General features: G+C 63.3%; 48 protein-coding genes (2 of these 48 only partly in view). 37 read left to right on the top strand and 11 right to left on the bottom strand.

Annotated features, from left to right (window positions below; translation table 11 throughout):
- The 6 genes from odhB to PAN31117_RS04850 form a co-directional block, all read left to right on the top strand.
- On the top strand, positions 1-689 hold the 3' portion of the coding sequence (odhB, locus tag PAN31117_RS04875) for a 2-oxoglutarate dehydrogenase complex dihydrolipoyllysine-residue succinyltransferase (protein ID WP_039397811.1). The gene continues 580 nt to the left of window position 1, outside the view; the window shows 689 of its 1,269 coding nt (coding positions 581-1,269); its start codon lies off the left edge, out of view; it ends in the stop codon at positions 687-689.
- 94 nt (positions 690-783) lie between these two features.
- On the top strand, positions 784-2,214 hold the full coding sequence (lpdA, locus tag PAN31117_RS04870) for a dihydrolipoyl dehydrogenase (protein ID WP_150737206.1): 1,431 nt from the start codon (positions 784-786) through the stop codon (positions 2,212-2,214).
- Between the two features lie 108 nt (positions 2,215-2,322).
- Positions 2,323-3,420, top strand: a complete 1,098-nt coding sequence (zapE, locus tag PAN31117_RS04865) for a cell division protein ZapE (protein ID WP_150737205.1) — start codon at positions 2,323-2,325, stop codon at positions 3,418-3,420.
- Positions 3,421-4,030: 610 nt separating this feature from the next.
- A complete protein-coding gene (locus PAN31117_RS04860) occupies positions 4,031-4,669 on the top strand; it encodes a DUF2939 domain-containing protein (protein ID WP_174990832.1) in 639 nt (212 codons plus the stop codon).
- A gap of 54 nt (positions 4,670-4,723) precedes the next feature.
- Positions 4,724-5,197 (top strand): DUF2147 domain-containing protein, encoded by a 474-nt coding sequence (locus PAN31117_RS04855; RefSeq protein ID WP_246188915.1) that lies wholly within the window; start codon positions 4,724-4,726, stop codon positions 5,195-5,197.
- 230 nt (positions 5,198-5,427) lie between these two features.
- Positions 5,428-5,910: a DUF2147 domain-containing protein gene (locus PAN31117_RS04850; RefSeq protein WP_150737203.1), complete on the top strand. Its 483-nt coding sequence runs from the start codon at positions 5,428-5,430 to the stop codon at positions 5,908-5,910.
- 115 nt (positions 5,911-6,025) lie between these two features.
- Here PAN31117_RS04850 and PAN31117_RS04845 read toward each other — a convergent pair whose 3' ends face one another.
- From PAN31117_RS04845 to PAN31117_RS04820, 6 genes are all read right to left on the bottom strand, one after another.
- Positions 6,026-7,279: a Tle-like phospholipase domain-containing protein gene (locus PAN31117_RS04845; protein ID WP_174990831.1), complete on the bottom strand. Its 1,254-nt coding sequence runs from the start codon at positions 7,277-7,279 to the stop codon at positions 6,026-6,028.
- A 397-nt stretch (positions 7,280-7,676) separates the two neighbouring features.
- Positions 7,677-8,975 (bottom strand): collagen-like triple helix repeat-containing protein, encoded by a 1,299-nt coding sequence (locus PAN31117_RS04840; protein WP_174990830.1) that lies wholly within the window; start codon positions 8,973-8,975, stop codon positions 7,677-7,679.
- Positions 8,976-9,075: 100 nt separating this feature from the next.
- Positions 9,076-9,819, bottom strand: coding sequence for a MarR family winged helix-turn-helix transcriptional regulator (locus PAN31117_RS04835; RefSeq protein ID WP_150737200.1), 744 nt, complete (start codon positions 9,817-9,819; stop codon positions 9,076-9,078).
- Between the two features lie 99 nt (positions 9,820-9,918).
- Entirely contained in the window at positions 9,919-11,115 is a 1,197-nt protein-coding gene (locus tag PAN31117_RS27685; protein ID WP_150737199.1) for a collagen-like triple helix repeat-containing protein, read from the bottom strand.
- Between the two features lie 321 nt (positions 11,116-11,436).
- The gene (locus tag PAN31117_RS04825; RefSeq protein WP_150737198.1) at positions 11,437-13,116 is read right to left on the bottom strand and encodes a collagen-like triple helix repeat-containing protein; all 1,680 of its coding nucleotides are present in this window, start codon (positions 13,114-13,116) and stop codon (positions 11,437-11,439) included.
- Positions 13,117-13,143: 27 nt separating this feature from the next.
- On the bottom strand, positions 13,144-13,461 hold the full coding sequence (locus PAN31117_RS04820; RefSeq protein ID WP_150737197.1) for a hypothetical protein: 318 nt from the start codon (positions 13,459-13,461) through the stop codon (positions 13,144-13,146).
- A 985-nt stretch (positions 13,462-14,446) separates the two neighbouring features.
- On the opposite strand from PAN31117_RS04820, the gene PAN31117_RS04815 reads away from it, so the two are divergent.
- From PAN31117_RS04815 to PAN31117_RS04745, 16 genes are all read left to right on the top strand, one after another.
- Positions 14,447-14,632, top strand: coding sequence for a Flp family type IVb pilin (locus tag PAN31117_RS04815; RefSeq protein WP_069343832.1), 186 nt, complete (start codon positions 14,447-14,449; stop codon positions 14,630-14,632).
- Between the two features lie 238 nt (positions 14,633-14,870).
- Positions 14,871-15,011, top strand: coding sequence for a Flp family type IVb pilin (locus PAN31117_RS04810; protein ID WP_231965144.1), 141 nt, complete (start codon positions 14,871-14,873; stop codon positions 15,009-15,011).
- Positions 15,012-15,071: 60 nt separating this feature from the next.
- The gene (locus PAN31117_RS04805) at positions 15,072-15,551 is read left to right on the top strand and encodes an A24 family peptidase (RefSeq protein WP_217429630.1); all 480 of its coding nucleotides are present in this window, start codon (positions 15,072-15,074) and stop codon (positions 15,549-15,551) included.
- Positions 15,552-15,761: 210 nt separating this feature from the next.
- A complete protein-coding gene (locus PAN31117_RS04800) occupies positions 15,762-16,247 on the top strand; it encodes a TadE/TadG family type IV pilus assembly protein (protein ID WP_150659625.1) in 486 nt (161 codons plus the stop codon).
- A 157-nt stretch (positions 16,248-16,404) separates the two neighbouring features.
- On the top strand, positions 16,405-17,430 hold the full coding sequence (gene cpaB, locus PAN31117_RS04795; protein ID WP_150737196.1) for a Flp pilus assembly protein CpaB: 1,026 nt from the start codon (positions 16,405-16,407) through the stop codon (positions 17,428-17,430).
- Positions 17,431-17,620: 190 nt separating this feature from the next.
- Positions 17,621-18,952: a type II and III secretion system protein family protein gene (locus PAN31117_RS04790; protein ID WP_246188914.1), complete on the top strand. Its 1,332-nt coding sequence runs from the start codon at positions 17,621-17,623 to the stop codon at positions 18,950-18,952.
- A 103-nt stretch (positions 18,953-19,055) separates the two neighbouring features.
- The gene (locus PAN31117_RS04785; RefSeq protein WP_150737195.1) at positions 19,056-20,408 is read left to right on the top strand and encodes a CpaE/TadZ family protein; all 1,353 of its coding nucleotides are present in this window, start codon (positions 19,056-19,058) and stop codon (positions 20,406-20,408) included.
- Between the two features lies 1 nt (position 20,409).
- Positions 20,410-21,780 carry a TadA family conjugal transfer-associated ATPase gene (locus PAN31117_RS04780; protein ID WP_150737194.1) on the top strand — a complete coding sequence of 457 codons (1,371 nt, stop codon included), beginning with the start codon at positions 20,410-20,412 and terminating at the stop codon, positions 21,778-21,780.
- A complete protein-coding gene (locus tag PAN31117_RS04775) occupies positions 21,777-22,700 on the top strand; it encodes a type II secretion system F family protein (protein ID WP_150737193.1) in 924 nt (307 codons plus the stop codon). Before PAN31117_RS04780 ends, PAN31117_RS04775 begins: the two co-directional genes overlap by 4 nt.
- 19 nt (positions 22,701-22,719) lie before the next feature.
- Positions 22,720-23,751, top strand: coding sequence for a type II secretion system F family protein (locus PAN31117_RS04770; protein ID WP_150737192.1), 1,032 nt, complete (start codon positions 22,720-22,722; stop codon positions 23,749-23,751).
- 2 nt (positions 23,752-23,753) lie between these two features.
- Positions 23,754-24,842 carry a tetratricopeptide repeat protein gene (locus PAN31117_RS27030; protein ID WP_174990829.1) on the top strand — a complete coding sequence of 363 codons (1,089 nt, stop codon included), beginning with the start codon at positions 23,754-23,756 and terminating at the stop codon, positions 24,840-24,842.
- A 34-nt stretch (positions 24,843-24,876) separates the two neighbouring features.
- Entirely contained in the window at positions 24,877-25,458 is a 582-nt protein-coding gene (locus tag PAN31117_RS04765; RefSeq protein ID WP_174990828.1) for a DUF3613 domain-containing protein, read from the top strand.
- A gap of 63 nt (positions 25,459-25,521) precedes the next feature.
- A complete protein-coding gene (locus PAN31117_RS04760; RefSeq protein WP_174990827.1) occupies positions 25,522-27,570 on the top strand; it encodes a pilus assembly protein TadG-related protein in 2,049 nt (682 codons plus the stop codon).
- A 104-nt stretch (positions 27,571-27,674) separates the two neighbouring features.
- On the top strand, positions 27,675-29,081 hold the full coding sequence (locus PAN31117_RS04755) for a sigma 54-interacting transcriptional regulator (RefSeq protein ID WP_150737189.1): 1,407 nt from the start codon (positions 27,675-27,677) through the stop codon (positions 29,079-29,081).
- A 325-nt stretch (positions 29,082-29,406) separates the two neighbouring features.
- Positions 29,407-30,132 (top strand): DUF2968 domain-containing protein, encoded by a 726-nt coding sequence (locus tag PAN31117_RS04750; protein WP_150737188.1) that lies wholly within the window; start codon positions 29,407-29,409, stop codon positions 30,130-30,132.
- Between the two features lie 445 nt (positions 30,133-30,577).
- The gene (locus tag PAN31117_RS04745) at positions 30,578-32,470 is read left to right on the top strand and encodes a potassium transporter Kup (RefSeq protein WP_150737187.1); all 1,893 of its coding nucleotides are present in this window, start codon (positions 30,578-30,580) and stop codon (positions 32,468-32,470) included.
- A gap of 77 nt (positions 32,471-32,547) precedes the next feature.
- Here the strand turns inward: PAN31117_RS04745 and PAN31117_RS04740 are convergent, their stop codons facing one another.
- The gene (locus tag PAN31117_RS04740) at positions 32,548-34,902 is read right to left on the bottom strand and encodes a Tex family protein (RefSeq protein WP_150737186.1); all 2,355 of its coding nucleotides are present in this window, start codon (positions 34,900-34,902) and stop codon (positions 32,548-32,550) included.
- Positions 34,903-34,989: 87 nt separating this feature from the next.
- On the opposite strand from PAN31117_RS04740, the gene PAN31117_RS04735 reads away from it, so the two are divergent.
- The 3 genes from PAN31117_RS04735 to PAN31117_RS04725 all read left to right on the top strand — a co-directional run bounded on the left by PAN31117_RS04735 (position 34,990) and on the right by PAN31117_RS04725 (position 38,606).
- Positions 34,990-35,922, top strand: coding sequence for a hypothetical protein (locus tag PAN31117_RS04735; protein ID WP_150737185.1), 933 nt, complete (start codon positions 34,990-34,992; stop codon positions 35,920-35,922).
- Between the two features lie 108 nt (positions 35,923-36,030).
- Entirely contained in the window at positions 36,031-36,234 is a 204-nt protein-coding gene (locus tag PAN31117_RS04730; protein WP_039397848.1) for a YdcH family protein, read from the top strand.
- Positions 36,235-36,374: 140 nt separating this feature from the next.
- Positions 36,375-38,606 carry an ATP-dependent DNA helicase gene (locus PAN31117_RS04725; RefSeq protein ID WP_150737184.1) on the top strand — a complete coding sequence of 744 codons (2,232 nt, stop codon included), beginning with the start codon at positions 36,375-36,377 and terminating at the stop codon, positions 38,604-38,606.
- A gap of 85 nt (positions 38,607-38,691) precedes the next feature.
- On the opposite strand, the gene PAN31117_RS04720 is transcribed toward PAN31117_RS04725, so the two are convergent.
- Together PAN31117_RS04720 and PAN31117_RS04715 are read right to left on the bottom strand one after the other, a co-directional pair.
- A complete protein-coding gene (locus tag PAN31117_RS04720) occupies positions 38,692-39,411 on the bottom strand; it encodes a glutamine amidotransferase (RefSeq protein WP_246188913.1) in 720 nt (239 codons plus the stop codon).
- Positions 39,412-39,507: 96 nt separating this feature from the next.
- Entirely contained in the window at positions 39,508-40,335 is an 828-nt protein-coding gene (locus tag PAN31117_RS04715; RefSeq protein WP_150737182.1) for an outer membrane protein assembly factor BamD, read from the bottom strand.
- Positions 40,336-40,356: 21 nt separating this feature from the next.
- Between PAN31117_RS04715 and PAN31117_RS04710 the strand changes: the two genes are divergently transcribed.
- Positions 40,357-41,517, top strand: a complete 1,161-nt coding sequence (locus PAN31117_RS04710; RefSeq protein ID WP_174990826.1) for an RluA family pseudouridine synthase — start codon at positions 40,357-40,359, stop codon at positions 41,515-41,517.
- A 34-nt stretch (positions 41,518-41,551) separates the two neighbouring features.
- Positions 41,552-42,349, top strand: coding sequence for a peptidoglycan editing factor PgeF (pgeF, locus tag PAN31117_RS04705; protein ID WP_150737333.1), 798 nt, complete (start codon positions 41,552-41,554; stop codon positions 42,347-42,349).
- Positions 42,350-42,354: 5 nt separating this feature from the next.
- On the opposite strand, the gene PAN31117_RS04700 is transcribed toward pgeF, so the two are convergent.
- Complete coding sequence (locus tag PAN31117_RS04700) at positions 42,355-42,537, bottom strand: hypothetical protein (RefSeq protein WP_150737181.1); 183 nt, start codon at positions 42,535-42,537, stop codon at positions 42,355-42,357.
- A gap of 203 nt (positions 42,538-42,740) precedes the next feature.
- Here PAN31117_RS04700 and phaC point away from each other — a divergent pair, with 203 nt between their 5' ends.
- From phaC to PAN31117_RS27785, 9 genes are all read left to right on the top strand, one after another.
- On the top strand, positions 42,741-44,591 hold the full coding sequence (gene phaC, locus PAN31117_RS04695) for a class I poly(R)-hydroxyalkanoic acid synthase (protein ID WP_370855725.1): 1,851 nt from the start codon (positions 42,741-42,743) through the stop codon (positions 44,589-44,591).
- A 51-nt stretch (positions 44,592-44,642) separates the two neighbouring features.
- Complete coding sequence (locus PAN31117_RS04690) at positions 44,643-45,824, top strand: acetyl-CoA C-acetyltransferase (RefSeq protein WP_046292248.1); 1,182 nt, start codon at positions 44,643-44,645, stop codon at positions 45,822-45,824.
- 198 nt (positions 45,825-46,022) lie between these two features.
- Complete coding sequence (locus tag PAN31117_RS04685) at positions 46,023-46,763, top strand: 3-ketoacyl-ACP reductase (RefSeq protein WP_039397856.1); 741 nt, start codon at positions 46,023-46,025, stop codon at positions 46,761-46,763.
- 163 nt (positions 46,764-46,926) lie between these two features.
- Positions 46,927-47,514, top strand: a complete 588-nt coding sequence (phaR, locus tag PAN31117_RS04680) for a polyhydroxyalkanoate synthesis repressor PhaR (protein WP_044456077.1) — start codon at positions 46,927-46,929, stop codon at positions 47,512-47,514.
- A gap of 273 nt (positions 47,515-47,787) precedes the next feature.
- On the top strand, positions 47,788-49,155 hold the full coding sequence (gene rimO, locus PAN31117_RS04675; protein ID WP_150737180.1) for a 30S ribosomal protein S12 methylthiotransferase RimO: 1,368 nt from the start codon (positions 47,788-47,790) through the stop codon (positions 49,153-49,155).
- Positions 49,155-50,108, top strand: a complete 954-nt coding sequence (locus tag PAN31117_RS04670; RefSeq protein WP_150737179.1) for a sugar kinase — start codon at positions 49,155-49,157, stop codon at positions 50,106-50,108. Before rimO ends, PAN31117_RS04670 begins: the two co-directional genes overlap by 1 nt.
- A gap of 135 nt (positions 50,109-50,243) precedes the next feature.
- Complete coding sequence (gene bktB, locus PAN31117_RS04665; RefSeq protein WP_150662997.1) at positions 50,244-51,425, top strand: beta-ketothiolase BktB; 1,182 nt, start codon at positions 50,244-50,246, stop codon at positions 51,423-51,425.
- Positions 51,426-51,477: 52 nt separating this feature from the next.
- Positions 51,478-52,695, top strand: a complete 1,218-nt coding sequence (locus PAN31117_RS04660) for a cystathionine beta-lyase (protein ID WP_150737178.1) — start codon at positions 51,478-51,480, stop codon at positions 52,693-52,695.
- 90 nt (positions 52,696-52,785) lie between these two features.
- The gene (locus PAN31117_RS27785; RefSeq protein ID WP_370855724.1) at positions 52,786-54,036 is read left to right on the top strand and encodes an OspG family effector kinase; all 1,251 of its coding nucleotides are present in this window, start codon (positions 52,786-52,788) and stop codon (positions 54,034-54,036) included.
- Positions 54,037-54,053: 17 nt separating this feature from the next.
- Here the strand turns inward: PAN31117_RS27785 and serB are convergent, their stop codons facing one another.
- A complete protein-coding gene (gene serB, locus PAN31117_RS04650) occupies positions 54,054-54,818 on the bottom strand; it encodes a phosphoserine phosphatase SerB (RefSeq protein ID WP_150737331.1) in 765 nt (254 codons plus the stop codon).
- A gap of 351 nt (positions 54,819-55,169) precedes the next feature.
- Here serB and PAN31117_RS04645 point away from each other — a divergent pair, with 351 nt between their 5' ends.
- A protein-coding gene (locus PAN31117_RS04645; protein ID WP_150737176.1) for a hypothetical protein crosses the window boundary here: on the top strand, positions 55,170-57,671 show its 5' portion. The gene runs 3,603 nt beyond the window's last position; the window shows 2,502 of its 6,105 coding nt (coding positions 1-2,502); the start codon lies at positions 55,170-55,172; the stop codon falls past the right edge of the window.

Here is a 57,671-nt window from a genome sequence, read left to right as displayed (position 1 = left end):
AGCGCGTGCCGATGTCGCGTCTGCGCGCCCGTATCGCAGAGCGCCTGCTGCAATCGCAACAGACCAACGCCATTCTGACCACGTTCAACGAAGTGGACATGAAGCCGGTGATGGACCTGCGCAACAAGTACAAGGACAAGTTCGAGAAGGAACACGGCGTGAAGCTGGGTTTCATGTCGTTCTTCGTCAAGGCCGCTGTGCACGCGCTCAAGAAGTACCCGGCCGTGAACGCCTCGATCGACGGTAACGACATCGTCTACCACGGCTACTTCGACATCGGTATCGCTGTCGGCTCGCCGCGTGGTCTGGTGGTGCCGATTCTGCGCAATGCCGACCAGATGAGCCTGGCCGACATCGAGAAGAAGATCGCCGAGTACGGCAAGAAGGCTGCCGACGGCAAGCTGTCGATCGAAGAAATGACCGGCGGTACGTTCTCGATCTCGAACGGCGGTGTGTTCGGCTCGATGCTGTCGACCCCGATCATCAACCCGCCGCAGTCGGCCATTCTGGGCGTTCACGCCACGAAGGAGCGCGCTGTGGTGGTGAACGGCGAGATCGTCATCCGCCCGATGAACTACCTGGCCATGAGCTACGACCACCGTATCATCGACGGTCGCGAAGCCGTGCTGAGCCTCGTCGCCATGAAGGAAGCGCTGGAAGATCCGGCTCGCCTGCTGCTCGACCTGTAAGCGTTAGCGCGCACTGCGCGGTGTCGCCCGGCCATGTTCCCCATGGTCGGCGCGCCGCGCCTCCCCCTGCCGTCAACCTTCACTGAGTCTCAAAATGGCAAACAAAGAATTTGATGTAGTCGTTATCGGCGCCGGCCCCGGCGGTTATATCGCCGCGATCCGCGCTGCACAACTCGGCTTCTCCGTCGCTTGCGTCGAGAAGTGGACCAACCCGGCCGGCAAGATGGTGCTGGGCGGGACGTGCCTGAATGTCGGTTGCATTCCGTCGAAGGCACTGCTCGCGTCGTCGGAAGAATTCGAAAAGGTCGGTCATCACCTGGCCGATCACGGTATCACCACGTCGGATGTCAAGATCGACATCGCCAAGATGCTCACGCGCAAGCAAGGCATCGTCGACAAGATGACCGGCGGTATCGAGTACCTGTTCAAAAAGAACAAGATCACGTGGCTCAAGGGTCATGGCAAGCTCATCGCGAAGAACGACGGTGGCTACCAGATCGATGTGACGGGCGCCGAGAACGAATCGGTCACGGCCAAGAACGTCATTATCGCCACGGGTTCGAAGGCCCGCCATCTGCCGGGCATGCCGGTCGACAACAAGCTCATCTCGGATAACGAAGGTGCCCTCTCGTTCGATACCGTGCCGAAGAAGTTGGGCGTGATCGGCGCCGGCGTGATCGGTCTGGAACTGGGTTCGGTGTGGCGTCGTCTGGGCTCGGAAGTGACCGTGCTCGAAGCCATGCCGGAATTCCTGGCTGCCGCCGATGCCGGCGTGGCCAAGGAAGCTGCAAAGCAGTTCAAGAAGCAAGGTCTGGACATCAACGTCGGCGTGAAGGTCGGCGAAGTGAAGACCGGCAAGAACAACGTCACGGTCAACTACACGGACAAGGACGGCAAGGAGCACGCGCTCGAAGTCGACCGCCTGATCGTGTCGGTCGGTCGCGTGCCGAACACGGACGATCTGGGTCTGGGCAACATTGGTCTGGCGACCGACGAGCGCGGCTTCATTCCGGTGGATGACCACTGCCGTACCAAGCTGCCGAACGTGTACGCGATCGGCGACGTGGTGCGTGGCCCGATGCTCGCGCACAAGGCCGAAGACGAAGGCGTGCTGGTGGCCGAAGTCATCGCAGGCCAGAAGCCGCACATCGACTACAACTGCATTCCGTGGGTAATCTACACCTCGCCGGAAATCGCGTGGGTCGGCAAGACCGAGCAGCAACTCAAGGCCGAAGGCCGTGAGTTCAAGCCGGGTCAGTTCCCGTTCGCTGCCAACGGCCGCGCACTGGGCATGGGCTCGTCGGACGGTTTCGTGAAGGTGCTGGCCGATGCCAAGACCGACGAAATCCTCGGCGTGCACGTGATCGGTCTGAATGCTTCGGACCTGATCGCCGAAGCCGTGGTTGCGATGGAGTTCAAGGCTGCGTCTGAAGACATCGGCCGTATCTGCCATCCGCACCCGTCGCTGTCGGAAGTGATGCGTGAAGCCGCCCTCGATGTCGAGAAGCGTGCACTGAACAAGTAAGCCGCTTTACGCTTACCTGTACGAACAAAGGCGAGGCGACTCGCCTTTGTTTTTTCCCGATTTCCTTGGTTACTTTTGCCCCCCGGCGCCGGCTCGTCGCCGCACTGCATGAACGTTCGCGAATACTACCAACAAGAATTGGCCGAGCGCGGCTACAAGCCCGACGAGGCGCAGGAGCGCGCCGTCGAGCGTCTGCAGCAATGCTACGACGAATGGGCGGCGTACAAGTCCAAGCGTTCGAACACATTCAAGAAGTGGCTCGTGCATCCCGACCTGCCCAAGGGTGTCTATCTCTGGGGCGGAGTGGGACGCGGCAAGAGCTTCCTGATGGACAGCTTTTACTCGGTGGTGCCGTTGCAGCGCAAGACGCGTCTGCACTTCCACGAGTTCATGCGCGAAGTCCATCACCAGTTGCAGGCGCTCAAAGGGCTGCCCGATCCGCTGGACGAACTCGCCAGGCGCATCGCCAAGCGCTACCGGTTGATCTGCTTCGATGAGTTTCACGTCTCCGACGTCGCCGATGCCATGATCCTGCACCGCTTGCTGGCCGAACTCTTCAAGAACGGCGTGCAATTCGTGATGACGTCAAACTATCGTCCCGACACGTTGTACCCGGACGGCCTGCACCGCGACCGCGTGCTGCCCGCGATCCGTTTGCTCGAAGAGAAGCTCGATGTGCTTAACGTCGACGCCGGCATCGACTATCGCCGCCGCACGCTGGCGCAGGTGCAGGTGTATCACTATCCGCTGGGCAACGAAGCCAACCGTGCGCTGCGCGCGGCATTCAGCGAGATTGCCGGTGTGCCGGACGAGAGTCCGCTGCTGCACATCGAACAGCGCGAACTCAAGGCGCTGCGTCGCGCGGGCGGCGTTGTGTGGTTCGATTTCCATACGCTGTGCGGCGGTCCGCGTTCGCAAAACGACTATCTTGAACTGGCCAATCGCTTTCACACCGTGGTGCTCTCGGACGTGCCGAAGATGACGCCGCGTATGGCCTCGGAAGCGCGGCGCTTCACCTGGCTCGTCGACGTCTTCTACGACCACAAGGTCAAGCTGCTGATGTCGGCGGAAGTGCCTGCGGAAGATCTGTACACGGAAGGGACGCTTTCCAACGAGTTCACGCGCACCGTGTCGCGACTCGTGGAAATGCAGTCGCTGGAGTATCTGGAAGCGCCGCGTCGCGTGGTGGATACCTCGCTGACCTGACTTCGCTCACCTCGTCGGGGAGCCCCGACTCAGGAGAGCAGGAAGGCAGAGAGGGCGGGGCGCTTAGCGCCCCCGGTCCCCGCGGTTGCGCTGGCGCGAGTCCGGCGGGGGAGGCGGCGGCTGCCGCTGCTCGCGGATGTGGTTATAGATGTCGCCCCGCAGGTCGCCTTGCGGCCGAACTTCCTGCTGTTGCCCACGGGACGGTCCAGGCCGTGCCCCGCCATGATTATCGCCGCGCCCGTTCGGGCGATCGGCAGCCTGCGCGAACCAGCCCTGGAAGAATCTGCCGTCCGACGACGATTGGGCCGTGGCGCCCCACGACGCACCGGCCAGCATGACGAAACACAGTATTCGGACAAGTCGGTTGTGACGCATGGTGCCGCCTCCTTGTCGGTTGAACTGCCTTGATTGGCCGAAATCCCCGTTTGTCGTGCCGGTGCCATGCCAGTCGGGTAGGCTGGTCAGCACGCCACGGCAAATGCGGCTACGCTTCGAGAGTAAAAGGGCTGCGGCCGATGTGCTGTAAAGATTTGTAAAGCAATGTAAGCCGATGGGGGCCTGGCGTAATACGTCGCCTACCATGCGCTGTTTTAAATGTCGGAGTCTTGCAATGCGTAAGCTTTCTCTGGTGGTGGTGGCCCTGCTTGTCGTACTGGGGTTGCTGTTCGGCACGCCGTATTACACCTTGTGGCGCGCGCGCGATGCCGCCAATGCCCGCGACGCCGCCACGCTGTCGTCGTACGTCGACTATCCGGCGGTGCGTGAAAGTCTGAAGATGAGCCTTCACGACGAGCTATCCCGTCAGATGGACAAACAGCGCAGCAACGCCTTCGGTGCGCTAGCCCTGGCTTTGGGCGGTTGGGTGTCCGATCGCGTGGTGGAGGCGTTGCTGACGCCGGAAGCCGTTGCGGCGATGTTGCGCGGCGACAGTACAGGGCTGCCGCCCGCACCGGGTGCGCCCGCACCGCGTGATGTGGTGCCGCCGCAAGCAGAATCGAGCGCGCCGCAAGCTGCACCTGCCGCCCCCGTTGCACCGTCGGCGAATAGCGGAGCCAATACGCCGGAAGCGCCGACCACCGCAGATAACCAACCGCCGCGTACGACAACGCGTACCGAGTTTCAGGACTTCAATCATTTCCTCGTACACGTTTCGCGCAGCGACCGCCCGGAACGGGTCGTGACGTTCACGCTCACGCGCCGCAACGTCGTGCAGTGGCGATTGACGGCCATTGCGTTGCCGCCGCTCTAATTCCTCCAATCCCTCTCATCGACCCGCGCTTTCCGGCCAGTTGCGAACACGATCTTGAACGCGATTTTGAATGTGATGTCCTGGCGGCGCCTGTGCGTCGCCGCCATGCTGACGGGCAACGCGCTCGTGGTCGTGGCGTCCGCCGATCCGTCGACGCCGGTCGGCGTGTGGCGCATTGTCGACGAGACGGGCGACCCGAAAGCCCTCATCACCATTACCGAAAAAGACGGGGAGATCGTCGGTGCGCTGACCAGGAGCCTCGGTCGGCCAGACGGGCTGGAGCGCCGCTGCAACGAATGCACCGATGCGCGTCGCGGCAAGAAGCTTCAAGGCATGCAGATCATACGGGGGCTGCACAAGGACCCCGATGGCGACGAGTACGTTGGTGGGAAGATTCTTGATCCTGACAGCGGCAGCGAATACGGCTGCAAGATGCGGGTCGTCGAAGGTGGCAAGAAACTCGAAGTTCGAGGCTATTTCGGCATCTCTTTGCTGGGCCGCACGCAGACGTGGATTCGCGAGCAGTAGCGCCACATCCCCTCACATCCTTTTCATCACCCGGTAGATTGAGCGACGAAGATTCACGTCGGGCCATACGCGATGGCACGACGCAGACGCTGGTCGGCTAGAGGACTTCCTCAGCACGAGGTCACGCCTTTGGCGTAATCTTCAAAGCGACTCACGCGAGATATGCCGCATTCCCGGCGACGACGTCGAGTCCTACGACAATCAATTCCGTATCTGGGAGGATGACAATCATGAAGCAGATTTCGAACGCGACGTCGTGGCGACGTCTGGGTGCGCATGCGCTCGTCGCAGTAGCGTTGCTGGGCGGTGTCGCGAAGGCGGCGCTGGCCGCCGACGACACGTCGCCGGTCGGCGTGTGGAAGACGGTCGACGACAACACGGGCAAGCCGAAAGCGCTCGTCACGATCTCGGAGAAGGACGGCGAGTACGTCGGCGTGATCACGAAGGGTCTTGGCGAGAATGACGATCCCGCGCGCGTGTGCGATAAGTGCACCGACGAGCGCAAGGGCCAGAAGATGCTCGGCATGCAGATCATCCGCGGCATCAAGAAGGACGGTGACTCCTACGGTGGTGGTTACATCCTCGATCCGGAGAACGGCAAGGACTACAAGTGCAAGATGACCGTGACGGACGGTGGCAAGAAGCTCGACGTTCGCGGCTTCATCGGCATTTCGCTGATCGGCCGCACACAGACGTGGATTCGCGAGCAATAAGGCAGCGAACGTCGCAAGCGTCTTCGACAGACGACAAAAAGACCCGGACGAATTTTCGCCGGGTCTTTTTCGTTGAGGGCCCCGGGGCGAACCGGGGTAACGGAAATATCGGGGATTAACGTGCCGGTGAGAGCGCGCTCGTCGCGCGAGCTGCGCTGGGCAGGCCGTCGAACAACGAGTAGATCATCTGCAATGTCGAATGCCGGGCGATGGCACCCCGAATGCCCGAGGTGCTTGGCGCAGCGGGCGTTTCATGCGACGCATGACGGCCGCGATGACCCGTGGCGGGAGCCGTTGGCGGCGGGGCGGGCGGCAACGCGATGCGTGTACCGATGGGGCGGGGGACCATGATTTGCGCAAACCACGACACTGCGTTGCCGAAGATCGGAATGCGGGTCGCCATGTTCAGACCATGCTTCAACATATCCTGGATCACGGAAAGCATCTCGCCGTCGACGTAATACGATTTCACACGCGCCCCTGCGGGAACGGCGGCATGCCGCGCGACCGTGCGAGTATTCAGCCCAGCGGTGTCGAACGTCACAGCAGTCGATTGCCGCACGACGGATGTCTGCGCAGAGGCCAGCCCGCCCCCTAGCGAATGGCCCGTGAACACGAGCTGCCGCGGCGGGTAGTGAAGCGCCAGCGATTTGCCCCAGTTGATGGCCTCTTCGTACTGCTTGGAGCGCAACCCCAACGCCTGTCGCAAGTTGTGCATCCAGTCGACCAGGGCGCGTCCGGTAATGCCCATCTCCGTGCCGCGATCCGCCGCGAGATAGCGCTCGCAAAGCTTGTCTTCATAGAGCGCGCCGAAGAAGCCCGATTGCTTCGGTCCGTTGTCGTCGTGCACGCTGATGCGACGCACGCGTGTCGGCAAAATCTCTGGGACCGAGTGATCGAAATAGACGTCGTGATTCACAAGGGCGGCTGTGATGTCGTTGCGTTGTTCGATCATCGACGCGGGGAGACGTGACTTGCCTTTTGCTTCGATCAGCGTATCGAGTTCGTCGATGCGCTGCGCGACGGTGACGAGCTTCGCTGTCCGACAAGCGGAATCGTGAGCGGCGTCGTCGCCGATGAGCGGTTGCATTTGCGCGAATACATTGTCGTAGGCCACCGATCCCAGGCAGCCGCAAGCGCGCGATCCTGACGCGAGTGATTCCCGGGTCGCTTCGCGCCACGCCTGGATCAGCGCGCGCATGCGCTCCGTGAGTGGATCGTTCTGCGCGCTGCACGACTGAGTGCGACGCCGGGTCTCTGTGTTCGATAACGTACCGATCCGTTCAAGCGAGCGTCGCCGCTGCGCATCGAACGTGCGACGCTCTCTGGCGATATCCGCCCATTCGGCGGGTGTCTCGCAGGAGGTCACGCTGTTGTGGGACGGGGGCGGCGATGTATCGTCGACAGCGGTGTTGGGCGATTCGTTCGCGGTGCTTGGGGTGACGGCGCAGGGGCGATGCGAAGGATTGAATGCGCCGGATAAGATTTGCATAGGGGGTGAGTAAAGGACGTGAAAGGCGAGCGATTCTGCGCGACGCCTTTGCCCCCGGAAATCAAGAATGGCTCATTTGAAAGTCGCGGCAGCGGGTCTCATGAACATGCGAGCGATCAGTTGCCGACGACAGCGCGTTCGACGCCAGATACGACAACGCCCGGGCAGTGTCGCTTCACTGTCCGGGCGTTGCCGTCCTGCACCGTCGTCAGGGCCTGCATCCTGCGAACGGTTCCCCCTCGCGATCTTCCGGCGGGATCGATGTCCCGTCGATTTACTTGCCGCCCAGTCCCCCGAGCAAACCGGTTACCGGGGCAAGCAGACCGCCTGCGCCGCCGGTACTCCCCGATGCGCCACCGGCAACCGACGTCAACGGAGCGGTCACCGAACTGAGCAACGTTGTGACGGGGGCGAGCGGATTGCTTGCACTGCTGCCGCCCGTACCCGTCGCACTTGTCACGCTGCCGAGTAGACCTGTAACAGGACTCAGCGGATTGCTGCCGGATGCACCGCCACCGGCCACGCTGCCAAGCAGTCCCGTGAGCGACCCGAGCGGATTACCCGATGCACCCGAGGTGCCACCCAGCCCGCCCAGCAATCCGGTGAGCGCGCCGAGCGGATTGCTGCCGCCAGCGGTCGTCGGCGTCACCGTCGTATTACCGACGTTCGCCAGCACGTTCCCCAGCGCGTTCGCGCTGCTGCCGTTCGTACTGCCGGAGAGCAGACTGCCTGCGCTCGTGACCGTATTGCCCAAGGCCATCAGCGGATTGCCGAGACTCGCGACGACGGCGTTGGGTGCGGCCGCCTTGACCTGTACGCCCGTCGAATTCAATGCGCCGCCGAGCGTGCCGAGCAAACCTGCAACAGGTGTACCGAGGCCGCTGGCACCGCCGACGGTTTGCGTCGTCGTGACGAGCGTGTTTGTGATCGGTGTGATGGCGGACGAGAGCGCCGAGGTCGCCTGAACGACTTGCGGGCTCGTGAGCGTCTGCGAGAGGGCCTGGCCGCCGGTGACGACACCCTGACCGACGGTGGTGACCGCCTGACCCAGCACGCCCGTCAGCGAGCTGACAGGGGTATTGGCGAGCGGTCCGCTGTTGCCGATGCCGGTCACGCCGCTACCGAGCGACTTGGTGGCGTTGCCGAGATCGGACACGACGCCACCGGTACTCGCGAGCGTGGTGCCAACTGGATTCGCGCCGGACTTTCCGAGTTGACCGAGACCGTCGCCGACGCCTTTGCCGAGATCGGCGACGGCGGTGCCCGTCTGTGAGATCGCGCCGCCGACGCCTTGCGTGACCTGCGGTGAAACACCAGGAATGGTCGTGCCCGACACCTGATCGCCGACCGCGCTCACCACCGAGCCGACAGAACTCACGACACCATTGCTGCTCGTGGTGGGGTTCGTCGGATTGACGGGGTTGGTCGGATTCGTCGGGTTATTGGGGTTCGTGGGGTTGGTCGGCGTGTTGGCCGTCGCGCCGCTGCCGCCACCCGAGCTGGAGCATCCGGTAATACTGACTACACCCGCCACAATTGCCGCGAACAACGTGGGACGCAGAATCTTCGACATGACGTATCTCCTTTCGGCACGGCGCAGTCCGCTTCGACCTGCGTCGACGGGGGCGGTCGTAGCGTTCGTGCGAACGCCATCTGCCCGTCCGCTATTGGGCTTACGACTTCGATGTGTTGCCGCGTCCGTTCGACACCAGACCGGCGATGTCCTGATCGGCCTCGAAGCGCAGACGGAAGGTCTCGCTCTTGAGGGTGCGAATGCTCTGCACCAGGAAGTCGTGAATCGCAGCGAGTTCGCTGTGGTCATACGCTGCGCTCACCGCAGTGAGTTCACGAGAGACGGACGACAGGAATTGTTCGATCTGCGCGCACTTTTCTTCGATGGGGTGAATCATCACCATGCGACGGTCGTGCGGGTTCTTCTCGCGCTCGACGAAGCCTGCGCGCTCCAGCCGGTCGATGACGGTAGTGATGCCACCGGAGCTCACACCCATGAGTTCGGCGAGCTGTCCTGCGGTGATCGATTCGAGTTCGAGAATCAAATCGAGCGCGTTCAGATCGGTGACGTTCAGGCCGAGCTGCTCGGCAAGCGCTGCGTGATAGAGCGCCGTGTAGACTGCCAGCCGGCGTCCGAGCGAGCGGACGATACCGGCGACGAGATCGTTACGGTTCGTGTGTCGATCGCTCATGGTGCCGTTCGCTCCGTTCGTTGCGTTCGTTCCATTGGAGCCGTTAGGCGAAGCGGTGCCGGACTCGGTACCGTATGTGTTATGACTTTGCGGGCCGGCATAGTGACTGCCGGAGCTTCTGGTGTCGCGCATCGCCAGAGGTTCTGCGCCTTGCGGGGCGGATTCGCCATGACCGCGCATCAGAACGCCGGTATCGGAGAGAAAGCGGGCCATGGCATTTCCTTATCGTTTGTTGTTAGTTGTGACGTGGTCGGCGCTACGACGGCCCAACGGCTGTTTGCGCCGCGCCACGTCCTGAAACGATTGCTGTGATTACTTGCCGACGCTGGCGACGCTGCCCAAGAGGTTCGTCACCGGCTGGATCAGCACCAGCAAACCGCCCGCGCCACCCGTGCTGCCACCGGCGCTGCTCGTCACGCCCGAGAGCAGGTTCGTGACGGGGGCAAGCGGGTTGCTGCTACCGCTGCTGCCACCGGACGCCGCGCCGCTCAGACCGCCGAGCAGGCTCGTCACAGGCGCCAGCGGGCTGCTGCTGCCGCTGGTGCCACCCAGACCGCCGAGACCGCCCAGCAGACCGGTAACGGAGCCGAGCGGGTTACCCGAGCTGCCACCACCTGCGGCCGTATTGCCGAGACCGCCAAGCAGCGAGCCGAACGAATTCGTCGAGCCATTCGACGTGGGACCGTTGACTACGCCGCCGAGCGTCGAGACGGTTTTCCCGGTGGCGTCCACCGTGTTGCCGAGTGCGACCACCACACCGTTGTTCGACGTACCGCCGATGGTCGTGCCGACCTTGCTGACAACACCGCCGACGGTAGTGATCAGGTTGGACGCCGGACCGCCGAGGCCCGTCGTTGTGCCCACGGTGCGCGTGGTGTCGGAGACCATGTTGGTAATCTGATTGATCGGCTGCGACAGCGTAGAGGTCACTTGCCCGACCGGTCCGGTCGTTGCGAGCGCCTGACCGAGGATCGCGCCACCGGCAATGCCGCCCTGGCCTACCGACTGGACGACGCCACCGACGCCGCTCACCAGCGTGTCAACCGGGGTGCCTTGCAGCGGATTGCCCTTGGTGATGCCCTGAATGCCGCTGCCGAGCGAAACGCCGGCGTGGCCAAGATCTGTCACGGCAGGGGCGACACCGGCAAGCGTCACACCCACGGTATTCGCATTCGTGCCGGTCTGGCCGAGGCCGCTGCTGACGGCATTGCCGAGATCGGTGACGGCGTTCCCCGTGCTCTTGAGTGCGCCACCCATGCCTTGCGACGTTTGCGACGAGACAAGCGGCAGTTGCGTGCTGGCCACCTGATCGCCGAGGGCGCTCACCAAGTTGCCCGCCGAGCTGACCACGCCACCTGCACCGGCGGCCGTCGTGCCGACCGCGTTCGGGGTACCGGTCGTGCCGGCCGAGGTGGCGCCGCTGCCGCCGCCGCCGCTGGAGCAACCCGTGAGGGCGATGGCTGCGATGGCGGCCGAAGCCAGCAGAGTGCGTTGAATTGCGTTGCTCATGATGTCTATCTCCCTTGTTCGTTCTGAATATCGGCTGGCGGGGGACCGCTCAATGACGCCGTGTGATGTCGCGAATTGCCGCAGGGACTGCTATTTCCATTTGAGAAACCGTTGCCGCTCGCTGTGATGCCGTTGTGGGCGTGCAGCGGGTGGGGTGAGCCGGATCCGGCCCGGCCCGATCCGGTGCGTGAGCATCGGAGTGAGGGCCGGATCGCGGCGGTCACAAGCTGGCGGTGGATTCGCGCGGGTCATGATCGGTCTGCCTCTCGTGAAGTCTGTGCGCTGAGCGATGTGTCGACGTTGTCGATTCGGGCCGCTCGATTACTTCTTGCCGCCGAGCAGGCCGCCGAGCAAGCCGGTCACCGGGGCGAGCGGGCCGCCGCTGTTGCTGCCGCCCGACGTTGCGCCGCCGACCGCACCCGTCACCGAGCCGAGCAGCGTCGTCACCGGGGCGAGCACACCGCCCGAAGCCGAGCCGCCTGCGCTGGCCGAAGCACCGCCGGTTCCAATCGAGCCGCCTGCGCCAGCCGTGAGCGTGCCGCCGAGGCCGCCCGTCAAACCGGAGACAAGGTTGGTGACCGGGGCGAGCGGGTTGCTGCCCGAAGCACCGCCCGTTGCGCCGCCGAGTGCGCCGGTCAGACCGGAGACAAGGTTGGTGACCGGGGCGAGCGGGTTGCTGCCCGAAGCACCGCCCGTTGCGCCGCCGAGTGCGCCCGTCAGGCCGGAGACGAGGTTGGTGACCGGAGCGAGCGGGTTGCTGCCCGAGGCACCGCCGGTTGCACCGCCGAGCGCGCCCGTCAGGCCGGAGACGAGGTTGGTGACCGGGGCGAGCGGGTTGTTACCCGAAGCACCGCCCGTCGCGCCGCCGAGCGCGCCCGTGAGGCCCGAGAGCAAGCCCGTGACCGGAGCCAGCGGGCCGGAGCCCGTGCCTGAGCCGACACCGACTACACCCGACAGGCCACCGAGCGCAGCGCTCAGCGGAGCGAGCGGGTTGGTGCTCGTCGGCGTGCCGTGGACGAGGCCGCCAAGGCTGGCCACCGTGGTGCCCACACCGGCGACCACGCCGCCGAGGTCCTTCGCGACCGGGTTGTTGATCTGACCGCCGAGCTTGGTGCCCACACCGGCCAGACCGCCGCCGACCGTGGCGAGCAGACCGGCGACCGGCGTGCCGAGACCCGTGGCGTTACCGACCGTTTGCGTCGTGTTGGTCACCACCGTCGTGATCGGGGTGATGGTCTTCGACAGGCCCGACGTCAGTTGCTGTACCGGTGCGCTGTTGACCGTGGTCGTCAGCCCGTTGCCGAGTGCAACACCGGCGTCGCCGACCGAGGTCACCACGCCGCCGAGCAGCCCGGTGACACCGTTCACCAGCGCCACGTTCTTGAGCGGACCGGTTTGACCCAGGCCTGCCACAGCGCTACCCACTTGCTGACCGGCCTGACCGAGGTTGGTCACGGCGCCCGTGACGCCGGTGAGCGTCGGGTTCAGAGCGTCGTTGCTCGAACCGAGCTTGCCGAGGCCGTTCGTGAGGCCGTTTCCAATCGACTGCACGGCGTCGCCTGTCTTCACGACAGCGCCGGACAGTCCGCCTTGCGTTTGCGAACTGACGATCGGCAGGTTCGTGCTGCCGAGGGTCGTGCCCAGATCGCTGACCGTCTTGCCGACTTGCGTCACGACACCCGTGCTGGCGGTGGCAGCCACGACGCCGACCGGGTTGGTGGAGGCTCCCGTGCCGCCATTGCCATTCCCGTTGCCGTTGCCGTTTCCATTCCCGTTGCCATTGCCATTGCCGTTACCGCTGCCATTCCCGTTGCCCGAACCGTCCGGCACGGTGCCTGCGCCCGAGCCGCCGCCGCTGCCGGTGCCGGCCGAGGTGCCGCTGCCGCCACCGTCACCGAGCGAGCCACTGGTGCCGCCCGAACCGGAGCTGGCGCAGCCGGTCATCGTGACGACGGCGAGAAGAACGGCGGAAGCGAGAAGGTTGCGTTGGATGTTTTTCATGATGGTGTCCTCTGGTCTTTGTCGTATTCAGGCGAGCACGTTTTGCGCTGCCAGTCGGTTGTTCATGCGTTGTGCGATGAGTGCGAACAGGAGCGCGGTTACGGTTGCGCTATCGGGGCCCGTCATCGCATGGGCCGAATTCGTATTGCTGCTGCGAGCGTTCGCCACGTCGGTCGGTGTGGCGGTGGCGCGTACGCCACCGCCTTCTTCACCGCCCCTCCCTGGGCTTGCGCCTCTACGACCGGTGTCGGCCACAGCCTCGCGCTGCTTAGCCGCGATGCGTTGACGCTCTGCCGAGATGGCTGCTGCGCCGTGCATCGTTTGTTTGGTATTGCCAACGATCATGGTGTCCCTCGTGATCTTTAGCGTTGCGATGCAGGGATATCTGCAAGAGGTGTGCCAACCACAGATCCGAGGTTCGAATAAGCTTTCTAGTTTTTCCGGCAATCGGCTGAAAAGCCTGTATTTATTTGCGTTTCGGAAAACAAGAATCTTTTGGATCGAGATATCTCGACGGCGCGGGGGGAGTGGAAAGTCAGGGTTAACGCCATCGGGAAATGGTGAATAAGCGGCGAAACGACGTTCCCGTTACGGGGCTCGTTACGGGTAACGTAACGTAACGATTCGGATGTAACGGAACGAAAGGGTTACGAAAGGCGTGGGGAAAGGCGTAACGCAAACGAATGAAACTCAGGCGTGGAATTCAGGAGTAAAAGCAAATGCATCGGAACGCCCGAGGAAGATATTCAGGTGTTCCGGCGATTCGGGTAATGCCGGATCGAACGTAATAGCTAGAAAGCCTTACTAATAGCTAAAGACGCGGTGCGGTACGGCAAAAGGGAAGTGAAGGGCTGGCACCAAGTGTCGCGTGACGAAACGCGATATGAGCACTTTGGAAAAGATGAATAGTTATTTAAATGCGTGCTGAAACCGTAGATGGGCGGATTTCGCTAATGTGTGTGGCGTCGTACCAATCATGGTTTTCCCTCGCGCACGCTGTATTGCCTAGTTTTGGAGTATTGTTTGATCAACCTGCGTAACGTTTTCTTACATCCACGTGGGTGATTGGAAGCAAGACTCTAGTTTTTGTGATTTAGTTTAAATTAGCATCAGAAAAAAATAGCACGCATGTGCAAAGGCTGTGCCAACAGCCAAGGAAATATTGGCGTACAACGTAAAAGAGGTTCGCGAGCCTTACGGCGCAACGAACCCGAGGCCGAAGTCAAGAGTTGATCAGCGATATGGCGGGACGCCGACGTCGGACCTTAGGGTCGATGGGTGCCTTGCTGTGTGCCAACGGGCGCTTTGCGCCTTTTTGAGGGAGGGTGATATGAAACTCGGAAATCGTTTTCGTCTGTTTGCGCGCGACGAGCGTGGTGTAACGGCGCTTGAGTACGGCATCCTCGCCGCCATTGTCGCGGTGATCATCGGTGGCACCGTCTATACGAACCTGGGCACGGCGTTCTCCTCTGTGTTCTCGAAGATCCAGTCGGCGGTCACGGCAGCAGGCGCATAAGGTTCACGTAGTTCGTATCGGAACAACGGCGCTTTGGCGTTACAGAAGAAGTCGGCACAGGTTCCTCGCGTCTGCGTGCTATGGCGAGGGATCGTGCGGACCATAAGGGGAAGGGCGCAGGTTCACAGACAAGCGCCATCCGGGGTAGTGGGATGCTGTATTCGCGAGGAAGCGAATCATGCGAGCAAATCGAGTCGGGGCAAGCAGCCGACAGCACAGACTGTCGCGGCAAAAGGGTGTGACCGCGCTGGAATACGGCATTCTCGCGGCCATCGTGGCGGTCATCATCGGCGGCACGGTCTACACGAACATGAGTAGTGTGCTCTCGAGCGCGTTCAGCACGGTGACGTCGGCGGCCACCTCGGCGGCATCGCATTGAGACGGCATCGCCGCTGATTTGTATACGCGGTTTTGAGCGGAACCGGACGCGAGCTCCCTTGTGCTGACATTGCTGTGGCTGTTGTGTGTGCCGATCGTACTGACTGACCTGATCGCACGGCGTATCCCGAATATCTGGCTAATGTGCGTCGCTGCGCTCGCGCTGGTTTGGATTGCGTGGCAAGCGTGGCACACCGGACCTCGCGTGCTGTGGGTCCACGGACTGGGCGCATTTCTGGGATTGATCGTATTGCTACCTTTTTGGTGGCGCGGTGTGATGGCTGCAGGCGACGTCAAGCTGTTTGCAGTGATCGGATTGATAGCGGGTTACCCCGCGCTGTTGCCGGTGTGGTGTCTGGCCAGTGTGGCAACCGGATTGCACGCGCTGGTGGTGCTCAGCGGTCGCATGAAATGGCTCACACGATGGCGAGAACGTTGGATGGCGTCAGGCGTGTGGCAACGAATTCTGCAGTGGCGGGCGGGGCGTGTGGGTTTGCCTTACGGGGCGTATCTGGCTGCCGCAGCGCTCGTGGTGCGATGAAGGCAGTGAGCGGATAAGGGCGTGAGGGCGCCCTCCGTAGGCAGCAGCAAGATCGCTGACCATCGCAAAGTGGGAATGCATCGGAGGTGACGAGTGTTGGCGAAGCCAGCACCGTAATAACGGGAGGCGCGGGCGACGCCGCGCAAATTTGCAGGTTCATGCGTCGCCAGACACGGTCGAAAAGCGCCGTGCGCGACGGGGAGTATCGTCATGAAGCGGTCTGGGGCACGAGCAAATTCAGGGTTGCGATGCGTTCGGTCAACACGACCGCGCGGTGTCGCTGCTCTGGAATTCATGCTCATCCTCATGATCCTGCTGCCGGCCTTTTACGTCGCCGTCGCCTTCTCCATCAACATTCTTGCCCGACAAATGCTCACACAGGCCGCCTCCGAAGCGGGCCGTGCGATGTTGCGCGCCGGCACGATGGCACAGCGTCAGGGATACGCCACGACGGCGATCAATACCACGCTGACATGGCCTTCGGCGTCGGCCGTCAGCGCGACGTTTCCCGCGGATGCCACGTATCCCTGCCCGGCGTCGGGGACCGGCACGGTGTCGCAATGCATTGTCCACGTGACGCTGACGCTGAATCAGCCGATGACGGTCAACTGGCCGGGGCTGGGCGCGCTGGTGCCGCAAACCGTGATCGGTACGGCGGCCGTGACGCTGGACACGTCGACGCTCGGGGGAAGTTGAGCGACGGTCTGGACGGGCAGCACACGCATGAAACAAGTACGAAGCTGGCAACAGGTAGGACCACGAGTGAGGTAACAGCAAGTCGCATCGGATTGATATGCCGCCGACACACCGGCGTTCCGCAAGTTGTGACTGAACGGCCGACAGGCCCCAAGCCATGAACAAAGCCACCAAGATTCTTGCTGCTGTGCTGGTTATCGTCGGTGTCGCGCTGGCGCTCTTCGCATTGCGTCTGGGAACGACCAATGCGCCTGCGCCGAACGCCACGCCCTCGACGGTGACCCAAACGCTGACACAGCGCTTCCCGGCCGTGGTGGCGGCTAAGGCGCTTACCCCGGGCAAGCCGATTACGGCCGACGACATCAAGATTGCGCAGTTCGACAGCCAGACGCCCAATGCCTTCACCAACCCGGCCGACGTCGTGGGCCGAGTGCCCCTCGTCGCACTCGCAGCGGGTGTGCCGGTCACGCAAAACACGCTGGCACGGGGCCTCGCGATGCAGCTCGCCCCCGGCGAGCGCGCCGTCGCCCTTCCCGTGACCGAGACGGTCGGCGTGAGCAACCGCATTCGCCCTGGCGATTTCGTGGACGTCTTCTTCACGATGAAGACGAATCAACCCGCAGGCAGCCCGACGGTTGGCTTGGTGGACGACACGCAAGCGCGCCTGCTGGCATCGCGTGTGCGAGTGCTGACCTACGGCAATGCGTCGCTTGACGACATCACGCCGCCGCCCGCCGCGCCTAGCGTCGCGTCCACGGTCGCGGCAGCGACGGCCAGTGCGCCGCCGCCTCAGCAAGCGGCCGCGCCGCAACCGCCGCCGATGCCCGCGACCTCGGCGGTCGTGGCAGTCCCGATCGAAGACGTCAATCGACTCGTGCTTGGCGCGCAGCAGGGCAAGATCACGCTCGCACTGCGCAACCCTGCCGACGACACGAAGCCCGATACCTCGCTGTTTCCGCCGACACCGCCCGTACTCGTGAGCAAGGCCGGTCTCGCAGGAGAGAACAAGGCCGCACTGAACTCGCCGGAGAACCAGGCCTACGCCGGTATTGCCACGACGGGGCTGGCAGGGGAGCCGCCGCGACGCACGGCGGCAGCACCCGCAGCGCGTGCGCCGGGCGGCGGCGGCGGTGGCACGGTCGAAGTCGTGCGCGGCGCCGAGCGGTCCACCGCGTCCTTCTAACCCGAACGCGTCGAAACGATTTGAATTGAGTGAACTGAATTGAAGTGACGAGCAGAGCCGGTGATGTTCGGGCGCGGGGGGGCAACCAGTGCGACGAACGTTACTTAACCGACACAGTGACCGATAAAGCCACGCCATGATCAGAAGCCAGGTTCGCACTGCCAGACGAGAAACCAGACGTGTCACGGGAATGCTGTTTTGTTTTGCTGCGCTGCTCGCGTGTGGCGCGACGGTCGCGGTCCGGATGGCCGACGCCGCCGATACCGCACCTGGCGCAGGGGCTCGTTCGCTGACGCTTGCTGTGCACGAGCAGCGCGAATTACCGGTCTCGGGCACTTTGGAGCGCGTGGCCGTGGCTGATCCGGAGATCGCGGACATCGTCGTGCTTAAGGGCTCGGGCGGGCGTCGCGGCTCGGTGCTGGTCGTCGGTAAGAAGGCCGGTACGACACAGGTATCGACGTGGCCGCGCGGTGGTGAGGCCACCCGTTGGGAGGTTCACGTGCAGGGCAACCTGCAAAGTGCATTGGGTGACACCGGCACGGCCAGCGTCGACGCGCGCGGCAGTGCGGCCGTCATCAAGGGACATACGAATACGCTCATCGAACACAGTGGCCTGCAAGCGGCAGCGGTCGATGCGACAGGCAAGGGCGGGGTGGTGGTGGATCGTTCGACGGTCGGGGACACCGGCGTCGTTCAGGTCGACGTCAAGATCGTCGAAGTGAACCGCAACATTCTGAATCAGTTGGGGGTGGACTTCACGGCGCAGCACAACTCGCCTTCGGGCGGTTTCGGCGTGATTTCGACACTTGGGACGGCTGCTTTCGGCAGTGGCGGCACTTCGACGTCGAGCTTCGGATCGTTCTTCGGCTCGATTACGCGAGGCGCATTCAACCTGTCGGCGAAGATCAACTTGCTGCAGTCGAACGGGCTGGGGCGTGTACTCGCCGCGCCGTCGCTGGTCGCCTTGTCGGGCCAGAGCGCAAGCTTCCTCGCCGGTGGCGAGTTGCCTGTGCCGCAGTCGGGGGGATTGGGGACGACGACCATCGTCTACAAATCGTTCGGTGTGGGCCTGACGGTGACGCCGACGATTCTGTCGCCGAACCGGATTGCACTGAAGGTCGCGCCGGAGGCGTCCGATCTTGACTATACGAATGCCGTGGTGATCGCGTCGACGCAGATTCCCGCGATTACGACACGGCGCGCAGATACGACGGTCGAGCTGGGCGACGGCGAGAGTTTCATCATCGGCGGCCTGATTTCACGCACGACGACCGCCGCCGTCGACAAAGTACCGCTGCTGGGCGATCTGCCGCTCATCGGCTCGTTTTTCCGGAATCTGAAGTACAACAGTATCGAGAAGGAACTGGTCATCATCGTCACGCCTCACTTGGTCAAGCCGGTGTCCAGAGACGTGACGCTGCCGCTGCCGGGGGACACCCGGGAGAAGCGGCCGGGGCCGGTGTGGGGCGAGTATTTGATGGGCGTGGCAAGCGACAGCGAACTGCCGGGCTTCTCGAAGTGACTGACGTGGCATTAGCGCCGGAGCGAAGCAGGTTCGACGGCGGCGCGGCGGTCTCGGACGAAGCATCGGCGAGAGCCGGGTTGGGGTAGTAAGGAGTGCACAAATGAACGCACCGACGCGAATACTGGACACCATGACTGAGTTGCATCGCTTTCTTTTTTGCAGCGCACATGCCGGCCACGGACAGTGGCTCTCGGCGGCTTTGCGCGAAGAGGGCGTAGTGCTGCAGGAAGCCGGACGTCCGGCGCAGTTGCAGCAGCGCATCGGCGATCTCGATCCGCAGGTCGTGCTGCTCGACTTCTCGGGCGAGCCGACCGGTCATGCCGACGATCCGCCCGATGGCGGCATCGTGCAGGCCACGGAGCTGGCGCAGATGCTCAAACGCGTCGCGCCCAAACTGCCGTTGGTCGCCGTGGGGTCGGTGGTGCGCGCCGACGGCATGAAGGCCGCGTTGCGCGCTGGCGTCCACGATTTCATCGACATGCACTCGACGCATGAAGAGGCGCTCGATGTCGTGCGTCGCGTGATTGACCACACGCCCACGGCGAGCGTGACGACAGAGCCCCAGCGCCACGGCCGGTTCATCGTGCTGCTCGGTGCCCGGATCGGTGTCGGATGCAGCACGCTGGCTGCGCATCTGTCGCAACTGGGTCAGGAAATGTCCGTCGGCACCGACCCGGACCGTGCGGAGAAGACCGCGAAGGCGGCCAAGGCCAACGCGAACAAGGACGACAAGTTCGACGGCTCGTTGCTCGGCCACGTCGCGCTGCTCGATCTCGGACTGCCTTCCGGCGATGGTCTGCTGTATCTCAACACACAAAGCCAGTTCAGCTTCGCCGAGGCCGTGCAGAATCTGCGCCGTTTCGACGAAACGCTTGTGCACACGGCCGTGTCGCACGCGCCGAGCGGTCTGGCCGTGCTGCCGCTGCCGCTCGATCTGGGCGACATGCGCAGCGTGGCGGCGGCCGACGCGCTGGCGCTCACCGATCGCCTGCGCGCGTTCTTCGATCTGATCGTGGCCGACCTCGGCGGCTTCTCGAATCCGGCGTTCGTGGCCAGCCTCGTGCGCGCGGCCGACGAAGTCTGGCTCGTGGTCGACCAGAGCGTGGGCGCGATCGTCTCGCTCGCGTCGATGCTACGTGATCTGGAGGAGAAGAGCGTCGAGCGCAGCCATCTGCATCTCGTCCTCAATCGTTACGACCCGCGTTACGGCATGGCGGCCGATCAGATCGCCAAGCGCTTCGACCTGCCGCTGCTCGCCACGCTGCCCGACCGGCCGCTCGCCATGCTCTCGGCCACCAATCAGGGCAAGCTGATCATCGACACGGCGCGCAGCGACCCGTATGTGCGTGCGCTACAACCGTTGGTGGAACGACTGCTTTGCGCACAGCATGCGGGAACCGCATCGCATCGCCAGTCGTCGGGCTGGCTGGGCCGATTCATGGGAAAGCACTGATATGACCGACTCCATCGAATTTGCCGACGACAAGCGCGCGTTTGCCAATTCACAGCAGTTTCAGGACATCAAGACCGCTGCGCACGAACATCTGCTCGCGCGCATCGAAGAACTCGGCGCCGAATTCGGGCGCTGGAGCCGTAGCGCGATCCAGCAGTTCGTCGATCTGGAAATGGACGGCTTCGTGCGTTTGCGCCGCATCCCGATCAACGAGGCGGAGCTGCGTCAGATCTCCGACGCGCTGACCAAGGAGCTGGCCGGCTTCGGTCCGATAGAGGATTTGCTGGCCGACGCGGCGGTGGAAGACATTCTGATCAACGGCTACAACGACGTGTACGTCTCGCGTCGCGGCGTGCTGGCGCGCGAAGCACTGCGTTTCTCGGACAACCAGCACCTGCTGCGCATCGTGCGTCGCATTCTTGCGCCCATCGGGCGGCGTCTGGACGAATCGAATCCGATGGTCGACGCGCGTCTGCCCGATGGCGGACGCCTGAACGTGGTGATCGAGCCGCTGGCCGTCGATGGCCCGGTCGTCTCGATTCGTAAGTTCCGCAAAGACCCGCTCAAGCCGTCGGATCTATTGCAACTTGGCAGCTTCAACGAAGAGATTTACAACCTGCTCGAAGCGGCGGTGCGCTCGCGTTGCAACATCCTCGTCTCGGGCGGCACGAGCTCGGGCAAGACGTCGCTGCTCAACGCGCTGGCGAGTTTTATCCCGGCGACCGAGCGCGTGGTGACGGTGGAAGATACGGCCGAACTCTCGCTGAACCACCCGCACGTGGTGCGGCTGGAGTCGCGTCAGGGCGGCTTCGACGGCTCCGGGGAAGTGACGATTCGCGACTTGATCCGAAACAGTCTGCGGATGCGTCCCGACCGGATTATCGTGGGCGAAGTGCGCGGCTCCGAAGTGCTGGAAATGATGCAGGCGATGAACACGGGCCACGAGGGCTCGATGGCGACGATTCACGCCAACTCGCCGCGCGAATGTCTCTATCGTCTGGAGATGCTGGCGGGCTTCGCCGGGTTTCAGGGCAGCGAGAGCAGCCTGCGCCGTCAGATCACGAGCGCGCTGGACTTCATCGTGCAGATCGGCCGTCTGTCGAGCGGACGCCGGCGGATTCTGTCGATTACCGAAGTGACCGGCGTGTCCGATACCGTCATCTCCACGCAGGAACTGTTCCGCCACGAGTCGGTGGTCGGTCCGGACGGCGAGGAAAAGGACAAGTGGGTCTCGCTCGGGCTTCAGCCGCATTCGCCCAAGCTCCAGCGCTACAAGGAGCAGACGCGCAATGCGGTCGCCGCCGCGCAGGCGCAGCAAGGCAATGTGCCGCCCGATTCGGGCGGCGGTGGCTTCTTCGGACGCCGTCGATGAACGCCCTCGTGCTGTGGGCCGCATGCATCGCACTGCTGCTGGTGGCAGCGGGGCTGGAGCTGTGGCGTCGCACACATCAGCGCGCACGCGAACAGGCGACCAGCGCCTTCCTTGAGCGTCAGCTGGCACAGAATGCGCCGAAGTTCGGGGCTACAGAGACCGGCGAAGTGCGCGCGCCGCGCCGCAAGTCGTTGCCGTGGGAGTTCTTCTTCGAGCGTGCGGGCGTGCAGCCCGATACGCCGTTCTATCTCATGCTGATCGTGCCCGGTCTCATGCTGACGCTGGGGTTCTGGGTGTGGCAGGGGCCACTCTCGGCCATTGTGATTCTGATCGTGTACGCGGTCGTCACGGTGCTGCGCTATTGGCTCAAGGCCGCGCGCCGACATCGCGACATCGTGCGTCAGTTGCCGATCTTTCTCGATGGCATGGTGCGCATGCTGACCGTCGGTAACAGCCTGCCCTCGGCGTTTCAGTCGGCCGCAGGCAACGCCGATTTGCCGCTGCGCGAGTTGCTGGAGCGGGCGGTGCGTCAGGTGCAGGCGGGCGTGGAGCTGGACGTCGCGCTCAAGCAGATTGCACGCGTTTATCAGGTGGATGAGATTTATCTGTTCGCGTCGGTCGTCGATCTGTCGACGCGTTTCGGCGGACGTGCCGACCAGATTCTGGCGCGCATGTCGGGCTTCATGCGCGATCGCGAGCAGGCGCAGGCCGAGTTGTTCGCGTTGTCGTCCGAGACGCGCATGTCGGCGTGGGTCCTCGCGGCGCTGCCGATTGTCGTCAGTGCGCTGCTCATGTTGCTGAATCCGAAGTTCTTTGAGCCGATGTTCCAGGAGCCGGCCGGCCAGAAACTGCTGGCCATCGGGCTGGGACTGGAGGTGTTCGGCGGTTTCGTGCTGTACCGGTTGGCCAAGTCGCTCTGAGCGCGAAGGACCCGCAGCCATGAACTTCTCATCGCTCTCGACTGACTCGCACACGTGGATGATGCTTGGCCTGCTGATGGTCGCGGCCGGGCTGTTGCTCGCGGCGTCGGCGATCTTGTTGCGCGCCGTGCGGCAAGGGCGCAGCGAACGGATGATCGATCAGGTGCTGGCAAGCCGTCAGCAACAGGCGCTCGCGGCATTGCGTGCCGCGACGGCGTCGGTGGGGTTAGGTGCCAATGGGGATGTGGATGCGCAGGCGTTGGGCGAGGGCAAACAGCGTGGCTGGCGCTCGCTGCTCGACCGTGCGGCCGCGCTTGGCAAGCAATGGTCTGAAACGCGTCTCGGGCAGAACCTGATCGCGGCGGAAGACCGCCTGCTACTCGCGCAATGCGGCTATGACAGCGTGCGCGCCAAGTCGCTATTCCTGTTCACACGCGTGGCGCTGGCGGTGGTGCTGCCGCTGATTGTCTGGTTGTGGTTTCCGGGCGGCGGCGGGCTCGGCACGATCCTGCGGCTGATCGGCGCAGCGGGGGCTGGATTGCTGGCACCGAAGTTCTATGTGCAGCGCAAGGCGGGACAACGTCGCCGCGATCTGGTGGACGAACTGCCGTTGCTCATCGACTTGTTGCGACTGCTGCAAGGCGTGGGGCTTTCGATGGACCAGAGCTTGTACGTGGTGGTGTCCGACTTCCGCGAAGTGTTGCCGATCCTGTCGAAGGAATTCGAGAACGCGAACCGTCAATATGCGTCGGGGCGCGGTCGCGAGGCGTCGATGGGACGGCTGCGCGAGGTGTACGACAACGACGATTTGCGCGCGCTGGTGAGGCTCATCGTGCAGGTCGAACAGCATGGCGGCGCAGTGCAGGAGCCGCTGCAACAATTCAGCGATCGCTTGCGCGAACAGCGCCGTCAGACGATGAAGGAGCGCATCGGCAAGCTTACGGTGAAGATGACGCTGGCCATGATGCTCACGCTGCTGCCCGCGCTGATGCTCGTGGTCGCAGGACCGGCGCTACTGTCGCTGACCAAATCCATGGAGGCCATGAATTGACCATGCCAATCCAGACGCCATTCCTTGCACGTGAGCATACGCGCCATGCCGGTGCGATCGCTGCGTCAACTGTGGCCGTTGTGCTGAGTGCTGCACTGCTGGCCGGATGCAGCAGCGGGCCGACGATGGGGGCTTACGGTGCGCCGTCGGCCGCCGCCCTGATGCAGGCGCAGCAGAACGACGAAGAAAAGGCGAAGCTTGCGAAGCCCGACACGCGCGAGTTGTATCTGTCGATGATCCGTCAGGTGCAGGATCAGGGCTCGTACTTCGCCTCGCTCGCGCACATCGAACAATTCCGCATGCAGTTCGGCTCGGCGCCTGACGTCGACATTCTTCGTGCCGATGCCCTGCGCGAGACAGGGCAGCCCGACGCGGCGGAGCAGGCGTACCGCCAACTGCTGGGCAGCACCGAAGCCGCTGCCGCCTGGCACGGCCTGGGACTGGTGGCCGCACAGCGAAAGGATTACGCCGGAGCCACGCAGGCGCTGCGCGAGGCGGTGTCGCGTGCGCCGACGCAAGCGTTCTATCTCAGCGATCTTGGCTTCGCGCTGCTGCGTAACGGCGAGCCGTCTGCCGCGCGCGTGCCGCTGGCTCAAGCGGCCGAGTTGCAGCCCGACAGTAAAAAAGTGCTCAGCAATCTGGCGGTGTATCTGCTCGTGACCGGCGATCGCTCGCGCGCCGACGCGATGATGACGAACGCCAAGATGCCGCCGTCCACGCGTGAAGCCATCGACAAGCTGGCCGCCGATATTCGAGCGCAGACCAAGGCGCGCAAGCAGGCCGCAGACGCCGCTGCGGCACGAGTCGCAGCACAGGCGGCGGCAGCCATCGCACCGCAAGCCGCACCTGCCTTGGCAACGGCTTCGGCATCGACCGAATCTGCTGCATCGGCCCGCGCGAGCGCAAGCAGCGAGGGGCCGGTCGTGGTACGACTGCCGCAGGCGAATGCGCCGGAAGGTGTGCAGAACAAGGTGCAGTCGAAGCCATCTCAGGTCGCTTCGGCATCGGACGCCAAACTCGCGCGTGCCGGGGACGGACCGCGCAGCGACATGCCGACGTCGATGCTCGACCGGTTCGCGCATTCGCAGTAAGAACGAACGAAGCAACATCAGGGGAGACGTGAAGATGGCCATCCAGAAACTTCAGGGAACACCGGGCGTCCGTTCGCTTCGCGCGGCGCAGCTCGGGCTTGCCGTGTTCACGCTTTGGGCCGGTGCGGCCGCAGCGCAAAGCAATGCGCCTGTCACCGGCACGATGGGCGGCACAACTAGCGGGGCGGACTCGCGCGCCGTCGCTACGACGTCTGCCGCTCCGGTGGCTCAGTCAGCACCCGTAGCAACGAATGTGCAGCAGGCACCCGTTGCACAGAACGCGGCCGCGCCCTCGCAGCAGGCAGTGCGTATCCCGGCCGATGTCGTGCGCCGTACCTCACCGCCGGTCGTCGGTGCTCCGGCGCGCGACGGCATGCTCGGCGACGAGACCGAAGCGTTGCTCGCCGTGCAGTCGAACAACCTTGCTGCCGGTCCCGGTTTGCCGATGCTCGGGGCGACGGCCTCGCGCGCTTACCGTCGCTATCTGGAGAGCTTCAACTACGCAATTCCGGCGTTCTTCACCACGATGGTCCAGAGCGATAACGGCACGGGTGGTGGTGGCGGTAACGGCGGCGGCGCGGCACCGGCGGCAGCGGGGGCTGGCGCGAGCCAGTGATGTCTCATGACTCCGCGTGCGCGTGGGCACTCAACGAATGACACGACTCGTGCAAAGCGTACGGTGTGGTTTGCCGGACGCCAGCGCGGGTCGGTGCCGATCCTCGCCTTCATCTTCCTGACCGTCGTGCTGATTCTGGCGTTCTCCATCGACGCCGGTTTCGCCTTCATGAAGCGACGCGATTTGCAACGTGCCGCCGACATGGCGGCGCTCGCCGGAGCGCAAACGCTGCCCGGTTGCGCCAATACGACCTCTTACGACACCGTCGCGCGAGCGAACGTCGCGTCGAACCTCGGCAACAACGTCGCCAGTCTGACGATTGCCACGTCGTGCGGGATCTGGACGTCGCCAGCGGCGACGGCGACTACACCGGGGACGTTCGTCGCCGCGACGTCGGCCAATGCCGCGAGCGGCAACGCCGTCTCGGTGACGCTGACGCTCGGCGTGCCGTCGTTCTTCCAACTGGCTGGCACGCGTACGATCTCCGCCAACGCCATTGCACGCAAAGCACCTGCGGTGGTGACGTTCACGGTCGATTCGGGGCTGCTCGCGCTCAATGCGAATAATTCAGTCCTCGCGCCGTTGCTCAATTCCGTGGGGATCTCGCCGACGCTGTACGTGGGTGCGGCGCAGCAGCTCGTCGGCGTGAACATCACGCCCAAGGGACTGTTGCAGGCGCTCGGCGTGCCGGTGACAGGGGACGTGAGCGTGGCGTCGTTGTCCGGGGTGGCCGCAGTGAAGAACCTCACCGTCGGTACGCTGCTGAGTGCGACGAATACGGCACTCGCCACGCAGAACGGTGCGTTGTCGGCCTCCGTCACGGCGATGAACAACCTCATCAACGTGTTCGCCAACAGCCCGGTACTCAACCTGCCGATCAACCTGCTTGGCACTGCGACGACGCCGGGCATCATCGCCAACATCGATGCTGCGGGTGTCAGTGCGGCGAATGCGCTGAATGCCAATGTGGGTATTTCCGATCTGATTACGGCGGCCATCGTCGGCGGGACCGGGAACAATGCCGTCGCGATCCCGTCGCTCAATATCCTCGGCGGGACAGTGTCGGTGGTCGCGCGGGTGATCTCGCCGCCACAGATCGGCATCGGCGGTGTCGGCGCGACGGCGACGAACGCGCAGGTAAGGTTGTTTTTGACGGTCAATTCGGCCGCGTCCAGCGCCGGTCCGCTTGCCGGGATTCTCAGTGCAGTGGGCACGCAATTGAACCTGCCGCTTGTGCTGGAAGTCGCGCAGTCGACGGCGACCGTTACGGCGCTGCAATGCGGAGCGACGCCATCGACCACATTGCAGGTCAACTCGGGACTGGTGAACGTCTGCGTGGGTGCGGCGGCCAGCGGCGTGAACGTTCAGACCAACCCGGCGAGCTGCACCACGCTCATGACGCAACGCACGAACATCGCAACGTTGCTCGGAATCATCAACGTCGGGGCGAACGTCAACCTCTCGCTCGTGACCAATTCGCCCACGCCGATCACTTTCACGGGGCCGTTCCCACAAAAGGTCGGGCCGATCGGATCGAGCGTGAATCTGAGTCAAATCGTGACGGCGCTGCTCACGGGCTTGTCACTTGACGTGAGTGCGGGTGGTGGCACATCGTCATCCGGGACCGTTGCTGGCGGGCTGGTCAACAACGTGCCGTCGGCGCAGTCCGCCGTGGCGATCTCCACCGTCAATTCGTTTCTCAGCACGGCGGCCAACGGACTGAATCAAACAGCCAACGCACTGGGTACCACTCTCGGTGGCGTGGTCTCGCTCAATCTGCCGCAGGTGCTCGGGGGCGTAGGAGGTTTGGTGACCGGGTTGGTCAACACCCTCGGCGGGATTGTGACCGGACTGCTGGGTGGGGTCTCTGACTTGCTTTGCACCTTGGGTGGCACGCAGTGCCGTATCAACGCCGTATCGGCATCTCTCAGCACGTCCAACATTTCACCCGTCCTCGGCAGCGTGCTCTACACCTTGCTAAACCCGCTGCTCACGCCGCTCAGCAACGTGCTGAACACACTGCTGTCGTCGTTAGGTATCACGCTGGGCATGACGACGGTGACGGTCGACAGTATCAATTGTCAGAACGGGCTGGTACAGCTCGTGTATTAGCGAACCTATCGGAACATCCCGCGACGCCCGAACCGGAGCCGGGACGGCGCACTGAACTTCACCATGACGAACGCCGGGGGGCGTTCGCCAACGAGCGGACCAGCATGAAAAGCAAGCCAGTACGTGAAGATCTCGACGTCTACGTGTGGGAAGGCAAGTCGGACATTGCCGACCGCGTGTCGCATTGCCTCGCAAGCTTCGACATGGAAGTGATTCGTGCAGACGGCATTGACCTGTCGCGCGAACGCACGCGTGCGCGACCGTCCATCGCCGTGGTCAGCGTGTCGGTGATCGAAGGCGCGTCGACCAACGCGAACGAATGGCAACTCGGTCATGGCATGCCGGTGATCTGGGTGGCCACGACGCCGCGCGAGAACGACCGCAGCGTTTTCCCGCCCGAGTACAGCAACATCCTCACGCTCGACTTCTCCGGCGCGGAACTGCGCACGCTCATCTTCAAACTCTCCGGTGCGATTGCGGAGGCCGACCGCGCGCCCGTACCGTCCGACCCGCTCGTCGCCCAGTCGAGTGCGATGCTCGGCCTGCTTGCCGAAGTGGACGCCTTCGCCGACTGCGATTCGAACGTGCTGATTCATGGCGAGACCGGGGTCGGTAAAGAGCGGATTGCGCGTCTGCTGCACGACAAGCAGAGCCACTACGGACAGGGGCCGTTCGTTGCCGTGAACTGCGGTGCGATTCCGGATGGGCTGTTCGAGTCGCACTTCTTCGGACACGCCAAAGGGGCGTTCACCGGGGCGTTGTACTCGCACAAGGGGTACTTCGAGCAAGCTAACGACGGCACGCTGTTTCTCGACGAAATCGGCGATCTGCCGCTGTATCAGCAGGTCAAGCTGCTGCGGGTGCTGGAGGATAGTGCGGTGACGCGTCTGGGCTCGGCGCAGCCGGTGAAGCTCGACTTCCGGCTGGTGGCGGCGACGAACAAGAACCTGAAGTCGATGGTGCGCGACGAGTTGTTCCGCGCCGACTTGTTCTATCGTCTCGCCGTGATCGAGTTGCACATCCCCAGTCTCGAAGAGCGCGGACCGGTCGACAAGCTGGCTGTCTTCACGGCATATCTCGGCAAGGTGGTCGGCGACAGCGAAGTCGGCGCGCAGGTGCCGCCGTGGCTGCGCGAACTGGTCGAAGGCGGCGTGTTTCCCGGCAACGTCCGCGAAATGCGTAATATCGCCGAGCGTGTCGGCATCATCTACCGGCAACTCGGTGGCTGGGACGAGCGGCGGATCCGTCCGATCTTTGATGCACTGTCGATGGGTGCCACCGGGGCGGTGCCGCGCGCCGACGATCCTGCTCGCAGCGGGGCACTGGCCGACCGCGCACGTTGGGACGCCACCGAGCGCGCGCGTATCGTCGCGGCGCTCGACGCCAACGGATGGCGGCGTCAGGACACGGCAAACGCGCTGGGTATCAGCCGCAAGGTGTTGTGGGAGAAGATGCGCAAATATCAGATCGTCGGCAATGACTCGGAGCTGGCGAGCGAATATGAGGGATAGGCATGGCCCCGCGCGCTGCGTGAGGGAATGCCTCAATCGCACCTTGAATGACAGGATTTTTCTGACAAAAGGTTTCTTCCGACCGGAAGTCTCGCGCCCCTTCAGTTGCGCGGTATCAACAGATGAAATCGCGGGGGCACAATAACGCATTCCCTGCTTGGAAGAGCGCGCCTCAATGGATAGAATTGTCGGCTATTGCGGGCATGCGGTTATCATTCCACAAACACGCAGGTCTCAGATCCTCGGGACGGAGTCCGGGGTGGCGAATGAATGCGACGAATAAGGGCCGTAAAACGGTCCGGTCGATAACAGGAAAACAGATCAGATGAAAATCAGTGATTGCCGGGGGCGGTTGTGGTTGGGCGTGGGGGTGGCATGCCTGGCAGCCTGGGGAACGTCAGCGATGGCTGCCGATGCGGTGCGCGACGTAACGGGCGCAACGCCTGCACAACTGGCAGCTCCGGCAGTGCCTGCGCAATCGGCTACGGCACCCGGCGCAGCCTCGGGCACGATTCAGGAACTGCGCGATCGCATCCAGAACAAGGAAGTGACCGAACTGCGCACGACGTATAACGGTCGCTACGGCGCGAGCCTGTTGTTCTACCCGCAGACGCTGGGCTACTACGTCGCTCTGTTCCATGAAGGCCAGTTCTGGCGCGTGGTCAAGGTGAGCAACGAGAAGAAGGCCGAATCGCTGTACGCCGACTTCGTTCATCAGACGCAGGTGCTGGCCGACGTCGAAATCAACCGCATCAAGCTCGAAGCGCAGAAGGCGATGATCGAGCGTCAGCTGGCCGAGAGCGAAACCCGCCTGAACGCCGTGCAGAACGATCTCAGCATCCAGCGTCAGCAGGAACAGGCACTGGCGCAGAATCAGCAGGCCGTGCGTGAGCAGGCCGCCGCGCTGGAAACTGAACGTAGCGCCGCACGCATCCGCCTGACGGACGTTCAGGGCCAGATCCGCTCGCTTGAGGCGCAGCAGAACACGGTCGACTCGGAACTCGTGCGCTCGGTGAAGGGCTCGACCAAGAAGACTACGCGTCGTCGCTGATCGATGCCGCACCCGCGATTCTCTGGAGGATGTCTCCGGCGTTTCGGGATATGAGAAAGCCGCCTTCGGGCGGCTTTTTTCATGGGCGTGTCAAACGCCGGGTGCCATGCTGTCGGAGGCGGGGGGCGGGCGTCAAAGCGGATGCGCAGGCGGTTCGCTACACGCAATTGCCGGGGCTGTCGACACACGAATCGCGCATGTCTGGCATATGTCGCGCATTTGCAACTCGAAAAGCGGTGCCGCACCGGCGATCCTACGTGCGCTCATGTCGGGCAAAACCCTTGCTGCGCGGGACTGGTCACGGCGCGCGGCTCGTCATATCCTAGCGAAGCATGTCATGTAACAGGTCCGGCGCTCAGCATCTGCCCGGACTGGCGAGGGAACTGGCGCCCAGTTAGAATAGCGCCCATTTTGTGCAGCGCAATAAAGCGATTACCCAAACCTTATGACGCAAAACATTCGACACGGGCAGCGCCCTCAGGCCATGCCCGCGCTCATGGTGGCGGCCATCGGCGTGGTCTTCGGCGATATCGGCACCAGCCCGCTCTATGCGCTCAAGGAATGTTTCGATCCGCAGCACGGCATTCCGTTTAATCAGCAAGCCGTGTTCGGCATCATCTCGCTGCTGTTCTGGGCGCTGGTGATCGTCGTTTCCCTGAAGTATGTGTTGTTCGTGATGCGCGCCGACAACCGGGGCGAAGGTGGCGTGCTGGCGCTCATGGCGCTCAGCCTGCGCAGCGTGCGGGCAGGCAGCCGGTGGGCTTCCGTCCTGATGATGCTGGGGATGTTCGGTGCCTGTATGTTCTACGGCGACGCGGTGATTACACCGGCCATCTCCGTGATGTCGGCGGTGGAAGGGTTGGAGATCGCAGCACCCTCACTGACGCGCTTCGTGCTGCCGATTACCATCGTCATCCTGATCATTCTGTTCTCGATGCAGAAGTCCGGGACTGCGAAGGTCGGCCGTCTGTTCGGCCCTGTCATGGTGGTCTGGTTTGTGATTCTCGGCGTGCTCGGCGTGTACAACATGGTGCTCGCGCCCGAGATCATCAAAGCGATCAATCCCTACTACGGCATCCATTTCATCCGCACGCACGCGCTGCAAGCGTACATCGTGCTTGGCTCGGTGTTCCTGGTGCTGACCGGTGCAGAAGCGCTGTATGCGGATATGGGCCACTTCGGCATCCGTCCGATTCGCTTCGCATGGTCGTTCCTCGTCTTCCCGGCGCTCACGCTGAACTACTTCGGTCAGGGCGCGTTGTTGCTGTCGAACCCGAAGGCCATAGAGAACCCGTTCTTCCTGCTCGCGCCGGACTGGGCGCTGCTGCCGCTGGTGATCGTGGCGACGGCCGCGACGGTGATCGCGTCGCAGGCCGTAATCTCGGGGGCGTTCTCGCTCACCAGTCAGGCGATTCAGCTCGGCTACGTGCCGCGCATGAAGATTCTGCACACGTCGGATCGAGAGATCGGTCAGATCTACATGCCGGTCATCAATTGGTCGCTGTTGCTGGTCATCATCTGGATCGTGCTGGCGTTCAAGTCGTCGAGCAATCTGGCGGCGGCGTACGGGATTGCCGTGACGACGACGATGGTCATTACGACGATTCTCGCCTGCGTTGTCATGGTCAAGGTCTGGAATTGGAACAAGTTCCTCGTGGCGCTCATCATCACAGGCTTCCTTGTCGTCGACTTCGCGTTCTTCGGTGCGAACCTGATCAAGGTCGAAGAGGGGGGATGGCTGCCGCTGGCGCTCGGCGCGTTCCTGTTCTTTATGCTGATGACGTGGCACAAGGGCCGTCAGTTGCTGCGTGAGCGTACGGCCGCCGACGGGATTCCGCTGGGCCCGTTCCTGCAAGGTCTGCTGGCGCACCCGCCGCATCGCGTGGCCGGCACCGCGATTTATCTGACGGGCGGCAACACGCTGGTCCCGGTGAGCTTGCTGCACAATCTGAAGCACAACCGCATCCTGCATGAGCGCACGATCTTCCTGACGTTCCGCACGCTAGACGTGCCCTACGCGGAAGACAGCAGTCGCATCGAGGTCAAGGACCACACTGGGGGGCTGTACAGCGTAGTCGCGACGTTCGGCTTCAACGAAACGCCGGACGTCAAGGAAGTGCTGCATCTGCTCGAAGAGAAGACGGACATGCACTTCGAGTTGATGGATACGTCGTTCTTCCTGGCGCGCGAGACGGTCGTCCCGACGAAGCTGCCGGGGATGTCGATCTGGCGCGAACGCCTGTTTGCCTGGATGCACCAGAACGCCGCCAAGCCGACGGACTTCTTCAGTATTCCCGCCAACCGCGTGGTTGAACTGGGGACGAAGATCGAGATTTGACGGTTAATCGACAGATCGGACGTAAAAAAGCCCGCTCGAATTGAGCGGGCTTTTTCTTTATGACGCTGACGTTGCGATCAGCGCTTGAGCTTGGCGAATGCGGCTGCCATGGCGTTGACCGATTCCGGCTCGCGCTGACGGCCACCGCCGCCATTGCCACCACGATGACCACCACCGCTGGCACCACGTCCACCCGAGCTACCCCCGCCGCTGCCCGGGCGATCGCTCGCACCGGCCACCGGCAGATCGTCGTTCAGACGCATGGTGAGCGAAATGCGTTGACGGCGCGGATCGACTTCGAGCACCTTGACCTTCACGATATCGCCAGCCTTCACGACTTCGTGCGGGTCCTTGATGAACTTCGTCGACATGGCGGAGACGTGAACCAGACCGTCCTGATGCACGCCGATATCGATAAACGCGCCGAAGGCGGCCACGTTCGTCACCACGCCTTCGAGCTGCATGCCCGGCTTCAGGTCGGTCAGCTTCTCGACGCCGTCCTGGAACGTCGCGGTCTTGAACTCAGGGCGCGGGTCGCGACCCGGCTTTTCGAGTTCGGTCAGAATGTCCTTGACCGTCGGCAGGCCGAAACGCTCATCGACGAATTCCGTCGGCGACACACTGCGCACGACCGAACCGTTGCCCATCACATCGCCAATGCTTTTCTTGATCTTGGCGAGAATGCGTTCGACGACCGGGTACGCTTCCGGGTGAACCGACGAACGATCCAACGGATTGTCGCCGCCGTTCACGCGCAGGAAGCCTGCGGCCTGCTCGAACGTCTTGTCGCCGAGACGCGGCACTTTTTTGAGCGCCTCGCGGTTGGCGAACGGGCCGTTGCTGTCGCGGAAGTCCACGATGTTCTTCGCGAGCGTGCTGTTCAGACCCGACACGCGGGCGAGCAGCGGGGCCGATGCCGTGTTGACGTCCACCCCCACGGCGTTCACGCAATCCTCGACGACGGCGTCCAGCATACGTGCCAGTTCGCGCTGGTTCACGTCGTGCTGATACTGGCCCACGCCGATGGCCTTCGGCTCGATCTTCACAAGTTCCGCCAGCGGATCTTGCAGACGGCGGGCAATCGAGACGGCACCGCGCAAAGACACGTCCAGTTCCGGGAATTCCTTCGCCGCGAATTCGGAGGCCGAGTACACCGAAGCGCCGGCTTCCGACACCACGATCTTTTGCAGCTTCAGCTCGGGATGGCGCTTGATCAGTTCCTGCGCGAGCTTGTCCGTCTCACGCGAGGCCGTGCCGTTGCCGATGCTGACGAGTTGCGCACCGGTCGCGGCGGCAATCTTCGACAGGCGTGCGAGCGAGCCGTCCCAGTCGCGGCGCGGTTCGTGCGGATAGATCGTGTCGGTGCCGAGCAGCTTGCCGGTCGCATCGACCACGGCTACCTTCACGCCGGTACGCAGACCCGGGTCCAGACCGATCACGCCCTTCGGACCGGCGGGCGCGGCGAGCAGCAGCGCCTTGAGGTTGCGGGCGAACACGCGAATGGCTTCGCTCTCGGCGCTCTCACGAATCTGCGTGAGCAGTTCCGATTCGAGGTGCGGCTGCACCTTCACGCGCCAGCTCCAGCGGCAGACGTCGCCCAGCCATTTGTCGGCTGCGCGGTTCTGCTGGCGAATGCCGAAATGACCGGCGATCACGCCTTCGCACGGATGCGGGACCTGCGCGTCGAGTTCTTCGCCAAGGCCCAGCTTGACCATCAGAATGCCGAGGTTGCGACCGCGGAAGAGGGCGAGTGCGCGGTGCGACGGGACCGCAGCGAGCGGTTCGGCGTAGTCGTAGTAATCGCGGAATTTCTCGCCTTCCTCGCTTTCCTTGCCTTCGACGACCTTCGACGACACCACGCCCTGATTCCACAGGTAGTCGCGCAGCTTGCCGAGGAGTTCGGCGGTTTCGCCGAACTGTTCCGACAGGATGTCGCGCGCGCCATCGAGGGCTGCCTTTACGTCGGCCACACCCTTCTCGGCGTCGACGAACTTGGCGGCTTCGACTTGCGGGTCGAGCGTCGGATCGGCGAGCAGGGCCTGCGCGAGGGGCTCGAGGCCGGCTTCACGGGCGATCTGCGCGCGGGTGCGGCGCTTTTGCTTGTACGGGAGGTAAAGGTCTTCGAGCGTCTGCTTCGTTTCCGCCGCCACGATGGCGGTGCGCAGTTCGTCGGTCAGCTTGCCTTGCTCTTCGATGCTCGCGAGTATCGCGCCTCGGCGGTCTTCCAGTTCGCGCAGATACAGCAGGCGCTCTTCCAGATTACGCAGTTGCGTGTCGTCGAGGTTATCGGTCACTTCCTTACGATAGCGAGCGATGAAGGGCACGGTGGCGCCTTCGTCCAGCAGTTGCACGGCGGCGGCGACCTGACGCGGCTGCACGTTAAGTTCGTCGGCAATGCGTTGAACGATCTGAAGGGCTACGTTTTGCGTCATGAGTGTTGCGAGTTACCCAAGTGCCAGGAGCGGGGCATTTTGCCATAAACCGCGGGCGCGTCCGGGCAGGCAATGCTAAAATTTGGCATGACTCCGCTCAACCTCATGATTTCCTTCGAAAAATTGTTTTCGCGACTGAATCTGCGCCAGGTTTCGCGCCGTCCCGCACGTGTATCGATCTCCGCCGTCGGGCTGTTCGGCATTATGACGGCCGCTGCCGTCATGCCGTTTGCCGCATCGGCGCAGCAGGGACTCTCGGCAGTCGAGGCGGCCGGGCGCACGACCGAACAGCTCCGGGTGCCCGTCAAGCCGTTCGATGCGACCGCAGACCGTATCCCGTCGTCGGCCAGCAAAGCCAGCGCGGCCGCCGCTGCCGCTGAGGACGACAAGCCCGTTCCCTATGACGATCAGCTGGATTTGCATCCGGCCGCCGACGATTTTAGCGGTCGTCGCGCCGTGCTCGATCGTCAGCGTGCATGGATCGATTACCGTTTCGAAGAAGCCAAGTACGAGTGCGCGTCGAAGTTCTTCGTGAACTATTGCATCGACAATGCCCGCGACGAGCAGCGCGAAGCGCTCAAGGCCGTTCGCAGTCAGCGTCTGGTGCTGGAAGATCAGGAGCGCCGCGCGCGGGCGCAGGAGCGTGACGAGCGTCTGGCGGAAAAGCGGGCGCAAACGGCCGCCGAAGCGCCGCAGCGCGCAGCGGAGCGAGCACAGAATGTCTCCGATTACGAAGCCAAGCAGGCCGAGTATCAGCAGCGGGTGACGGAGCGCACGGGGCAGGCGCCTGAGCGTGCGGCGAATGCCGAGACGTACAATGCCAAGCAGGCTGCGCAGCAGCAAAAGCTCGACGAGGCGAAGGCTTCGGCGGCGCAGAAGGCGGCCGAGCGCGAAGAGAACGTCCGTAAGTACAACCAGAAGCAGCAGGAAGCCATCGAGCGTCAGCAGAAGTCCGATGCCCGTCGCAACGAATCGCAATCGGGCAGCTCGCCTGCGCAAAAGGCGATTCAGGGGCAGTGAGCGACGTCGCTCGGATTGAGCGGGTTGGGTCGGTTGAGTCGGTCGAGGCGCTTAAGTCGATTAAGTCCGGAACCGGAATCACTTGAGAGTTGCAGGAGAGTCGCCACGATGCAGCAAGATCTTCACTCCGTTGGACGCCGCATCATCGAGTTGCAGATCGAACACCGCGATCTGGACTACCTGATCGACAAGTTGCTGACGGAGCCGACGTACGACGAACTTCAGGTCTCCCGGCTCAAGAAGCGCCGTCTGAAGATCAAAGACACGATCACCCTGCTGCAAGTGCAACAAACGCCGGATCAGCCCGCCTGAGCGGGACAATCCGCAGATCCGCGAGACGTCGGCAAGCATCGTCCGAATTTGTCCGAATCGTTTGCGCGGGTTTTTTTTCATTGCGGCGCCGCGAATCTCCATCAAGGGAATCGCGGCGCCTTCGAGTTTTCTGAGCCGTTTTGACCGATTCCGCCGCATCTAGCGATTCCTCCGATCTCTCCCGAAGCCCCGATAGTCCGGACGCCCCGACGTTCCACGGACTCAAGCCGCTCGCGCCCAAGCGCGAACGCGAGCTGGAGGAAATCTTCGGCGACGGCGGCATGCTCGCCCGCGCCATCGACGGCTACCGCTCGCGCGAGCCGCAGACCGAGATGGCACGCGCCGTGGCAGCCGCCATGGACACACACGACTCGCTGATCGCCGAAGCAGGCACCGGCACGGGCAAGACTTACGCTTACCTTGTGCCCGCGATGCTGTGGGGCGGCAAGACGATCATCTCGACCGGCACCAAGCATTTGCAGGATCAGATCTTCGCGCGCGACATCCCTACGGTGCGCAAAGCGCTCGCCGTGCCCGTGACCGTGGCCATGCTCAAGGGGCGTGCGAACTACCTCTGTCACTACTATCTGGAGCGCGCGCAGCAGGAAGGGCGCTTCGCGTCGCGTCACGAGGCGGCGCAACTGCGTGAAATCACCACGTTCGCGCAGATCACGCATAGTGGCGACAAGGCGGAACTGGCGTCCGTCCCTGAGAACGCGCCGATCTGGGCGCAGGTGACCTCCACCCGCGATAACTGCCTGGGTCAGGATTGCCCGCGTTACAAAGACTGTTTCGTGATGCAGGCACGCAAGGAAGCCCAGCAGGCTGACCTCGTCGTCGTCAATCACCACCTGTTCTTCGCGGACGTCATGCTGCGCGACACGGGCATGGCCGAACTGCTGCCCAGCGCGAACACCGTCATCTTCGACGAAGCCCATCAGTTGCCCGAGACAGCCACGCTCTTTTTCGGCGAGACGGTCTCGACCACGCAGTTGCTCGAACTGGCGCGCGATTGCGTAGCGGAAGGGCTGATTCATGCGCGCGACGCGGCCGATTGGGTCAAGCTCGGCGCGAGTCTCGAGCGCGCAGCGCGCGATGTGCGTCTGACGTTCGGTCAGGACAATGCGCGCATGTCCGTCACGCAATTGCCGGACGATCACGAACTGTTCGGCGCGCTCGAAAGCGTGGACCTCGCGCTGCAAGACCTGATCGAGACGCTTGAGCATCAGTCCGAACGTGCGGAAGCGTTGGGCGCGTGCTTGCGCCGTGCGCTGGAGTTGCACGAGCAACTGGAGCGCTGGCAGACGGGAGTGACGCCGCCTACGCCGGGTGAACAGCCGCTGCCATTGCTCGATCCCGATGCGCCGCGTGTGACCGACGGCAAGCGCGAGAAGGCGGCCAAGGCGCGCGAGGCGGAAGCCGCGCGGCTTGTTGCTGAAGCGAAGGCTGCGGACGACGGCGACGGAAAATCGGATAAGTCTGAAAAGACATACACACCGCCGGAAACTGTCCGCTGGATCGAAGTGTTTTCGCAGGCGGTGCAGTTGCATCAGACGCCGCTCTCGATTGCGCCGATTTTCGCGAAGCAGCGCGCCGGTGCACCGCGCGCGTGGATCTTCACGTCGGCCACGCTGTCGGTGAAGGGCAACTTCATGCACTACGCCGCGCAGCTTGGGTTGGATGCTGGCAAGTCGCTCACGCTGGCCAGTCCGTTCGATTATCAGAACCAGAGCCTGCTGTATGTGCCGCGCGGCTTGCCGCAGCCTTCCGCGCCGAACTTTACCGATGCTGTGCTCGACGCCGCGTTGCCTGTGCTCGAAGTAAGTGGCGGCCGGGCGTTCGTGCTGTGTACCACGCTGCGTGCGGTGAATCGTGCGGCGGAGCGTCTGCGCGAGGAGTTCGAACGTCGCGGTTGGCCTTACCCGTTGCTGGTGCAAGGCGAAGCCAGCCGGACCGAACTGCTTGACCGTTTCCGCGCGCTGGGTAACGCGGTGCTCATTGGCAGCCAGAGTTTTTGGGAAGGTGTGGACGTGCGGGGCGAGGCGCTCTCGCTCGTCATCATCGATAAGTTGCCGTTCGCGCCGCCTGACGACCCGGTGCTTGCTGCGCGTCTGGACGCGCTGACGAAGAAGGGGCTGAGTCCGTTCGCCGTCCATCAGTTGCCACAGGCGGTGATCACGCTGAAGCAGGGCGCGGGACGATTGATTCGCTCGGAGGCGGATCGCGGTGTATTGATGATTTGCGATCCGCGTCTGGTGGACAAGCCTTATGGGCGTCGGATCTGGCAGAGTCTGCCGCCGTTCAAGCGCACGCGGGAGCTGCCGATTGTGCGCGGTTTCTTCGACGAGATGGCGGCGGAGGCGGGAGGCTGACGTTTATCCGCCGCGTGTGGGACATGAAAAAGCCAGACGGTGATGCGTCTGGCTTTTTTGTGGCGGGAGGCGGGCCGCGCTTGCGTTAGCCGGGAAGGGCATCCAGCCATCGCCCGATGACAGCCGGCGCGACTTCCGCGAGGCGTGCGTGATGCACGCGTGCATCGTTGCGCAACGTAGTCGGGTCGATTTTGGCCGTACCGAGTTCGCAGGCGTGGCCGACGAGCCAGGACTCGATGCTGGCGGCGTCGGCTTCCAGATGAAATTGCAGACCGAGTGCGTGATCGCCCATCGCAAAGGCCTGATTTTCGCCAATCGCAGTGCGGGCCAGATGCGTCGCACCCGGCGGTATGTCGAACTGATCGCCATGCCAGTGCAGCACGCTGGCGTTGCCAAGGGCTGCGAGGGGGGACGATTGCCCGACTTCGGTCAGCGTCAGCGGCGCGTAACCGATTTCCTTCACGCCCAGCGGATAGACTTTCGCGCCCAGTGCGCGTGCCATCAATTGCGCGCCGAGACAAATACCTAGAATCGGTTTGCGCGCGCTCAGGCGCGCTCTCACCAGCGCAAGCTCGTTCGCGATAAACGGATGGATGACGTCATCGAAGGCTCCGATAGGTCCGCCAAGCACGACCAACATGTCGGGCGCGAGAACGTCGATGGCGCGAAGGTCCGCGAGCGGTGCGTCGACATAGTCGATGCGATAACCGCGTTGGGTGAAGTACGGGGCCAGGGTGCCGAGATCTTCGAAGTGCACGTGACGCAAGGCCAGCAGCGTCTTGTCAGGGGCGGGGGTGGTGCTCACAAAACGAACTCCTGTCGAGGGATCGTCATGACGACGGGAAATAAAAAGCCCCCGCATAGGCGAGGGCTTTTCAATGCATTCCAACCGACAACTGGCTTAGCGCCAGATCTGCCACCAGGATTTCTTGTCGCCCGGGTTGTTGTCGATGCGACGGCCGACCGTGAGGTAGCCGCTGTTCGGGTAAGTCTTTTCCATGACGCGGCGGGCGTCGTCACGCAGCTCGGTCATGCCGAGTTTGTCGTACGACTTGATCATGATGCCGAGGGCATCTTCCAGCGCCGGTGCCTGATCGTAGTCCTGCAGGGCGGTCTGCGCGCGGTTCACCGCGGCGAGATACGCGCCACGGCGATAGTAGTACTCGGCGGCGTGCACTTCGTGGGCGGCCATCGCGTTCACGGCGTAACGCATGCGCAGGGCGGCGTCGTTCGCGTACTTGCTCGTCGGGTAATGTTCGACCAGGTACTTGAAGCTGTCATACGCGGCGCGCAGCGCCTTCGGATCGCGTTCGCTTAGATCCTGACCCGAGAAACGGCCGAACAGACCGAGGTCGTCGTTGAAGTTGATCAGGCCCTTGAGGTAATAGGCGTAATCGATCGACGGGCTGTCCGGATGCAGACGAATGAAGCGGTCGACGGCGGTGAGCGCCTGAGCCGGCTCGTTATCCTTGTAATAGGAGTAGGCCGTGTTGATCTGCGCCTGTTGAGCGTGCGGGCCGAACGGGTCGCGCCCTTCGAGCAACTCATAGTACTTCGCGGCTTTTGTATAGTCGCCGCTGTCGAAGCTGTCCTTGGCTTCCGAGTATAATTTGTTCGTCGACCAGCCGGCCGTTTCGTCGACCTTCTCCGGCAGAATGCCACAGGCGGCCATGCTGCCGACCACAATCGCGGCCAGCGTCAGATGTTTGACAAGTTTCAGGGCTTGCATGCTCGTTGGCTTCACTTCTCGATGACCCGTTCAATAGTGCCGGATTATAGCGTAACCGCCTCATTTGCCACGGAAAATGCGGAGGATTCGTCCGACGACGATTTCGACTCGCTTCCGGGGGCTTTCTCAGACTCCATCGATAGCGCCTCTACAGACGCTACTTCTTCAACTTCTGCTTCACCCGACACGGCGTCTTCCGCCGCCCCGCTCGTCGCGACATTGCCCGACGCACTCGCGGGCGAGCGCCTCGACAAGGCGTTGGCGCAATGTTTCCCGGAATACTCCCGCAGTCGTCTTCAGGCCTGGGTCGAAGACGGCCGCGTCATGCTTGATGGCGAACCCGCCAAAGTCCGCCAGAAAGTGGCGGGCGGCGAAGCGGTTGTCATTACCCCCGCAGCGCTTCCAGAACAACTGGCGTTCGCGCCGGAGCCGGTGCCGCTCGACGCCGTCTATGAGGACGCAACGCTCGCCGTTTTCAATAAGCCCGCTGGCCTCGTCGTCCATCCGGCGGCAGGCAATTGGTCCGGTACTTTGCTCAACGGTCTGCTGCATCGTTATGGGCGGGCGGCTGCCGATCTGCCGCGTGCGGGCATCGTCCACCGGCTGGACAAGGAGACGTCCGGCCTGATGGTGGTCGCGCGCACGCTGGTCGCCCAGACCGATCTGGTCCGCCAGTTGCAGGCGCGCTCGGTCAAGCGGCATTACGCCGCGCTGGTCTGGGGACGTCCGCCGCAGCGCACGGTCGTGGACGCGCCGATCGGCCGCGATCCGCGCGAACGTACGCGTATGGCGATTGTGCAGGGACAGGGCGGTAAACCGGCGCGCACCCGGGTGGTAACCGTCGCCAGCGCAGAATGGGACGGGTCCCCGATTTCGCTGGTGCTTTGCTCGCTGGACACGGGGCGTACACACCAGATTCGCGTCCATCTTTCCCATCTTGGGCACTCGCTGCTGGGCGATCCGCTCTATAAGCCGCGTCACAAGCGTCCGGCGCTGCCGGGCGGCTTTGCGCGCCAGGCGTTGCACGCGTGGCGGCTGGGGCTGATCCATCCCGAGGATGATGCCGCCATGCACTGGCAAGCGCCGCTGCCGGACGATATGCGTGAACTGATGCGCGCGCTCGGCCTCGAATTCGACTTCACAACGCTCCCCGATTCGCTCGATGACTTCTTCCCTGCCTGAGCAAGACAGCAAGTTGGATACCGCGCAAGACACGATGCCTGCAGACTGGATCGTTCCCGACTGGCCAGCTCCGTCGAACGTTCGTGCCGTGTTTACGACGCGCGCGGGCGGTGTTAGCCAAGGGCCGCAGGCCACGTTCAACCTCGGTTACAAGGCGGACGACGATCCCGACGCCGTGCGCACGAATCGCGCCTTGCTGGCGACGAGAACGGGCGTCCCGTCGGCGTGGGTCGCGCAGGTTCACGGTCCGCGTGTGGTCGATGCGCAGGCAGCGTTCGATGCCGTGAACGCGGGCGAGCCGCTTCAGGCGGACGCCAGCGCGACCAACGTCATCGGACTTGCGAGCACGATCATGGTCGCGGACTGTCTGCCGGTGCTGCTATGCGACGCGCAAGGGCGCGCAGTGGCGGCGGCACATGCGGGCTGGCGCGGGCTTTGCGCCGGCGTCATCGAACAGACGGTGCAGGCGCTGCGCGCGCGGTTGCCGAAATCCTCGGCGAACGACGACATGCAGGTCATCGCATGGCTCGGCCCGTGCATCGGACCGCGCGCGTTCGAAGTGGGACCGGAGGTGCGCGAAGTCTTCCTCGACGCGGCTACGCCACAGGAGCGGGACGCGACGGCTGCGGCCTTCGTCCCCCACGGCGACCCGGATGTTGGCAAATCACTGGCGGATCTTTGTGCGCTGGCACGCTTGCGGCTCGCGCGCGAGGGCGTGACGAGCGTTTCCGGCGGAACGTGGTGCACCGTCGGCGATCCGGCACGTTTCTATTCCTATCGTCGCGACCGGACGACGGGACGCATGGCAGCGCTGGTCTGGCGCGTTAGCTGAGACGGTTATTCTGCGTCATCGTGTCGCAGCGCGCGTGTACGCCGCGCGCGGCTTCCCGCGATGTACAGGATGAGGAGCGCCGGCCCGATACCGCCGAACAGGAAGATGGCGATGCCCAGCCACGCAGACGGCGCGGTGATAGCGACCATGCCAATGACGTAGAGCCAGCCGAGAAGAACAATGATCATCGGGACAAGTCGGGGCAAACGCGCATTCAAAAATGGGTGGGGCGACGGGACAATGCACTCAGGACGTTCGCCGCAAAGATTGACACGCCTGCGCGCGCACGCAAGAATGCTTCACAGGCGGGGCGCATTGCTCATAAAGTGAAGCACGCCGCCGCGTTTCGGGCGTCGGCCCTGAACGCAACGGACGTGACACTCAGGCTACCATGAATCGCGCCAGTGCCAACTTCGATCCGGCCTCGTTTGCCGCCTCGTTTGCCCAGCAGTTTCCCTCCGCTTCGCTCTCCGCTCAGGACATGTCGCAGTGGTTCAAGGCCGCCCAACAACTGTTCGGCGCGTTGCCGGGATCTGCTGGCCCGTCACCTTTTGCTGCGAATGGTGCAGCGGCTGCCGCGAACCCGTTCGCGGGGCTTTTCGAACTTTTCGGTAAGTCAGGCGCCATGCCGCAGCCGACGTCGCTGCACGTCGATCCTGCGCGACTGAACGAGCTTCAGTCGGAATACGCGCGCGAATTTGCCGAGCTCGTTGCCAGTTTCAATCAACCCGGTCTCGATATCGCCCCCGCACTCGGCGATCGTCGCTTTGCCGGAGAGGGCTGGCGCAATCCGTTCTACGCGTTGCCCGCCGCGCTCTATCTGCTCAACGGCCGCTTCCTGATGCGTATGGCTGAACTGGTCGACGCCGATGCAAAGACGCGCGAGCGGATTCGCTTCGCCGTCGAGCAATGGGTCGCCGCAAGCTCGCCCGCGAATTTCATCGCCACCAATCCCGATGCGCAGCAGCGCCTCGTGCAGACGCACGGCGACAGCCTGCTCGCGGGCATGCAGCATCTGCTGGTCGATATGGGCAAGGGCAAGGTGTCGCAGACCGACGAGGCGGCCTTCGAAGTCGGACGCAATGTCGCGACGACCGAAGGCGCTGTAGTCTTCGAGAACGACCTGATCCAGCTCATTCAGTACAAGGCGCTAACGCCGACGGTGCACCAACGCCCGTTGCTGATCGTGCCGCCTTGCATCAACAAGTTCTACATCCTCGATCTTCAGCCCGAGAATTCGCTGGTACGTTACGCCGTCGAGCAGGGGCACACGGTGTTCGTCGTGTCTTGGCGCAACCCGGATGCGTCGCTGGCCCACAAGACCTGGGACGACTACGTTGGCGAAGGCCCGATTGCCGCCATCGACGTGGTGCGCGACATCAGCGGTCAGTCGCAGATCAACGCGCTCGGCTTCTGCGTGGGCGGCACGTTGCTGGCCGCCGCACTCGCCGTGCTCGCGGCCAAGGGGCAGACGGGACGCAAATCGCCGGTCGCGAGCGTAACGTTGCTCACCACGCTGCTGGACTTTTCCGATACCGGCGTACTCGATGTCTTCGTCGACGAGCCGCATGTCCAGTTCCGCGAACAGACGATCGGTGGTGGTCTCGGCCAGCCGCCCGGACTGATGCGCGGCGTCGAACTTGCCAACACGTTTTCGTTCCTGCGTCCGAACGATCTGGTCTGGAATTACGTCGTCGACAGCTATCTGAAAGGCAATGCGCCGCAGCCGTTCGACCTGCTTTACTGGAATGGCGACGGCACGAACCTGCCGGGGCCGATGTTCTGCTGGTATCTGCGTCACCTTTATTTGCAGAACGAACTGAAACAACCCGGTGCGATCCAGACCTGCGGCGTGCCCGTCGATCTGGGTGCCATCGAGGCACCGGCGTACGTGTTCGGCTCGCGCGAAGATCACATCGTGCCGTGGACGTCGGCGTTCCGCTCGTTGCCGTTGCTCGGCGGTGAGCGCCGCTTCGTGCTGGGCGCATCGGGGCACATTGCGGGAGTGGTCAATCCGCCGGTGAAGAAGAAACGCAGCTATTGGCGCAACGACGATGTCGGTGTCGATGCGAGCGACTGGCTGGCCGGAGCCACCGAGCATCCGGGAAGCTGGTGGACCGACTGGAGCGATTGGCTCGCAGGCTACGCCGGCAAACGCGTCAAAGCGCAAAATGCGTATGGTAATGTTGCTTATGCACCCATTGAACCGGCGCCCGGGCGTTACGTGAAGGCGAAAGCCTGAGCGGACGGGCATCCCCCCTGGTTCGAACCCATTGAAAAAGAGGAATGAGACATGTCGGATATCGTGATTGTGTCGGCTGCCCGTACGGCGGTCGGTAAGTTTGGCGGCTCGCTGGCCAAGGTGGCTGCCCCGGATCTGGGGGCGATCGTGATCGACGAAGTCCTCAAGCGCGCGAAGCTCAAGGGCGAGGACATCAGCGAAGTCATCATGGGTCAGGTGCTGACCGCCGGCTCGGGCCAGAACGTGGCGCGTCAGGCGTCGATCAAAGCCGGCCTGCCGGCGATGGTGCCCGCCATGACCATCAACAAGGTGTGCGGCTCGGGCCTGAAGGCCGTGATGCTCGCCGCCAACGCGATCACCGCCGGTGAAGCAGATATCGTCGTGGCAGGCGGTCAGGAAAACATGAGCGCCGCACCGCACGTGCTGCCGGGTTCGCGCGACGGATTCCGCATGGGCGATGCGAAGCTGATCGACACGATGATCGTCGACGGCCTGTGGGACGTGTACAACCAGTACCACATGGGGATCACGGCCGAGAACGTGGCCAAGGAATACGGCATCACGCGGGAAATGCAGGACGCCTTCGCCGCCGCCTCGCAGAACAAGGCGGAAGCCGCGCAAAAGGCCGGCCGTTTCGACGCCGAAATCGTGCCGGTCTCGATTCCGCAGCGCAAGGGCGATCCGGTCGTCTTCAACACCGATGAGTTCGTGCGTCACGGCGTGACGGCGGAATCGCTGGCCGGTCTGAAGCCCGCCTTCTCGAAGGACGGCACGGTGACGGCCGCCAACGCGTCGGGTATCAACGACGGCGCAGCTGCGGTGGTCGTGATGTCGGCCAAGCGTGCCGAGCAACTGGGCCTCACGCCGCTCGCGCGCATCGTCGCGTACGCGAACGCGGGCGTCGATCCGTCGGTCATGGGCATTGGCCCGGTGCCGGCATCGCAGCGCTGCCTCGCCCGTGCGGGCTGGAAGGCGAGCGATCTGGATCTGATGGAAATCAACGAAGCCTTCGCTGCACAAGCGCTGGCGGTGAATAAGCAGATGGGCTGGGATACGTCGAAGATCAACGTGAACGGCGGCGCTATCGCCATCGGTCACCCGATCGGTGCGTCGGGCTGCCGTATTCTCGTCACGCTGCTGCACGAAATGGCGCGTCGCGATGCCCGTCGCGGTCTGGCCTCGCTGTGCATCGGCGGTGGCATGGGTGTGGCGCTGGCGGTGGAGCGCGTCTGACGTTCCAGGATTGACGCACGCAAGCGTGAGTCTTACGAGCCGCAGAAGAATCGGTGTCGCCCGTGTGTGCAACGCGCACGGGGTCGCACCGAAGTAGTCAGGAGACGAAAGGCACGCGTGGGAACGCGCGGCCTGCGCGTCGGTCAATTGGCAGTCGCAACAGGCGGCAGTTTGCCGTTATTTTGGGGGAAGCGTTCCATGACTCAACGCATTGCATATGTGACAGGCGGGATGGGCGGTATCGGTACGTCTATTTGCCAGCGGCTGTACAAAGATGGCTTCAAGGTGGTGGCCGGTTGCGGTCCGAACTCGCCGCGCCGCGTGAAGTGGCTGGAAGATCAGAAGGCGTTGGGTTTCGATTTTGTCGCCTCCGAAGGCAACGTCGGCGATTGGGAGTCCACGAAGGCGGCGTTCGACAAGGTCAAGTCGGAAGTCGGTGAAGTCGACGTGCTGGTGAACAATGCCGGCATCACGCGCGACACGGTGTTTCGCAAGATGACCCGTGAAGACTGGGACGCTGTGATCGACACCAACCTCACGAGCCTGTTCAACGTCACGAAGCAGGTGATCGAAGGGATGTGCGAGCGCGGCTGGGGCCGCATCATCAACATCTCGTCGGTGAACGGTCAGAAGGGGCAGTTCGGTCAGACGAATTACGCGACGGCTAAGGCGGGTATTCACGGCTTTACCATGTCGCTGGCGCAGGAAGTGGCGACCAAGGGCGTGACGGTCAATACCGTGTCGCCGGGCTACATCGGCACGGACATGGTGCGCTCGATCCGTCAGGACGTGCTCGACAAGATCGTGGCGACGATTCCGGTCAAGCGTCTGGGCGAGCCGGGTGAGATCGGTTCGATCGTCGCGTGGCTGGCCTCGGACGATTCGGGCTTTTCGACGGGCGCAGACTTCTCGCTCAACGGCGGCCTGCACATGGGCTAAGCGGTGACGGGGCGCATGGCCACTGCGGGCCGCAGCAGGTACAGCGCCTCGAATCGGGTTAGGGCTTTGCCGCATAGCAGCAAACGCCCTAGAATCGATAATATGTGATTAACCCCGACCGCCGGTCGGGGTAGTCCTTCAAAAAACGCAGGAAACCCACCGCATGACCGCGAGCAAGAAGACTGACGAACGCCTGATCAAAAAGTATCCGAACCGGCGTCTGTACGATACCCAAACCAGTACGTACATCACCCTTGCCGATGTGAAGCAACTGGTGCTCGAGACCGAGGAGTTCAAGGTTGTCGACGCCAAGACGGGCGAGGACCTGACCCGCAGCATCCTGCTGCAGATCATTCTGGAAGAAGAGACCGGCGGCGTGCCGATGTTCTCGAGCGCCATGCTGGCCCAGATCATCCGCTTCTACGGCCATGCGCTGCAGGGGATGATGGGCACGTACCTCGAGAAGAATATCCAGACGTTCATCGAGATTCAGAACAAGCTGGCCGATCAGTCGAAGGGCATCTACGAAGGTGCGGCCTTCAACCCTGACGTCTGGGCGCAATTCATGAACATGCAGGCGCCGATGATGCAGGGCATGATGACCAACTACATCGAACAGTCGAAGAACCTGTTTGTGCAGATGCAGGAGCAGATGCAGAGCCAGGCGAAGAACATGTTCAGCACGTTCCCCTTCCCGGGTGGTCCAGGTGCGCCGGGCGCGCCGGGCCGGGACCCGAACAAGAAGCCCTGAACGAGGCTTTCTGACGACGGACATCGGCTCGCATCGATAGATAGCGGCCGGTGCCCGCGAACGCGGTAGTGTGGCGTGGGGCGCACACTGCCGACGATTTGACCCGATCGGCTGCGCTGCGGCGCAATAGTTGGAACGAACCGCAGACGATCAGGGTAAAATGCGCGGTTATTCAGCCGGTTACGTCACAACACACGTAGAAGACGCGTGACGCCAGAGGCGTCGCGTACCGGTCGACCGTTACAAGCATCTACTACATCAGGATTTCGCCCCATGTCCCGCCCATCGCCCGCCGGCACCCCCAAGGTCGGCTTCGTTTCGCTCGGCTGCCCCAAGGCTTTGGTCGACTCCGAGCAGATCCTGACCCAACTTCGCGCCGAAGGCTACGACATCGCCGGCACCTATGACGGCGCCGATCTCGTCGTGGTCAATACCTGTGGCTTCATCGACGACGCCGTACAGGAGAGTCTCGACGCCATCGGCGAAGCGCTGGCCGAGAACGGCAAGGTGATCGTCACAGGCTGTCTGGGCGCGAAGAAGGACGCCGCCGGTCAGGACATCGTGAGTGCCGTGCACCCGAAGGTGCTCGCCGTCACCGGCCCGCACGCCGTGGGTGAAGTGATGAGCGCGGTGCACACGCACCTGCCCAAGCCACACGATCCGTTCACCGATCTCGTCCCGCCTGCTGGCATCAAGCTCACGCCGCGTCACTACGCGTATCTGAAGATTTCCGAAGGCTGCAACCATCGCTGCACGTTCTGCATCATCCCGTCGATGCGTGGCGATCTCGATTCGCGCCCGGTCGCGGAAGTGATGCTCGAAGCCGAGAATCTGTTCAAGGCAGGCGTCAAGGAACTGCTGGTGATCTCGCAGGACACCAGTGCGTACGGCGTCGACGTGAAGTACCGTACTGGCTTCTGGGCGGGTCGTCCGCTCAAGACGCGCATGACCGAACTGGTGACGGCGCTGGGCGAGCTGGCCAAGCAATACGGCGCATGGGTGCGTCTGCACTACGTCTACCCGTATCCGCATGTCGATGAGATCATTCCGCTGATGGCCGAAGGCCACATCCTCCCGTATCTCGACGTGCCGCTGCAACACGCACACCCGGACGTGCTCAAGCGCATGAAGCGTCCGGCCTCGGGCGAGAAGAATCTGGAGCGCATTCAGGCCTGGCGCAAAATGTGCCCGGATCTGACGATCCGCAGCACATTCATTGCGGGTTTCCCGGGCGAGACCGAAGCCGAATTCGAATACATGCTGGACTTCCTGCGCGAAGCCGAACTCGACCGCGTGGGCTGCTTCGCCTATTCGCCGGTCGAAGGTGCGCGCGCCAACGAACTGCCGGGCGCGTTGCCGGACGAAGTGCGCGAGGAGCGCCGTGCGCGCTTTATGGAGGTGGCCGAGGAGATTTCGGCCGAGCGTCAGCAGCGCAAGATCGGCAAGACGATTCAGGTGATCGTCGACGAAATCAATCAGGACGGCGGCGTCGCCCGCTCGGCTGCCGATGCACCGGAAATCGACGGCCTCGTGTACATCGAGCCGACGGCCAAGGCCGCGAAACGCCTCAAGGTCGGTGAGTTCGTGAACGTCGAAGTCACCGGAGCCGATGGCCACGATCTGTGGGGCGAGGTGGTCTGATGACGCAACAGGATTCGCAACCGATACAAACGAAGCAAACGCCGCAAGTGCTCGCGATGGGCGAAGCGATGGTCGAGTTCAACCAGTCGCCCGACGACGCCCGTCGCTATCTGCAAGGTTTCGGCGGCGACACGTCCAACTTCGCCATTGCCGCGCGCCGTCAGGGCGTGAGCACGGGTTTCGTGAGCGCCGTGGGCGACGACCTCTTTGGACGCATGCTGCTCGATCTGTGGCGCGACGAACAGGTGGATACGCGCTACGTCCGCGTGGACGGCCAGTCGCCGACCGGCGTCTATTTTGTATCGCACGACGAGAACGGTCACCACTTCGACTATCTGCGCGCGGGTTCCGCGGCGAGCCGCTATCGCGCGCAGGATCTGCCGGGCGAGGCACTGGCGGGCGCACAGTTTCTGCATCTGTCGGGCATCAGCCTGGCGATCAGCGTGAACGCCTGCGACGCCGCCTTCGACGCCATGTCGAAGATTCGCGCTGCGGGTGGCAAAGTGTCGTTCGACACGAATCTGCGTCTCAAGCTGTGGCCGCTCGCCCGCGCGCGCGCCACGATGCGTGAAGCGTTCAGCCTGACCGACGTCTGCCTGCCGAGCTGGGACGATGTCACGGCGGTGACCGGTCTGGAAGATCGCGACGCGATTCTCGACGAACTGCTCTCCCACGGTGTGAAGGTCGTGGCGCTCAAGCTTGGGCGTGAGGGTTGCTACGTTGCCACCCCGCAGGAGCGTCGCATCGTCGCACCGTACCCGGTGCAGGCCATCGACGCCACCGGCGCGGGCGATTGCTTCGGCGGCGCTTTCGTCGCGCGTCTGGCGTTGGGCGACGATCCGTTCGCCGCTGCGCGTTACGCTAATGTCTGCGCGGCACTCTCGACGACCGGTTACGGTGCGGTTGCGCCGGTGCCGAGCGCCGAGCAGGTGCTGAAGCAACTGGCGAGCTAAACGGCGCATCCGTTGAAGGACGGGGCAGCGCGGTGCATGCGCTGTCACCGAAGTTTCCCTCCAATGCGCCTGCCATCGCGGTAACCCCTACGGCGCTATACTCGTTGCAAACCTATATCCACCCGGAGAAGAGACATGCAACGAGAGGTCGTGATCGTCAGCGGCGTACGTACCGCGATTGGTGATTTTGGCGGCAGCCTGAAGGATTTCGCGCCGACGCAGCTCGGCGCCATCGTCGCACGCGAGGCCATGGCCCGAGCGCAGGTCGGCGGTGAAGACGTCGGACACGTCGTGTTCGGCAACGTCATCCACACAGAACCCAAAGACATGTATCTGGCACGCGTGGCTTCCATCGAAGCCGGCGTGAGCCAGCACGCGCCCGCGATGACCGTGAACCGTCTATGCGGCTCCGGCCTGCAAGCGGTGGTCTCGGCGGCACAATCGATCCTGCTGGGCGACACCGATGTGGCGATGGCTGGCGGCGCGGAGAGCATGAGCCGTGCGCCGTACGTGATGCCCGGCGCACGTTGGGGGACGCGCATGGGCGAGTCGCGTCTCGTCGACATGATGCTGGGCGCGTTGCACGATCCGTTCGCGAACATCCACATGGGGGTGACGGCGGAGAACATCGCGAAGAAATGGGGCATTACGCGCGACGATCAGGACCGTCTCGCAGTGGAATCGCATCAGCGCGCCGCACGTGCCATGGCGGCGGGCTACTTCAACGATCAGATCGTGCCGATCACGCTGAAGTCGAAGAAGGGCGATGTCGCATTCACGACCGACGAGCATGTGCGGGCGGACGTCACGATGGCCGATATGGCGAAGCTGCGTCCCGTGTTCGAGAAAGACGGCACCGTTACTGCTGGCAACGCGTCCGGTCTGAACGATGCGGCCGCCGCGCTCATTCTGATGGAGCGCGCCGAGGCCGAGCGACGCGGTGCGAAGCCGCTCGCGCGTCTGGTGAGCTACGCGCACGCGGGTGTCGATCCGAACTACATGGGTATCGGTCCGGTGCCCGCATCGCGCAAGGCGCTGGAGCGCGCCGGACTGAAGGTCGACGACATCGACGTGGTGGAAGCCAACGAGGCCTTCGCGGCGCAGGCTTGCGCGGTCACGCGCGATCTCGGCTTCGATCCGGCCAAAGTGAACCCGAACGGCTCGGGCATTTCGCTGGGCCACCCGATCGGCGCGACGGGGGCGCTCATCACCGTCAAGGCACTGCACGAGTTGCAGCGCATCGGCGGCCGGTACGCGCTGGTGACCATGTGTATCGGCGGCGGACAGGGCATTGCGGCCGTGTTCGAGCGCGTGTAAGTTACTCCCGGGGGCCGGCGGTGTTGCCGGCCCGAGTTTTTCCGGAGCCGTGATGACGCAAGACAACCGCAAGCCCCTCGACAAGCCGGAAGCCAACGGCTGGCACTGGCAAACCAATATTCTGCACACCGACACACAACTGCCCGCCGGTTTCTCGGCCATGCCGGTGCCGGTGGCACGTGCATCGACGGTGGTCTTTCCCGATCTCGCGGCCATGCGCTCGCTGGACTGGAAGAACGACAGCCAGTGGCGCTACGGTCTGCACGCCACGCCCACGTCGATGGAGTTGATGCGACGTCTGGCGGCGCTCGAAGGCGGTAAGCACTGCCTGCTGTTCCCTTCGGGGCTGTCCGCTATCTCCAATGTGTACTTCGGGCTCATCAAGAGCGGCGACGATGTGCTGATTCCCGACAACGCCTACGGTCCGAATCGCGATCACGGCGACTGGCTGGCGCAGGCGTGGGGGATCACGGTGCGCTACTACGATCCGATGATCGGCGACGGCATCGGTGCGCTGATTCAGCCGAACACGAAGCTGATCTGGCTGGAAGCGCCGGGTTCGGTGACGATGGAGGTGCCGGACATTCCCGCCATCGCACGCGTGGCGCGTGAGCGCGGAGTGCTCACTGCCATCGACAATACCTACTCGGCCGGGCTGGCATTCCGTCCGTTCGATCATGGTGTGGACATCTCGGTGCAGGCGCTGACCAAGTATCAGTCGGGCGGTAGCGACATTCTGATGGGCGGCGTCGTGACCATCGACGACGACATTCACCATCGTCTGAAGCAAGCGCGTATGCGCCTGGGCGTCGGGGTATCGGCCGACGATTGCAGTCTCGTACTGCGCAGTCTCGGTAACCTGCAATTGCGTTTCGAAGCGCACGACCGGTCCGCCATGACGCTGGCCACGTGGCTGGGCACGCGTCACGAGATCGCCGCCGTGCTGCATCCCGCATTCGAAGACTGTCCGGGCCATCAGAATTTCCGTCGCGACTTTACAGGCGCAGGTGGCTTGTTCTCGGTCGTGTTCGACGAGCGCTATTCGCAAGCGCAGATCGACGCCTTCATCGAAGGGCTGCGTCTGTTCAAGATCGGTTTCAGCTGGGGCGGGGCCCACAGTCTGGCGCTGCCGTATCGCGTGCCGTCCATGCGCACAGCCACGCCATGGCCGCATAAGGGCGGTCTGGTGCGCTTCTATGTGGGACTGGAAGACGTGCGCGATCTGCAAGCCGATATCGAGGCGAGTCTGAAGGCGCACCTCGTCGCTTGATTGCGGACAGCGATCGGATGCAAAGGGAGAGACGAGGGAGTGCGGTAGCACGTGGGCGGTGGGCGATGTTCGCAAGCCGCCCCTGCGCAAATGAGGGATGCTCATTGTCCCTTATCAACAGGCAAGCGGCGGGCGACACGGCACACACGCGTGTACCAATCCCGCTGCACCACGATGACGACTCCCTCGCTGCAATCCATTCACTATCCGGTCGTCTTCACAGAGTCGTCATGCGAGCCGGCGAAATCCCAAACGCCTTGCAGGTTCGAACTACCGGACGGCGTGCGCGAATCACGGACGCTCGATGACATCCTGGGTCCGACGTCTGAGCGCGGCTCTCATGGGGAGGGCGACGCTGGGGCGGTATTCGATGATCCTCAGAACCCCGGATTTGTCATCAAGGTCTCACATGCCGAGACGAACGACGTAGACGCCGAGTTTGCGGCTGTGCAATGGAGCGCGGAAAAGTGGATGCGGTTCTACGGCCACTGCAGCGCGGAACCGTTCGTCACTGCGGATCATCGTGTTTGCGTGCGGCTGAACAAGGTTCCGGGCCGTCCCATGCGCACAATCTGGCCATCCGAGTACGGCACGTCCAAGCACGACATCATGCTCTCCATCGACTTGCTGCAAGGGCGACTCGTCGATGTCGGCCTTCGGCACGAGGATATTTCCACCAGCAACGTGCATTTCGACCCGGAAACGAACTGCTTCTGGCCGACCGATTTCGACACTGCGTCGACGTTCACATCCTCTGCGATGACGCCGGAGGCGCCGTCGCCCGGTCCGCTGGCGTCTGACCATACGGTGTTTTCATCGCTACGCAAGCGCGTGTCCGCACTCATGGACAGCCACGCCCCGGAGGTTGTCGAAACGTATTCCGTGCTTTCCGAACTCGTTGGTCAGGACGCCGTCGTCGACCACGCCTGGCGATGCGGACAGATCTTTCCCGATTCGGAAGACGATACGCGCGTGTACAAGCCGCTTTTCAAGTTCGAGTTTGACGATTTCGCGCCGGGCGTCGAAACGGGGCCGAAGGAATTGTCGCGGGCCGTCAACGAGAAGCGCATGTTCGAGCGCTACTACGGCGAGGGCTCCGCAGATTTGATACGCACGAGAAACGGCTACTACCTGCTGCGCATGAAACGGGTGCCGGGCGTGACGTTCGAGGCATCGGCACTGGCGCCGCAGGGCTATCAAGCTGCCTATCGGGTGATGCGTAAAAAGATGCTCGCCGCAGGCATCGAGCATCCAGGCCTACGACCAGAGCACTTGTGCTTCGACGCTGTGACTCAGACGCTTCATCCCGTGAGCTTTGCGTCATGCCGTCTGATCGGCTGACGCGTTCGTTCGTGCGCTCAGTCTTTACGGAACAGTGACAGCAGGCCGTCGAGCCCTGCATGGTTGAAGGCCACCGAGGCCTTCTCCCGCACCACCGGCTTCGCCCGGAACGCCACCGACAGTCCGGCAATCGCCATCATCTGAAGATCGTTCGATCCGTCGCCCATGACGATGGCCTGTTCAGGCGTCGCGCCAAACTGTGCGGCCACTTCGGCGACGGTGCGCGCCTTGACCTCAGCATTGACGATTTCCCCAAGCACGCGGCCGGTGAGCTTGCCGTCGACGATTTCCAGCGTGTTGGCGCGGGTCACGTCGAGATTCAGACGTGGCTTCAGACGATCCGTGAAGAACGTAAAGCCGCCCGAGACCAGCAGCGTGCGAATGCCCAGTGCCTGAACGCCACGTAGCATCGATTCGGCCCCCGGGGAAAGCTGCAAACGCTCCTCGTAGACTTTTTCAAGCGCACTGGCGTCAAGTCCTTTCAACAGCGCCACGCGTCGTGTCAGGCTTTCGTTAAAGTCCTTGATCTCACCGCGCATGGCGGCTTCGGTGATGGCCGAGACTTCCGCCTTCAGCCCGCAGTAGTCCGCAATTTCGTCGATGCACTCAATGGTGATGAGTGTCGAATCCATATCCATCGCAACGAGCTTGAAGTCCGTCAGCCGACGCTGGCTGTCGACGATCGCGACGTCCACGCCGTATTGCTGTGCGAGCGCGTCGATCGCGCTTCTGAGAGCTGGCGTATCGGTGACGTCCCTCACACGTGCGACCCCTTGTGCCATATCGAGAGCGCTGTGTGGCGCCAACGCCTGAATCGCCGCTTGCGGCACGGACAGAGGTGCGTCTGCCGGTTGCGTTGCTGCGCCCGAGCCGGGGTTAGCGGCCGTGTGGGGTCCCAATATGACGAGGTCGTGAGCCATCTGAAAAGGAAAGTAATCGATTGCGCAAAGATCGCGTGGAAATCGCCCGGTCTTGAGGGCGTCGCGTGCGAATGGAACCGCATTTTACCGTGTTGCGGCACTGGGAGCCGCATTTCCCAATGCGTTGAAGTTGGGCGAAAAGTGAACGCAGCGGCGTTCCCCCCGGCAGGAGTATCTGAGCGCCGTTACCGATCACCCGCCGAAGGAGAGACTGTGCCGATACTTCCACCGCTATTGTGTTTCGCACCGACTGGCTACGCGGTCACCTCGTCCAATGTGTCGCCACCTGACGACCGATCCCTGCGGGCATCGTCCGATCCGACGCTCGCGCATGAGACATCGGCCGGGGCTACCGTCGACAGCTCGCCTCAGGCAACCCCCATCGAAGCGGTGCTTCCTGAGTCGCTGGCCGGGCAGGACTGGCGAGCCCGTGTTGTCTGCGGCCTGGTGTTGCGTGCCCCCTCGCACTGGGGGCCGGTGTCCTCCGACATTGCATTTGCGCTGCTGGATCGGCGCGATGACCTGCATGACGCTGCCCGGCAATACGGACTGGCCCGGTTAGCCGGGATGATGGGGGAAGCGGGTTTCGTGCTGCACGAGGGGGAAGGGGAAGAGGCGAGAGCGCTGCTGTATGAAGACGGTCGTTTTGGCATCCGTGTACGCCGAGAGAGGCGATGGGCTTCCGGCGATATGCCGTGCGATGGTCTCTGGCATGCCGTGCTGGCGGCGGCTGTCGCGACGGAGGTGGAGAACATCGATCCGTCGCTAATATCGAAACTCCCCGGGTTGTTGGCACGCCTGGTGGCAGAGGACCCCGGCTTCGCCGTATCGCTGTGGCAGTCGTACCTCGCCGACAACTTTCCAGCCTTCACGCCGGACGCCACTGCAGCGCTGGGCGACGTAGCGTTGCGGGGCGGTTCACGGCTGGCAGTGGCTGCAGTCGCTGCGATAGGTCTTACGTACGGCTTTGCGTCAGACGTATTGCATTCGTCTGCGCTCACAGCGGGCGACGACGCGCTGCAACCTTCCACCGGACTGATCGGGGCCGAGGCGCAGGGATGCCACGGAGGGACTGGAGTGTTGGCGACCGTCGTGCCACTGGTCGGCGCGTTCGCTTGTGGCGCGCTGGAACTGGCAGCGGCGGCTCAACTGTACGCCGCCGTTCCGTCCGACCGTGCGGCAGTGGCCTTGCATCGCGCTCAGCATCTGTCTGCCTATGCGCTTTTGCTGCCTTCGTTGACGGCGGACGAGTTGCGTCTCCTGATGTCGACACTCGGCGAGACGTTTGCCGAGGTGGATGTCTTCGATGTGGCCGCGACGGTGCAATTTCGTCTCAGGGAACGACCGACGCCGATGACACCGACCGGCGTGCTTTCCAGCATCAAGTGGCAAAAGCTGCGTCGCAAGGCGCGGCAACGCGAGCAAAGTCAATTTCACTTCGAAGCACCCGGTTGGGTCAAGGCGCTCGAGTCCGCGTTGCAATTGGCGCAAGGGGCGAACTTGCTGACGCCGTTCGGGAACGTGGTGCAGGAGGCGCACGCCCAGCACCGTCGGGCGCAATGGCATGCCGAATGTGAGGCATCGGATGCCGAAGCGCTTGCGAACGCGCCACGCCGCTTGCCAGCCTTTGCGGGCAAGCCGCCATCTGTTGCGACACGCCTTGGGGGCAATGTGTCGTCGCACGTTCCGGCGGCTCTGAACAACGGTGGCCCATACGAGTGGCAACGAGACCGTGCAGTGCGACGCTTCGGTCTTGCGTCGGGCGGGAATGCGCGCCCGGATGCGGCTCATTGGCTAGTGGGGGTAGCTTCGCAAGCCGCCATGGCTTCGGTGAGTCCGAGCGCGTGGCGTCGCCAGTGGCTGCCGGTCACCGGCGTGCTGAGCTTTGGTGCGATCGCAGGCACATTCATAGCGAGCCGCTTTCGCTCGGGGGGGAGCCATCCCGAGTCGACGGCCGTCGAGGCCGACGCGCCGCGCAGGTCGCCGCGCGACCTCCGGCCCTTCCACCACCTAGCCCCGCAGCGTGAGGGGATGGAGCTGGCCCAGACCGCGGAGCCGGATACGCTGGACGACATGCTGAATCTGGTCGACGCGACCAACGCTATCGAAGCGTCTGCGAACGTGATGGAAAAGCATCGCAGCCAGGCGCAGACGGTCATCGAAAAGCAAATGGAAGCGGTACTGCGCAAGCAAGGAAAGGGGGCGACCGCCCTGGGATATCGCACGGCATTGCCGTGGAGTGCAGAAGTCGAGGTGACCTACAGCAAGGCCGGACGCTCGCCGGACACCCGAGGATTCACCTTTTCGTTCAGTGAAGAATACGAGACCAAACGTGTCACGGTGCGCGACATTGCGATAGGCGCACACTATTCGGACGAGTACGAAATTACCGGCGGATACAAGCGCGTTGCATCGCTGCATGTTCTCGATAGCGCGGCTCATAGTTTGCTGATGGCCGTGAACCAGGACGACTTCCGAACCAAACTACAGGAACGGGACGAACGGCAACTCAGTGCACTGGAAGCGTCGGGCGAATTGATGAGCGAGTACGCACGATATGTGCAGGAGGTATTCACAGGCGTGCTGTTTAACGCGACATCGTTCGATTGGGAGCGCCAGATACCCCCTGGCAGCCGGGCCGGGAGCCCCATGCTGGCACCCCATCCGCAGACCGTCGGAACACGTACGCGAGTCAGGGTCGGTCAGGGACCTGTG

It is taken from the genome of Pandoraea anapnoica (genome assembly GCF_902459765.1).
In the GTDB taxonomy this organism is placed as follows: Bacteria; Pseudomonadota; Gammaproteobacteria; order Burkholderiales; family Burkholderiaceae; genus Pandoraea; species Pandoraea anapnoica.
The sequence above is the reverse complement of the archived record's forward strand: the minus strand, read 5'-3'. Positions and strand labels throughout refer to the sequence as shown.

Coding starts and splice junctions, on each gene's coding strand:
- lpdA (WP_150737206.1), top strand. CDS start 784: ATGGCAAACAAAGAATTTGATGTAGTCGTTATCGGCGCCGGCCCCGGC.
- zapE (WP_150737205.1), top strand. CDS start 2,323: ATGAACGTTCGCGAATACTACCAACAAGAATTGGCCGAGCGCGGCTAC.
- PAN31117_RS04860 (WP_174990832.1), top strand. CDS start 4,031: ATGCGTAAGCTTTCTCTGGTGGTGGTGGCCCTGCTTGTCGTACTGGGG.
- PAN31117_RS04850 (WP_150737203.1), top strand. CDS start 5,428: ATGAAGCAGATTTCGAACGCGACGTCGTGGCGACGTCTGGGTGCGCAT.
- PAN31117_RS04840 (WP_174990830.1), bottom strand. CDS start 8,975: ATGTCGAAGATTCTGCGTCCCACGTTGTTCGCGGCAATTGTGGCGGGT.
- PAN31117_RS04835 (WP_150737200.1), bottom strand. CDS start 9,819: ATGGCCCGCTTTCTCTCCGATACCGGCGTTCTGATGCGCGGTCATGGC.
- PAN31117_RS27685 (WP_150737199.1), bottom strand. CDS start 11,115: ATGAGCAACGCAATTCAACGCACTCTGCTGGCTTCGGCCGCCATCGCA.
- PAN31117_RS04825 (WP_150737198.1), bottom strand. CDS start 13,116: ATGAAAAACATCCAACGCAACCTTCTCGCTTCCGCCGTTCTTCTCGCC.
- PAN31117_RS04820 (WP_150737197.1), bottom strand. CDS start 13,461: ATGATCGTTGGCAATACCAAACAAACGATGCACGGCGCAGCAGCCATC.
- PAN31117_RS04815 (WP_069343832.1), top strand. CDS start 14,447: ATGAAACTCGGAAATCGTTTTCGTCTGTTTGCGCGCGACGAGCGTGGT.
- PAN31117_RS04800 (WP_150659625.1), top strand. CDS start 15,762: ATGAAGCGGTCTGGGGCACGAGCAAATTCAGGGTTGCGATGCGTTCGG.
- cpaB (WP_150737196.1), top strand. CDS start 16,405: ATGAACAAAGCCACCAAGATTCTTGCTGCTGTGCTGGTTATCGTCGGT.
- PAN31117_RS04790 (WP_246188914.1), top strand. CDS start 17,621: ATGCTGTTTTGTTTTGCTGCGCTGCTCGCGTGTGGCGCGACGGTCGCG.
- PAN31117_RS04785 (WP_150737195.1), top strand. CDS start 19,056: ATGAACGCACCGACGCGAATACTGGACACCATGACTGAGTTGCATCGC.
- PAN31117_RS04780 (WP_150737194.1), top strand. CDS start 20,410: ATGACCGACTCCATCGAATTTGCCGACGACAAGCGCGCGTTTGCCAAT.
- PAN31117_RS04775 (WP_150737193.1), top strand. CDS start 21,777: ATGAACGCCCTCGTGCTGTGGGCCGCATGCATCGCACTGCTGCTGGTG.
- PAN31117_RS04770 (WP_150737192.1), top strand. CDS start 22,720: ATGAACTTCTCATCGCTCTCGACTGACTCGCACACGTGGATGATGCTT.
- PAN31117_RS27030 (WP_174990829.1), top strand. CDS start 23,754: ATGCCAATCCAGACGCCATTCCTTGCACGTGAGCATACGCGCCATGCC.
- PAN31117_RS04765 (WP_174990828.1), top strand. CDS start 24,877: ATGGCCATCCAGAAACTTCAGGGAACACCGGGCGTCCGTTCGCTTCGC.
- PAN31117_RS04755 (WP_150737189.1), top strand. CDS start 27,675: ATGAAAAGCAAGCCAGTACGTGAAGATCTCGACGTCTACGTGTGGGAA.
- PAN31117_RS04750 (WP_150737188.1), top strand. CDS start 29,407: ATGAAAATCAGTGATTGCCGGGGGCGGTTGTGGTTGGGCGTGGGGGTG.
- PAN31117_RS04745 (WP_150737187.1), top strand. CDS start 30,578: ATGACGCAAAACATTCGACACGGGCAGCGCCCTCAGGCCATGCCCGCG.
- PAN31117_RS04740 (WP_150737186.1), bottom strand. CDS start 34,902: ATGACGCAAAACGTAGCCCTTCAGATCGTTCAACGCATTGCCGACGAA.
- PAN31117_RS04735 (WP_150737185.1), top strand. CDS start 34,990: ATGACTCCGCTCAACCTCATGATTTCCTTCGAAAAATTGTTTTCGCGA.
- PAN31117_RS04730 (WP_039397848.1), top strand. CDS start 36,031: ATGCAGCAAGATCTTCACTCCGTTGGACGCCGCATCATCGAGTTGCAG.
- PAN31117_RS04715 (WP_150737182.1), bottom strand. CDS start 40,335: ATGCAAGCCCTGAAACTTGTCAAACATCTGACGCTGGCCGCGATTGTG.
- PAN31117_RS04710 (WP_174990826.1), top strand. CDS start 40,357: ATGACCCGTTCAATAGTGCCGGATTATAGCGTAACCGCCTCATTTGCC.
- pgeF (WP_150737333.1), top strand. CDS start 41,552: ATGCCTGCAGACTGGATCGTTCCCGACTGGCCAGCTCCGTCGAACGTT.
- PAN31117_RS04700 (WP_150737181.1), bottom strand. CDS start 42,537: ATGATCATTGTTCTTCTCGGCTGGCTCTACGTCATTGGCATGGTCGCT.
- phaC (WP_370855725.1), top strand. CDS start 42,741: ATGAATCGCGCCAGTGCCAACTTCGATCCGGCCTCGTTTGCCGCCTCG.
- PAN31117_RS04690 (WP_046292248.1), top strand. CDS start 44,643: ATGTCGGATATCGTGATTGTGTCGGCTGCCCGTACGGCGGTCGGTAAG.
- PAN31117_RS04685 (WP_039397856.1), top strand. CDS start 46,023: ATGACTCAACGCATTGCATATGTGACAGGCGGGATGGGCGGTATCGGT.
- phaR (WP_044456077.1), top strand. CDS start 46,927: ATGACCGCGAGCAAGAAGACTGACGAACGCCTGATCAAAAAGTATCCG.
- rimO (WP_150737180.1), top strand. CDS start 47,788: ATGTCCCGCCCATCGCCCGCCGGCACCCCCAAGGTCGGCTTCGTTTCG.
- PAN31117_RS04670 (WP_150737179.1), top strand. CDS start 49,155: ATGACGCAACAGGATTCGCAACCGATACAAACGAAGCAAACGCCGCAA.
- bktB (WP_150662997.1), top strand. CDS start 50,244: ATGCAACGAGAGGTCGTGATCGTCAGCGGCGTACGTACCGCGATTGGT.
- PAN31117_RS04660 (WP_150737178.1), top strand. CDS start 51,478: ATGACGCAAGACAACCGCAAGCCCCTCGACAAGCCGGAAGCCAACGGC.
- PAN31117_RS27785 (WP_370855724.1), top strand. CDS start 52,786: ATGAGGGATGCTCATTGTCCCTTATCAACAGGCAAGCGGCGGGCGACA.
- serB (WP_150737331.1), bottom strand. CDS start 54,818: ATGGCACAAGGGGTCGCACGTGTGAGGGACGTCACCGATACGCCAGCT.